Annotated in this window: 51 protein-coding genes and 3 pseudogenes; 36 read left to right on the top strand and 18 right to left on the bottom strand. The window is 58.4% G+C overall.

Features of this window, described 5'->3' with window-relative positions:
• Positions 1–99: 99 nt before the first annotated feature.
• On the bottom strand, positions 100–1,230 hold the full coding sequence (locus tag RFN28_RS24665) for a LysR substrate-binding domain-containing protein (RefSeq protein ID WP_320289786.1): 1,131 nt from the start codon (positions 1,228–1,230) through the stop codon (positions 100–102).
• Between RFN28_RS24665 and RFN28_RS24660 the strand changes: the two genes are divergently transcribed.
• From RFN28_RS24660 to RFN28_RS24640, 5 genes are all read left to right on the top strand, one after another.
• Positions 1,209–2,180: an ABC transporter substrate-binding protein gene (locus tag RFN28_RS24660; protein ID WP_320289785.1), complete on the top strand. Its 972-nt coding sequence runs from the start codon at positions 1,209–1,211 to the stop codon at positions 2,178–2,180. The genes RFN28_RS24665 and RFN28_RS24660 overlap by 22 nt on opposite strands.
• A gap of 100 nt (positions 2,181–2,280) precedes the next feature.
• Complete coding sequence (locus RFN28_RS24655; RefSeq protein WP_320289784.1) at positions 2,281–2,967, top strand: ABC transporter permease subunit; 687 nt, start codon at positions 2,281–2,283, stop codon at positions 2,965–2,967.
• A 26-nt stretch (positions 2,968–2,993) separates the two neighbouring features.
• Entirely contained in the window at positions 2,994–3,329 is a 336-nt protein-coding gene (locus tag RFN28_RS24650; protein WP_320289783.1) for an ABC transporter permease subunit, read from the top strand.
• Positions 3,326–4,417: an ATP-binding cassette domain-containing protein gene (locus RFN28_RS24645; RefSeq protein WP_320289782.1), complete on the top strand. Its 1,092-nt coding sequence runs from the start codon at positions 3,326–3,328 to the stop codon at positions 4,415–4,417. Before RFN28_RS24650 ends, RFN28_RS24645 begins: the two co-directional genes overlap by 4 nt.
• Positions 4,414–5,844 (top strand): aldehyde dehydrogenase family protein, encoded by a 1,431-nt coding sequence (locus RFN28_RS24640; RefSeq protein WP_320289781.1) that lies wholly within the window; start codon positions 4,414–4,416, stop codon positions 5,842–5,844. The genes RFN28_RS24645 and RFN28_RS24640 overlap by 4 nt, the downstream gene beginning before the upstream one ends.
• Before the next feature lie 24 nt (positions 5,845–5,868).
• On the opposite strand, the gene RFN28_RS24635 is transcribed toward RFN28_RS24640, so the two are convergent.
• From RFN28_RS24635 to RFN28_RS24610, 6 genes are all read right to left on the bottom strand, one after another.
• The gene (locus RFN28_RS24635) at positions 5,869–6,393 is read right to left on the bottom strand and encodes an NAD(P)H-dependent oxidoreductase (RefSeq protein WP_320289780.1); all 525 of its coding nucleotides are present in this window, start codon (positions 6,391–6,393) and stop codon (positions 5,869–5,871) included.
• Positions 6,394–6,554: 161 nt separating this feature from the next.
• Entirely contained in the window at positions 6,555–7,592 is a 1,038-nt protein-coding gene (locus RFN28_RS24630; protein ID WP_320289779.1) for a GlxA family transcriptional regulator, read from the bottom strand.
• A gap of 61 nt (positions 7,593–7,653) precedes the next feature.
• Complete coding sequence (locus RFN28_RS24625; protein ID WP_320289778.1) at positions 7,654–9,258, bottom strand: GMC family oxidoreductase; 1,605 nt, start codon at positions 9,256–9,258, stop codon at positions 7,654–7,656.
• Complete coding sequence (locus RFN28_RS24620; protein ID WP_320289777.1) at positions 9,258–10,259, bottom strand: flavin reductase; 1,002 nt, start codon at positions 10,257–10,259, stop codon at positions 9,258–9,260. The genes RFN28_RS24625 and RFN28_RS24620 overlap by 1 nt, the downstream gene beginning before the upstream one ends.
• 23 nt (positions 10,260–10,282) lie before the next feature.
• Entirely contained in the window at positions 10,283–11,644 is a 1,362-nt protein-coding gene (locus RFN28_RS24615) for an LLM class flavin-dependent oxidoreductase (RefSeq protein WP_320289776.1), read from the bottom strand.
• A gap of 395 nt (positions 11,645–12,039) precedes the next feature.
• Positions 12,040–13,269, bottom strand: coding sequence for an ATP-binding protein (locus tag RFN28_RS24610; RefSeq protein ID WP_320289775.1), 1,230 nt, complete (start codon positions 13,267–13,269; stop codon positions 12,040–12,042).
• A gap of 1,051 nt (positions 13,270–14,320) precedes the next feature.
• Between RFN28_RS24610 and RFN28_RS24605 the strand changes: the two genes are divergently transcribed.
• Positions 14,321–14,626 carry a hypothetical protein gene (locus RFN28_RS24605; protein ID WP_320223432.1) on the top strand — a complete coding sequence of 102 codons (306 nt, stop codon included), beginning with the start codon at positions 14,321–14,323 and terminating at the stop codon, positions 14,624–14,626.
• Positions 14,627–15,129: 503 nt separating this feature from the next.
• Here the strand turns inward: RFN28_RS24605 and RFN28_RS24600 are convergent.
• Complete coding sequence (locus RFN28_RS24600) at positions 15,130–16,581, bottom strand: CYTH and CHAD domain-containing protein (RefSeq protein WP_320223433.1); 1,452 nt, start codon at positions 16,579–16,581, stop codon at positions 15,130–15,132.
• Positions 16,582–17,036: 455 nt separating this feature from the next.
• Here RFN28_RS24600 and RFN28_RS24595 point away from each other — a divergent pair, with 455 nt between their 5' ends.
• Positions 17,037–18,185: a Fic family protein gene (locus tag RFN28_RS24595; RefSeq protein WP_320223434.1), complete on the top strand. Its 1,149-nt coding sequence runs from the start codon at positions 17,037–17,039 to the stop codon at positions 18,183–18,185.
• A 400-nt stretch (positions 18,186–18,585) separates the two neighbouring features.
• Here RFN28_RS24595 and RFN28_RS24590 read toward each other — a convergent pair whose 3' ends face one another.
• The 5 genes from RFN28_RS24590 to RFN28_RS24570 form a co-directional block, all read right to left on the bottom strand.
• Entirely contained in the window at positions 18,586–19,347 is a 762-nt protein-coding gene (locus tag RFN28_RS24590) for a hypothetical protein (RefSeq protein ID WP_320223435.1), read from the bottom strand.
• Entirely contained in the window at positions 19,344–19,889 is a 546-nt protein-coding gene (locus tag RFN28_RS24585) for a hypothetical protein (RefSeq protein ID WP_320223436.1), read from the bottom strand. Before RFN28_RS24585 ends, RFN28_RS24590 begins: the two co-directional genes overlap by 4 nt.
• Before the next feature lie 4 nt (positions 19,890–19,893).
• Complete coding sequence (locus RFN28_RS24580) at positions 19,894–20,190, bottom strand: DUF2278 family protein (RefSeq protein WP_320223437.1); 297 nt, start codon at positions 20,188–20,190, stop codon at positions 19,894–19,896.
• 43 nt (positions 20,191–20,233) lie between these two features.
• Complete coding sequence (locus RFN28_RS24575; RefSeq protein ID WP_320223438.1) at positions 20,234–20,488, bottom strand: hypothetical protein; 255 nt, start codon at positions 20,486–20,488, stop codon at positions 20,234–20,236.
• A gap of 123 nt (positions 20,489–20,611) precedes the next feature.
• Entirely contained in the window at positions 20,612–22,342 is a 1,731-nt protein-coding gene (locus RFN28_RS24570) for a phospholipase D-like domain-containing protein (RefSeq protein WP_320223439.1), read from the bottom strand.
• Positions 22,343–22,910: 568 nt separating this feature from the next.
• Here RFN28_RS24570 and RFN28_RS24565 point away from each other — a divergent pair.
• Together RFN28_RS24565 and RFN28_RS24560 are read left to right on the top strand one after the other, a co-directional pair.
• Positions 22,911–23,636, top strand: a complete 726-nt coding sequence (locus RFN28_RS24565; RefSeq protein WP_320223440.1) for a hypothetical protein — start codon at positions 22,911–22,913, stop codon at positions 23,634–23,636.
• A 215-nt stretch (positions 23,637–23,851) separates the two neighbouring features.
• A complete protein-coding gene (locus RFN28_RS24560; RefSeq protein ID WP_320223441.1) occupies positions 23,852–24,514 on the top strand; it encodes a hypothetical protein in 663 nt (220 codons plus the stop codon).
• A gap of 283 nt (positions 24,515–24,797) precedes the next feature.
• Here RFN28_RS24560 and RFN28_RS24555 read toward each other — a convergent pair whose 3' ends face one another.
• On the bottom strand, positions 24,798–25,310 hold the full coding sequence (locus RFN28_RS24555) for a Ros/MucR family transcriptional regulator (protein ID WP_320223442.1): 513 nt from the start codon (positions 25,308–25,310) through the stop codon (positions 24,798–24,800).
• Between the two features lie 185 nt (positions 25,311–25,495).
• On the opposite strand from RFN28_RS24555, the gene RFN28_RS24550 reads away from it, so the two are divergent.
• From RFN28_RS24550 to RFN28_RS24515, 8 genes are all read left to right on the top strand, one after another.
• Complete coding sequence (locus RFN28_RS24550; protein ID WP_320223443.1) at positions 25,496–25,771, top strand: hypothetical protein; 276 nt, start codon at positions 25,496–25,498, stop codon at positions 25,769–25,771.
• Complete coding sequence (hxsB, locus tag RFN28_RS24545) at positions 25,768–27,177, top strand: His-Xaa-Ser system radical SAM maturase HxsB (protein WP_320223444.1); 1,410 nt, start codon at positions 25,768–25,770, stop codon at positions 27,175–27,177. Before RFN28_RS24550 ends, hxsB begins: the two co-directional genes overlap by 4 nt.
• Entirely contained in the window at positions 27,174–28,283 is a 1,110-nt protein-coding gene (hxsC, locus tag RFN28_RS24540) for a His-Xaa-Ser system radical SAM maturase HxsC (RefSeq protein ID WP_320223445.1), read from the top strand. Before hxsB ends, hxsC begins: the two co-directional genes overlap by 4 nt.
• Positions 28,280–28,834 (top strand): His-Xaa-Ser repeat protein HxsA, encoded by a 555-nt coding sequence (gene hxsA / locus RFN28_RS24535; protein WP_320223446.1) that lies wholly within the window; start codon positions 28,280–28,282, stop codon positions 28,832–28,834. The genes hxsC and hxsA overlap by 4 nt, the downstream gene beginning before the upstream one ends.
• 713 nt (positions 28,835–29,547) lie before the next feature.
• Positions 29,548–31,107 (top strand): Wadjet anti-phage system protein JetA family protein, encoded by a 1,560-nt coding sequence (locus tag RFN28_RS24530; RefSeq protein ID WP_320223447.1) that lies wholly within the window; start codon positions 29,548–29,550, stop codon positions 31,105–31,107.
• Positions 31,097–31,747 (top strand): DUF4194 domain-containing protein, encoded by a 651-nt coding sequence (locus RFN28_RS24525; protein WP_320223448.1) that lies wholly within the window; start codon positions 31,097–31,099, stop codon positions 31,745–31,747. Before RFN28_RS24530 ends, RFN28_RS24525 begins: the two co-directional genes overlap by 11 nt.
• A complete protein-coding gene (locus RFN28_RS24520) occupies positions 31,744–35,178 on the top strand; it encodes an SbcC/MukB-like Walker B domain-containing protein (RefSeq protein WP_320223449.1) in 3,435 nt (1,144 codons plus the stop codon). The genes RFN28_RS24525 and RFN28_RS24520 overlap by 4 nt, the downstream gene beginning before the upstream one ends.
• A complete protein-coding gene (locus RFN28_RS24515) occupies positions 35,175–36,422 on the top strand; it encodes a Wadjet anti-phage system protein JetD domain-containing protein (protein WP_320223450.1) in 1,248 nt (415 codons plus the stop codon). The genes RFN28_RS24520 and RFN28_RS24515 overlap by 4 nt, the downstream gene beginning before the upstream one ends.
• A 123-nt stretch (positions 36,423–36,545) precedes the next feature.
• Here the strand turns inward: RFN28_RS24515 and RFN28_RS24510 are convergent, their stop codons facing one another.
• Positions 36,546–36,740 carry a hypothetical protein gene (locus tag RFN28_RS24510; protein WP_320223451.1) on the bottom strand — a complete coding sequence of 65 codons (195 nt, stop codon included), beginning with the start codon at positions 36,738–36,740 and terminating at the stop codon, positions 36,546–36,548.
• 34 nt (positions 36,741–36,774) lie between these two features.
• Here RFN28_RS24510 and RFN28_RS24505 point away from each other — a divergent pair, with 34 nt between their 5' ends.
• The gene (locus RFN28_RS24505; protein ID WP_320228523.1) at positions 36,775–37,107 is read left to right on the top strand and encodes a hypothetical protein; all 333 of its coding nucleotides are present in this window, start codon (positions 36,775–36,777) and stop codon (positions 37,105–37,107) included.
• On the opposite strand, the gene RFN28_RS24500 is transcribed toward RFN28_RS24505, so the two are convergent.
• The gene (locus RFN28_RS24500) at positions 37,102–37,365 is read right to left on the bottom strand and encodes a hypothetical protein (protein ID WP_320289774.1); all 264 of its coding nucleotides are present in this window, start codon (positions 37,363–37,365) and stop codon (positions 37,102–37,104) included. The two genes, RFN28_RS24505 and RFN28_RS24500, sit on opposite strands and share 6 nt — an antisense overlap.
• Before the next feature lie 350 nt (positions 37,366–37,715).
• Here RFN28_RS24500 and RFN28_RS24495 point away from each other — a divergent pair, with 350 nt between their 5' ends.
• From RFN28_RS24495 to RFN28_RS24475, 5 genes and pseudogenes are all read left to right on the top strand, one after another.
• Positions 37,716–37,973, top strand: a complete 258-nt coding sequence (locus tag RFN28_RS24495; protein ID WP_320223454.1) for a hypothetical protein — start codon at positions 37,716–37,718, stop codon at positions 37,971–37,973.
• 4 nt (positions 37,974–37,977) lie between these two features.
• Positions 37,978–38,664, top strand: coding sequence for a winged helix-turn-helix domain-containing protein (locus RFN28_RS24490; protein WP_320223455.1), 687 nt, complete (start codon positions 37,978–37,980; stop codon positions 38,662–38,664).
• Between the two features lie 29 nt (positions 38,665–38,693).
• Positions 38,694–40,139, top strand: coding sequence for a type II and III secretion system protein family protein (locus RFN28_RS24485; RefSeq protein WP_407046072.1), 1,446 nt, complete (start codon positions 38,694–38,696; stop codon positions 40,137–40,139).
• Between the two features lie 8 nt (positions 40,140–40,147).
• Entirely contained in the window at positions 40,148–40,726 is a 579-nt protein-coding gene (locus RFN28_RS24480) for a CpaD family pilus assembly lipoprotein (protein WP_320223456.1), read from the top strand.
• Between the two features lie 741 nt (positions 40,727–41,467).
• A pseudogene (locus RFN28_RS24475) lies at positions 41,468–42,422 on the top strand (IS481 family transposase).
• An 84-nt stretch (positions 42,423–42,506) separates the two neighbouring features.
• Here the strand turns inward: RFN28_RS24475 and RFN28_RS24470 are convergent.
• Together RFN28_RS24470 and RFN28_RS24465 are read right to left on the bottom strand one after the other, a co-directional pair.
• Complete coding sequence (locus RFN28_RS24470) at positions 42,507–44,420, bottom strand: HrpF/NolX family T3SS translocon protein (protein WP_320223457.1); 1,914 nt, start codon at positions 44,418–44,420, stop codon at positions 42,507–42,509.
• A gap of 251 nt (positions 44,421–44,671) precedes the next feature.
• Positions 44,672–45,376, bottom strand: coding sequence for a nodulation protein NolW (locus RFN28_RS24465; protein WP_320223458.1), 705 nt, complete (start codon positions 45,374–45,376; stop codon positions 44,672–44,674).
• A 131-nt stretch (positions 45,377–45,507) separates the two neighbouring features.
• Here RFN28_RS24465 and RFN28_RS24460 point away from each other — a divergent pair, with 131 nt between their 5' ends.
• The 13 genes and pseudogenes from RFN28_RS24460 to RFN28_RS24400 all read left to right on the top strand — a co-directional run.
• A complete protein-coding gene (locus RFN28_RS24460; protein ID WP_320261565.1) occupies positions 45,508–46,068 on the top strand; it encodes a nodulation protein NolB in 561 nt (186 codons plus the stop codon).
• A 9-nt stretch (positions 46,069–46,077) separates the two neighbouring features.
• On the top strand, positions 46,078–46,923 hold the full coding sequence (gene sctJ / locus RFN28_RS24455; RefSeq protein ID WP_320223459.1) for a type III secretion system inner membrane ring lipoprotein SctJ: 846 nt from the start codon (positions 46,078–46,080) through the stop codon (positions 46,921–46,923).
• Between the two features lie 24 nt (positions 46,924–46,947).
• Positions 46,948–47,568, top strand: coding sequence for a nodulation protein NolU (locus RFN28_RS24450; protein ID WP_320223460.1), 621 nt, complete (start codon positions 46,948–46,950; stop codon positions 47,566–47,568).
• Positions 47,565–48,185: a type III secretion system stator protein SctL gene (gene sctL, locus RFN28_RS24445; protein ID WP_320223461.1), complete on the top strand. Its 621-nt coding sequence runs from the start codon at positions 47,565–47,567 to the stop codon at positions 48,183–48,185. Before RFN28_RS24450 ends, sctL begins: the two co-directional genes overlap by 4 nt.
• Complete coding sequence (sctN, locus tag RFN28_RS24440; protein ID WP_320223462.1) at positions 48,182–49,540, top strand: type III secretion system ATPase SctN; 1,359 nt, start codon at positions 48,182–48,184, stop codon at positions 49,538–49,540. The genes sctL and sctN overlap by 4 nt, the downstream gene beginning before the upstream one ends.
• Positions 49,516–50,049 carry a hypothetical protein gene (locus RFN28_RS24435; protein ID WP_320216876.1) on the top strand — a complete coding sequence of 178 codons (534 nt, stop codon included), beginning with the start codon at positions 49,516–49,518 and terminating at the stop codon, positions 50,047–50,049. The genes sctN and RFN28_RS24435 overlap by 25 nt, the downstream gene beginning before the upstream one ends.
• Before the next feature lie 58 nt (positions 50,050–50,107).
• Positions 50,108–51,157, top strand: a complete 1,050-nt coding sequence (gene sctQ, locus RFN28_RS24430; RefSeq protein WP_320223463.1) for a type III secretion system cytoplasmic ring protein SctQ — start codon at positions 50,108–50,110, stop codon at positions 51,155–51,157.
• Positions 51,150–51,815 (top strand): type III secretion system export apparatus subunit SctR, encoded by a 666-nt coding sequence (sctR, locus tag RFN28_RS24425; RefSeq protein WP_320223464.1) that lies wholly within the window; start codon positions 51,150–51,152, stop codon positions 51,813–51,815. Before sctQ ends, sctR begins: the two co-directional genes overlap by 8 nt.
• A gap of 2 nt (positions 51,816–51,817) precedes the next feature.
• A complete protein-coding gene (locus RFN28_RS24420; protein ID WP_320216873.1) occupies positions 51,818–52,093 on the top strand; it encodes an EscS/YscS/HrcS family type III secretion system export apparatus protein in 276 nt (91 codons plus the stop codon).
• Positions 52,094–52,101: 8 nt separating this feature from the next.
• Complete coding sequence (gene sctT / locus RFN28_RS24415; protein WP_320223469.1) at positions 52,102–52,923, top strand: type III secretion system export apparatus subunit SctT; 822 nt, start codon at positions 52,102–52,104, stop codon at positions 52,921–52,923.
• Positions 52,920–53,954 carry an EscU/YscU/HrcU family type III secretion system export apparatus switch protein gene (locus RFN28_RS24410; RefSeq protein ID WP_320223465.1) on the top strand — a complete coding sequence of 345 codons (1,035 nt, stop codon included), beginning with the start codon at positions 52,920–52,922 and terminating at the stop codon, positions 53,952–53,954. Before sctT ends, RFN28_RS24410 begins: the two co-directional genes overlap by 4 nt.
• Before the next feature lie 330 nt (positions 53,955–54,284).
• Positions 54,285–54,623: pseudogene (locus tag RFN28_RS34920) on the top strand (hypothetical protein); the annotation flags it as partial.
• Positions 54,624–54,915: 292 nt separating this feature from the next.
• A pseudogene (locus RFN28_RS24400) lies at positions 54,916–57,509 on the top strand (hypothetical protein); the annotation flags it as partial.

Raw genomic sequence — 57,509 nt, 5'->3', positions numbered from 1 at the left:
AAAGCGCGACCTCTTAGGATACGGCCGCCCACATTGATTGTCGTTTATGGAACTGCCGATACAAATTTGAGCGATGCCGTCTCCGACGGGCCGTTACGCTCACTCCAATTCAATCGTCCCCTCAATGCCTGCCTTCTTCGCGGGGAAGGAACCTTTGATCCAATCCGCGAAGGCCTGGGCGGCAGCGGACGGGATTGATAGCCGGGGAAGTAGGAGGTGGAAAGCATGACGGACGACGGGCCTGGCGTTGACGGGTTGAATGAGCGTCCCGTTCGAGAGGAATCTCTGAACCAGCGGCGGGCCGATCAAGGCAAATCCCTGACCTTCGAGCGCGGCCTGAACCAGGTTCGTATAGGAATTCACGGTTATTCCGGCCTTCGCTCTTGCCAGATCAAGTCCGTGAACACGTAGCCAGGTCGACCATCTGGTATGTTCATCATATGGACCTTCCAGGTGAATGAGCGGATAGGTCAGAAGTTCGGACGGCTCGAGCATCGTGCCCGCGGGAAGAAATGTATTCGCGCAGGTAGGACTTATCTCTTGCCGAACCAGGAATGTCGTCTCGGCGTCATCAAACGGCGGGGAACCGTATCGGATCGCGAGGTCCATATTGTCCTCAAACTGCAAGTTGCTGTCGGAGACGATAAACCTCAGTTCGATGTCGGGGTGGATCGCCCTGAACTCGCCGAGTCTCGGCGATAGCCAATAGGTCATGAAGCCCGGTGTAGCGCCAACATTGACGACGTTAGTGTCGGAGCGCCGGCTGATTTCAAGCGTCGCGCGCAGCGCTCGTTCAAGCACCTCAGAGATGGCGCTGTGATACCTCTCTCCTGTCCTTGTCAACCGGACCGAGCGTTGCAGCCGTTCGAACAGCGGCACACCGAGAAATCGCTCCAGGGCATGAATCTGCTGGCTAACCGCGACACGCGAAACATTCAGTTCCGACGCCGCTTTGGTAAAGCTAAGCTGACGTCCAGCAGCCTCGAAGGTGATTAGAAGATTGGGCGGCGGCAGCTTGTAGCGAAGTTTTTGCATAAAGCCCAGCTTACCCATTGCGTAGGAATTAAGCAACTTGCCAACTGGCCGCTGGGCCGTAATCTGCCTCCTGCTTAATAAGCCAAAAAAGACCCGATCGCGCGCCGCAAGGACGCAGCAGCAATCAAGCTCGCCGCGATTGGCCAGGCATAACTTCGCCAAAGGGGAATGACATGAAATCTCTTCTTGCAGCAATCGGCATGATCGGCGCGAGCTTTTTGGCGGGCGCATCGCCCGCTAGCGCCGCGTGTGGCACGGTGACGATCACCGAAATGAACTGGGCTTCGGCCGCCGTGGTGACCGCCGTTTCGAGCTTCCTGATGGAGCAGGGCTACGGCTGCACGGTGAAGAAGGTGCCGACCTCGACGGTCCCGGCGCTCACTTCGCTTGCCGAAACGGGGCAGCCTGACATTCTGACGGAAGTCTGGCCCGGTGTCGCGGATATCTATTACAAGCTCGAGAAGGAGGGCAAGATCGTCAAGGTCGGCGATGTGCTCACCGACGGCGGCATCGACGCGTGGTGGATTCCCGACTATCTCGCGGCGGCCCATCCCGAATTGAAGACGCTTGACGGGATCCTGGCAAACCCGAAGCTTGTGGGCGGCCGGTTCAACAACTGCCCTGTCGGCACGGGCTGCCGCCATTCGAACGACAACCTGGTCAAAGCTTTCGAACTCGAAAAGCACGGAATCGAGATTTTCAATCACGGGTCTCTTGAGACGCTCGCGACATCCATCGCATCGGCCTATGCGGCGAAGGAGCCCTGGTTCGGCTATTACTGGGCTCCGACCAGTGTTCTCGGCAAGTACAAGATGGTCCAAGTCGACATGGGACCTGTCGATAAGGACAAAGCCAAATGCAACGCTACCGCCGATTGCGCGACTCCGGGCAAGACCGGGTGGCCCAAGGCCACGGTCATGACCACGATGTCGAAGGCTTTCCACGACAAGAACCCCGAACTGGTTGCTCTCATGAGCAAGGTAAGCTTCAACAACGACACGATGAACGAGCTTCTCGCCTGGCAGGAAGAGAATAAGGCCACCGCCGACGAAACCGCCGTGCACTTCCTGACAAAATACAAAGACGTTTGGCCGAATTGGCTGTCGGAAGACGCCAAAGCGAAGGTCACCGCCGTCGTGCAGTAACGTTCTGGGTCGCGGGCATATATGTCCGCGACCCATTGTCGTTCTTCGTTGGTTTTCGAGATGACTTCGCGCGTCAATAGACGCCAGATGGAAGGCACTCATGGCTTTTTACGACGGACTATTCAATCAGCTCGGACTTCGTGGGTGGTGCGACGCCTCGGATTCCGCAGGGCCGGTGAGCATTGCCGAACTGCTCAAGAAGAGCAAGGAAGCCAATGCGGGCGGGCACTCTGCGGCGAACGTCCCGTTCCCTTCGCTCGACGCGCTGCATGACGCCTGTCGCGCCGTGCCGCGCACCAGGGAGCTCACTACCGGCATCGAGAACAGCTTCCTCCACGTGCGGGTCGCGTTGAAGACGGTGCTCGATCCTATGACGCAACCGCTATCATGGCTCCTGGATTTCTCGCTCAAGGTCGTCGAAGTCGTTCCTTGGTGGGTGCTGGTGATCGGTCTCCTGTTGCTTGTATATTTCGCGTCAAGGTCATGGTCAATCCTTTCTCTGGTGGCTGCAACGCTGTTCCTTCTTGGTTTAACCGATCATCTCCATTATGCGCTCCAAACGATGGCGATCGTCTTTACATGCACGTTCATCTGTATCCTTGTTGGCATACCTATCGGCATCATGATGGCCAAGAGCAATCGACTTGAGAGCGTTAGCCTTCCGATCCTCGATATGCTTCAGACGCTTCCCTCGTTCGTTTACCTCATTCCACTGATCTTCCTCTTCTCGGTCACCGAGTCGAAGCTCTACGGAATCGCATCATCCTTTATGCCATCGTTCCGGTAATCCGGCTCACGAACCTCGGCATCCGTATGGTCGACGGTAACGTCGGCGAAGCCGCGGATGCCTTTGGCATGGACCGCTGGCAGAAGCTGGCGAAGGTGGAGATGCCGCTGGCGCTTCCGAGCATAATGGCGGGCGTCAATCAGACAATCATGATGGCGCTTTCGATGGTCGTGATCGCATCTCTGGTTTCGGCTCCGGGACTGGGCGTCCTCGTCCTGCGCGGCATCAACAACCTCGAACTCGGCGTCGGACTGGTTGCTGGCCTCGGCATCGTACTCTTGGCCATCAATTTCGACAGGGTGAGCAAGGCCTCGATGTCGCGCGTCAACAGTACACTCCAGCCGCGGGGAGAAGGCCGTTGACCGAACAGCCGAAGATTTCCATCCGGAACCTGTACAAGATATTCGGTCCCGATCCGCGCTCCATGATCGCGAAGGTGCACGGCGGGATGGACAAGACCGAGCTGCTTGGCAAGCACGGCCACGTCATCGGGCTTCAGGACATAAACGTCGACATACGCAGCGGCGACATCACCGTGATCATGGGCCTTTCCGGCTCGGGAAAGTCGACGTTGATCCGCCATCTGAACGGCCTCATCAAGCCTACCGCCGGCGAAATCCTCCTCGACGGCATCAATGTGGCCGGCCTCACCGGCGCCGCGCTTCGGGAACTGCGCCGGTTTCGGATGTCGATGGTGTTCCAGAGCTTCGCTCTGATGCCGCATATGCGCGTTCTGCAGAACGTCGAGATGGCGCAACGCGTCAGAGGCGACAGCGCAGCGGATGCCCATAGTAACGCGATCAAATGGCTGGAGCGGCTCGGTCTCAAGGGCTTTGAGAACCACTATCCGCACCAGCTCTCGGGCGGCATGCAGCAACGCGTGGGCATCGCGAGAGCGCTGGCGTCCAATTCCGATGTCATGCTCATGGACGAGGCGTTTTCGGCACTTGATCCGCTGATGCGGACCGACATGCAGAGCCTTCTGCTCGAACTTCAGGAGGAGTTGTCCAAGACCATCGTCTTCATCACCCACGACCTGGACGAAGCGCTCAGGATCGCAGATCACCTGGTAATCCTGAAAGACGGCGTGGTCGTCCAGCAAGGCGAGCCGCAGAGCATCATCCTCAATCCAGCCGACGCTTACATCGAGAAGTTCGTGAACGACATCAATCGCGCACGCGTGCTCCGTGCAGAGTCTGTCATGGTGCCGGGTGTCATTGTCGAGTCCGGCACGTCGGGGCAGGTCGATGTGGACGACAACCTTGAAACGGTGATGACGCGTTCGCAGGGCGATCTCAGGAAGACCTTCGTCGTCGTCAGGGACGGTGTTCCGGCTGGGTTGATAAAAATGCAGGACGTCTTCAAGGCACTGGTCCCGCGACATGCCGGCCCGCAGGCCCGCACTGGTGGCCCGGCCGCAGGGGCAATCAAAGAGGCACAGACATCTTGAAATACCTCGACCATTTCTACGTCGACGGCCGCTTCGTCCCGGCGAGAGACAGGCGGCAGAGGGTCGTCATCAACCCGGCGACGGAAGAACCGGCCGGAAGCATTGCGATGGGCACCGCGGAGGACGTCAACGCGGCGGTCGTGGCTGCCCGGAAGGCCTTCAGCACCTATGGTCGCTCGTCGCGCGAGGAACGCCTGGAGATGCTTCGGCGCGTGCTTGCGCTGTTCGATGAGCGTGCCGAGGAGTTTGCGCAACTGACGACACTCGAGATGGGCGCGCCGATCACATTCGCGCGGCAGGCCCAGATCGCCGGGTCGAGGGCGCACATCGCCGACACCATTCGCATTCTCGAACATTTCGAATTCGAGCGGCTGGCCGGCCGGACGCTGTTGGCGTTTGAACCGGTCGGCGTCTGCGCCCTCATCACGCCATGGAACTTTCCGGTGCTCCAGATCGTCACGAAAGTCATGCCTGCGCTGGCGACCGGGTGCACGATCGTGCTGAAGCCGAGCGAATACGCGCCGATCAGCCCTATGCTGTTCGCCGAAGTGCTCCACGATGCCGGCGTGCCGCCCGGCGTCTTCAATCTGATCAACGGAGACGGTCCCACGGTCGGCGAAGCGATGTCGAGCCATCCGGATGTCGACATGGTGTCATTCACGGGGTCCACCCGTGCGGGCGTTCAAGTCGCAAAGAACGCCGCCGATACCGTCAAGCGCATCCATCAGGAACTCGGCGGAAACTCCGCCAACATTCTGATGCCGGACGTCGATCTGGAGCCGGCCGTAACGAAGGGGGTCCTTGGCGCCTACCGCAATGCGGGCCAATCCTGCACCGCGCCGACGCGCATGCTCGTCCCTCGGCAACTCCACGAGAAGGCAATCGGGATGGCGAAACGGGCGGCCGAATCCGTCATCATCGGCGACGTGAACGATGAGGCCACGACGCTCGGGCCCGTGATGAACGAGCGGCAGTTCGAGCGCGTCAATTCACTGATCGAATCCGCAGTCCGGGAAGGTGCAACCCTCGTCACCGGCGGGTCCGGCCGACCGTCGTCGCTGAACCGAGGATATTTCGTGAGGCCGACGGTGTTCGGCCATGTGACGAAGGAGATGACCGTGGCTCGAGAGGAGATGTTCGGCCCGGTCGTCAGCCTCATCCCCTATGACAGCGTGGATGAGGCGATCGAGATCACCAACGACACTCCCTATGGCCTCGCCGCTTATCTGCAGTCGAAGGATCTCGGCGCGGCCAAACGCGTCGCCTCGATGCTTCGCGCCGGACAGGTGATGATCAACCATCCGGCCTGGGATGCGTCGGCGCCGTTCGGAGGCTTCAAGCAGTCGGGCAACGGCCGCGAATGCGGGGAATTCGGTTTCGAGGCATTCCTCGAGGTCAAGGCGATCGGCGGACTCCATGAAGGTTGAGCCAAGCCGCACTCGCATTCCAACTCAGCGCACCGCGGCGACAAGCGTTCCCACGGCCGCCTCGATCCGCTGACGCAGTCCTTCAGTCGGTTCGTTCTCCGGCCCGAAATCGTGATCCAGGGCATAAACGGACCCGGCCACCACGTTCGCCCGAAAGAAGGCAAACAGCGGTCGAAACTGGTGGTCGATCATCAATTCGTGGCTCGGCGCCTTGGCGGTCGCGGCAACGAGGACCGGGCGCCCGCGAAGCGCGTTCATGTCCAGCACATCGAACAGATGCTTGAGCAGCCCTGTGTAGGATGCCTTGTACACGGGTGAGCCGACCACGAGCGCATCACATGTTTCGATAGCCTTCCAAATTTCTTCGATTTCGCGCGGCGCCTGTTTCCTGCCGAAGGTGGCGCCAAGCGAAGGTCCAGCGTCCACCAGATCGAAGACCCGGGAGTCCCAATTCAGCTCTCTGGCGGCCGCGTCGACAATCGTCTCCACCATGCTGCGGGTCTTCGAAGGACGGCTGAAATTGCCGCTGATGCCGACTATGGTTGCCATGGAGCCAGCCTCCTCTTCTGCTGTGTGTCGAGTGCGTTACAGGCCGGTTGCGGTTGACGGCGCGATCGACGTCAACCGAGCAGACAACGACCATCGCGGATCTATTGCCGCCACATAGGTCGGTGCGCTCCGCGGCAATGAAGCAGCCGACATGTGATCAGTCATACCATCCGTCCCAAAGATGTGCGCGATCCAGCCCGTCCGAGAGAAGGAACGTAGGCACTTCGTGGACGCTGCGTCCGCATCCGCTGTGGGGAGACGCCGTGGAATGCTTTGTAGCACTTGGCGAAATGGGACCCCGAGACAAAGCCACATGCTACGGCCACGTCGATGATGGCCATGCTTGACTGCAGGAGCATCAGCCGTGCTCGATCCAGCCGAAGCTCTAGAAAGTAGCGGGAGGGAGATGTCGCGAGCTCTCTGGCGAAAAGACGCTCCATCTGCCTGCGGGAAAGCTTGATGTGCCTCGCCACCGCCGCGATATCCGTCTGATCCGCGATACTGTCTTCCATGAACTGAACGGCCGACAGCACAAGCGGGTTAACGCTGCCCAATGTTCTCAACGGACTGGGCTGCCGTTCAAACGGCTCCCTTATGCGGTCGACAATTGCCTGTTCGCATATCGCCAACGCCACCCGTCGGCCGCAGTCCTTTTCAATAAAGCGGAGCATCATATCGAAGGAGGCCGTCCCGCCAACGCAGGTATGGATGTTGTCGTCGCTTTCCATGAGGCCACTGCCGACAATGACAGACGGAAACGTCTCTCTGAAGGCTGGAAGGTTCTCCCAGTGGATGGTGCAACGCCTCCCAGCCAACATTCCAGCATTCGCGAGGATGTGGGCACCTGTACAGATTGCCGCCACGGGGATGCCGAAATTCCGGCTTTGGCGCAGCCACCCCGCGACAGATTTGTCCACCGCATGCTCGACGTGCCAGCCCGTGCAGACCACGATCATATTCGACCGCTCCGCTGGGGTGCTCGAACGCTCTGCAGCAACGGAGCGATCAGGTGAAACCGACAATCCGCAGCTGGATCGCACGGGGTTACCGTCCACGGTGACGATCCGCCATCGATAGACTTCTTCCCCCATGACCGCATTCGCCAAACGCAACGCTTCGATCGCGGACGCAAACGCAAGCATGGTGAATTCGGGCACGATGTAGAAAACGAAGGTCTTTGACACGGGCTCTTTGGTCATTTGTCAGATCACTCGAAACTGGAGCGGCGGTCATGCTTCCGTGCCCCAATCACCTGTCAAATCATGCCGTCGCGTAAGCGGCTTGTCTCTGAAGGATCAGATCGGCGCCTTTCTCTCCGATCGCCATGCTGATGGCATTGAGATTGCAGCTCGGTATCTGCGGGATGATGGAGGAATCGACGACGCGCAAACCTTCCACGCCGATGACCTTGAGATCCGGTGTGACGACGGCCATGGGGTCGATGCCCATCTTGCAGGTGCCGCACGGATGATAGCTACCGCTCGCGTTCTCGCGCATATAGGCGATCCACTCATCATCCGTTTGCACATCCTTGCCAGGCTTGAACTCGCCGGTGACGTATGGTGCGAACGCTCTCGAGTTCAGCGCGGCGCGGGCTATCCTGCCGCCAGCCATCAACGTCTCGATGTCGTAGCGGTCGCTCAAAAGGTTCAGCTGAATCTTGGGCTGTTCGTATGGGTCGGCCGATCGCAATTCGAGATAGCCCCGGCTTCGCGAATTGTTGACGTTGGGCTGGAGATTGATCGCGGCCTCCTTCTGCATCTCAATGCCATCATGGGTGTAGTTCGCCGAAAAGGCCCCGAAATGGTACTGGATGTCGGGATATTCGAGTTCTGGCCTGGTCCTGATGAGACCTACGCCCGTGTAGGTGTAGGTGGCGTAACCTGAGCGGTCGAGGAGGAACTGAGCGCCGTATTTCAGTTTTCCAAGGAGATTGAACTCCTGGTTCGCGGTCTTGACGTTGACGTAGGCCTTCACTTGCGTGCTGGCGTGTTCCTGGAGGTTCCGGCCCACGCCGGGGCTGTCGTGCAGCACGTCGATGCCGTGCTCCCGAAGCTGCTCCTGCGGACCGATGCCGGAGAGCATCAGGAGTTTGGGCGAATTGACTGCGCTCGCTGACAGGAGGACCTCGCCGACGCACTGCTCAATCCGCGTCTTGCCACCTGCATCGAACTCGACGCCCGCCGCGCGGCGTCCGTCGAATACGACCCTGCGCACCACCGCGCCTGTTACGATCCTGAGGTTAGGCCGCCTCTTGATCGAGTCAAGGTAACCTCTGGCCGCGCTGAAACGAGTCCCCATGTGCTGCGTGACATGGATGATGGCCGCGCCGTCAGTGGGTTCGGCGTTGTAGGCGGGATTGTGCGGATAGCCGAGTTCCTTCATGGCTTCGACGAAGACGTAGGCAAGCCTGGGAGGCTTGCGGACAGCGCTGATGACGACCGGGCCGTCCTTACCGTAGATATCGGTCACGCCGTCCCGGTTGCCCTCGACCTTCCTGAAGTAGGGCAGGATTTCGTCATAGGACCAGCCCCGGTTCCCCAGTTGCGCCCAATGGTCGTAGTCGCCTCGGTTACCGCGGACATAGAACATGGCGTTGATCGAACTGGAGCCCCCGAGTCCCTTGCCACGGGGCATCATGTCCCGGCGGTTGTTCCGGGTCGGATCCGGCTCGGTCATGAACTTCCAGTTGGTGCGCTCGTCGGCCATCGCCTTGAACGCCAACGCGGGCATGATGATGTTCAACCTCTTATCGCTGCCGCCGGCCTCCAGCAACAGCACTTTCGTAGCTGGGTCCACGCTCAGCCTGTTGGCCAGCACGCAGCCTGCCGATCCGGCCCCTATCACAATGTAGTCCCAGTCCATCATTTCGCCGGTCTGTTCTGGGCAATCAGCTTCGAGAGAGTTCGCAGCGTAGCGCGAAGATCCGCCTCCGGTATGCCCTCAAGCTGATCTTTCTGGAAATCCTGCCAACGCGTCCGGATCGCCTCGCGCCGGTGCCGCCCGGCTTCGGTGAGAATCAACTGGCCACCCGCCGAACTGACGAGCATCCCACGCTCGACGAGCGTGGCCAAGGCATCTTCCGTGTCCCGTTGCCCGAGATAAGTCGCCCGCGCCACCTGGTCCGTCTTCAGGCCCGGCATATCGTACACGCAGGCAATCACCCGGGCCACAGAGATATCGAGACCCTCGGCATGGCGGTGCTCGTCGAAAATGGCCGAAAGGAGATGGTGCGCTTCGAATATCTGAGGAATGATCGTTCCCTCGGTGGAAGTCTCGGGCGTCAAGCCGCCGACCTCAGGCGATGGCGAAACCTCCGGGTGAGAGTAGGCGACGCTGTACTGGCCCTGGGCAAAAAGCAGCGGCTCCCCCTCGAAGCGACTGGCGCGGCGCACAAGACCGATCAGGATCGTATGATCGCCGCCTTCGACCTGCGAGTAGGTTTCGCACTCAAAGTGTGCCAGACAACCGTGAAGCAAGGGGGAGCCGAACTCGCCAGTCGACCATGAGGCATCCGCAAACTTGTCCTCGACCTTGCTCGAGAAATGTCTTGAGACATTCATCTGTGTCGAGGCAAGTATGTTTATGGCAAAGCGCTTGCCGTTCGTGAACAGCGGATAGCTGCGTGAGGCGCGGCTGATGGACCAAAGCACCAGCGGCGGATCGAGCGACACGGAAGCGAAGGAGTTGACCGTGACGGCGGCCCGCTGATCCTCTATCTCCGTGGTGATGATCGCAATGCCCGTCCCGTAAAGGCCAAGGCATCTGCGAAAGAGACGGCTATCGTTCACTGGATCGCCCGCCTCGATCGGCTGGCGTGCAGTGTCCTCAGCAAAGAGCGTGTCTCGACCGGCGTTCGTTTGCATATCCGATACTCGTTCGATCAAACTTAACTGGCGAGACGCCTGTCGGAGGAAGCCGTGGCCGCGTAGCGGCTGGCGGGAACCGGAAGGCCGAGATTCTCGCGAAGGGTTCGCCCTTCATACTCATCGCGGAAACGGCCGCGTTTGCGCAGTTCGGGCAGAACCAGTTCGACAAAGTCGTTGATGCCGTGTGGGAGAAGGCTCGGCGTTATGTTGAAGCCATCGGCGGCACCCTGTTCGAACCAGGACTCCATCTCATCGACGACGTCGGCCGCGGTTCCGACGATGGTCTTGTGCTCCTGGGCCATGCCGATCTTCTTGTAGAGCTGGCGTATTGTCAGGCCCTGCTTCTGGGCGAGGTCGTAGTACATCTCAGCGCTGCTCTTGAGACCGACCTTGTCAAGGTCCGGCTTTGGCACCGGGCCATCCAGCGGCAGATGCGAGAGATCGCCGAACGAGCGGTAGAGCATCGAAAGGCCAACGATCGGATCGATGAGCGCCTCGAGCTGTTCGTATTTCTCATGTGCTTCCTCGCGGGTGCGGCCGACGATGGGTGTAAGGCCGAGCATCATGAGGAGATCGCTCCTCTTGCGGCCGAAGTGTTCCAACCGGTCCTTGACAGAAGAATAGTAGTCCTGGGCGGACTTGAGATCGTTCTTGGCCATGAAGACCATGTCGCAATACTCGGCCGCGATCTGCTGACCAGGCTCCGATACGCCAGCCTGGACCAGGATCGGCCGACCTTGCGGCGAGCGTCGGACGCTCAACGGTCCGCGCACGGAGAAATGCTTGCCCACGTGATCGAGGACATGCATCTTCTTTTCGTCGTAGAAGACCCCGGATTCCTTGTCGAGAAGAAACGCGTCCTCGTCCCAGCTGTCCCAGAGACCGGTCACCACCTCGACGAACTCGTGCGCTCGCTCGTAGCGAGTGTCGTAATCGAGTTGCTTGCTCATCGAGAAGTTCCAAGCCTCCTGATCTGACCAGGAGGTCACCACATTCCAAGCGGCGCGGCCACCGCTGATCTGGTCGAGCGAGCCGTATTTGCGCGCAATATGATAGGGCTCGTTGTAGGTTGTCGACGCCGTAGCCACCAAGCCGATGTTGCGGGTGAGAGGGCCCAAGGCTGAAAGGAGCGTCAACGGCTCCAGTTCCACGTTGTGGCGCGATCTGCACATCGATCCCTTGGGCTTGTCGTCCAACCGGACCCCTATACCATCCGCCAGGAACAGCATGTCGAACTTGGCGCGTTCGGCTGTCTGCGCCACTTCCAGAAACGATTGGAAGAGAGAGGCGCCATCAGCCGGTACATCCGGATGCCGCCATGAGCCGACATGGTATCCCATGTACCGCATGGAGAGCCCCAGCTTCATCTGCTTCTTGCTCATTAAGGAAACCCTCCGTTGCCGTGCGCGGCGGCGATCTAACGACCGCCGACCGCTGGGGACATGCTCTTGTTGAGGGCAACGTCCGACTTCGGCCGGACATTGTAAACGCCGAAAAAACTGCCGTTGTTGTTAAGCGGAGCTTACGCCTGGCATGGGCAGAAGTTCTAGAAATATGAGGAAAATCCTACAGCCAGATTTCTCGACCATTGCACTAAGTCAAGGCGGCGCCGGAACAAGAGGTCGCGCCGCTTTCGACGCCAATCCAGCCAGCCTGAAATGTCGCTTTTCGGCATACCACAGCGCAAAGCCGACAGACCGCTTGTGGCCCCAAAGACGACATGGCCGATTTGCGCCGCACGTCGGACATCTGGACCGGACAGCCGAAAAGCGAGGCGCTAGATGGAAAAAGACTTCTGACGCTTGACGTAGAACCGCTCAAAAACATCCGGCCGAAGTACACCGTCTTCCAGGCTCTTCATGATGATGAATGGCTGCATAGCTGGTTCCGCAAAATGATATTGAAACGTTCGGCGAGCCCCGGTCTTTCTTAGCACACTGCCACGTTCCGGATTGGTCATTTGGTTAAGGTGAAACGAGAAAGCCGAAACTTCATATGGCTCTCCCATGATTTCGCTCAGCGGTCCCTCGACAGCTGCGGCGGTAAATTGGCCAAGATCGTTGTTTTCAGTGAGCGCGCATGCTGCCAGCACCTGAGCGAATATGTTGCCCTTTCGGTAAATCTTCTCCGTAGCTCGGGTGTAGGATTCCGCAATGGTGTAATCCACGTCAGCGATGCAATCGATAAGCGACGACAGAACCAGGGCTTCGTCAATTTGCAACTTCTCGACTTCTACCGCGCGCAACGCGGAATACTTGCCTAGCGAATGCGCATAAAACGGAAGCCCCGCTGAGAAATACGCGACACGCCAAAGGGCGTCGTCGGTAATCTTCATTCTAAGGTGGCGAACTCGCGTGGAAATGACATCCTTAATTTCGTCGCTTGTCATCCTGTCCATCGGAATTTGAACCAGGTTCCGATGAATGGACCCGTGATCCCTCACCAGCTGAAGGATATTGTCAGCCACCCCAACGAGGATGAGAGTCGGATTATTTGGAGCGCGAGCAAGTGCCTTGATGAGGTCCGTCATAAGGACGCGGCAAGTCTCATCGCTAATACGGTCGTATTCATCAATGATGATAATCGGTGCCTCATTCTGCCCGAACTTCGACAGTTCCAAAAACACGTGATCTGGTTCGATTGGCCCGGGATAATAGTTGTCCAGTGTGGCGTTATCTGCAGGCCATCTGATGCGCCTAAACACCTTGCGCCAGATGCTATCGAAACTATCCAGACTATCCGCGTCAACAGCGATGTCGCGCACCATGCGGGTCGCTGAGTTTAGATCTTTGTAGAAGATGTTTGCCAGCGAGGTCTTACCTACGCCACGCTCGCCGAAGATGATGGCGTGGCGGGCTTTCTCAATGGCTATGTCCTGAAGACGCTGAATGATTGCCTTTCGGCCAGCGAATTCGGCTACTTCGTTAATCGGCGGCCCGGGAGTAAACGTCTCCAGAACCTCGATCCGCAATGCTTTCCAGTCAACCTCACGTCCAACCGCGCGCATCTTTTGCTCCTGCTGCGCGCAGCGGTGTACACGATTCTCAATAAAAGGCCAACTTACTCAATAGGCGCGCATCGGTAGCGCATCGCTGGGTCCGTTCTTCAAACAGTGAGTCACGGGATTGGTGAATTGCCTTTGTCTCATCTGCCTGAACTGTCAGACAGTTCAAAAATAACGCCGCTTTGTGCGCTCGGTATAAAGAGGTTTCCGGCCGCGTGGCGGGGCAGGCCGGGGGGAGGGGTCGGGCTGGCAATGACGAGCGGCAAAACGGAGGTCGAGTGACAGGCATGGCTGACGATCCGGCTCCCAAACCGACGAAGCGGGATCTTATCGCGGCAGTCGCATATGTGCCCATGCATTGGGGATGGCCTGAGGAATAAGTGCGTGGGCGCCTTGAGGCGATCGTGCCAGATCGCCTGTTGTCCATGGGATCAATATGGGCGCACCGGGGGCAATTGAGCCATAGGTTTGGCTGCGGGAACAACATCGAGATGCTGGTTGACACCAGGAATTGCCTCGCGCACGGGCTATGCAGTGCCAGGGCGGACCCGCGTAGCCGCGCCGAGCCACATGTGGTTTGCCGAACGGCGGCCGGCAAGCAAGCGATCAAAATGTCTGAGTTCGAGAGCGTGGCTCACGCGCTTCACCTAGCGCTGACGCGCTTCACCTAGCAAGGAATGACGTGCGCGACACTTCCCCTATTTGAGGCGCTGGTGGGAAATATTTGAGGCGCTGGTGGGAAAACTGGTGGGAAAGGATGTGCCGGAGAAGTAAGAGCCGCAGAAATCTGGGCTTTTTAGGGGTTGACTGGCGGAGAGAGCGTCTTTCGATTTGGCGCCTATAGCATTGAAAACATTGAGCTTTTCGCGCCGCATGTTACACAGTTTGTTACACAGCTACCTGGCCCGCCAGGCGAGCCAGACGATCGTCGCCGGAAGCCGACGGCTACGCGCCAACAATCCTTATTTAGGCAAATTCCTACTCCGTCCTCCCGCTTACCAGGGAACCGGACAACTAAGGCTGCCGTTCTCCTGCGCCGATCAGGAGTGCTGCAATGTTCAACCCTTGGGTGGATCTGTGCCTTACGATGATGGAGGCGCAACAAGTCATCTGGCTCCGGGGTCTGCGGATCGCGCAAGGCGGCAAGACAGCGGAACGCGAGTCCCTGCTGATGGTCAGTGAAAAAATCGAGGCAGCTGGCCGCGCCGGAACGATGCTCACCATGGGAACATCCGCCCCGACAAGCTCGATCAATTTTACGGCGGGAAAATCAGGGCGAACAGAAAGCGTCTCTCACGGTGAAGCAGCGTCCCCACTAGGGGCGTTCTATTTTTTAATCGCAATGAGTATCGCCTCATAAACGCTGCCAACCTCTTCGTCGATTTGCGTACTGGATATCTTGAGAGACTTTGCGTCAGCAAATAGCTGCTGCGTTAGCTCGGCGACCGACAAAATGTCCGAACCCCTGGCCGTAGGAATGTTGTTCGCCAACCATTTCCGAAGGAAATCGGCGCCGCGTTTGCTCATTCAAGTCAAGCTGGCTGTTGCCATTAGGTTCCTTCCTCCCGGAAGTCGTGCAAAGATGCATGTCGTAGGTCGTTCTCACCGCGCAGTCGGGGCCGATCAAGCCCGGTTATATCCACTGCATCGCGGTCTAGAGAGGGTTCTGCTCCTGGTCCAAAGACCTCCCAGCCCGGCCAACCACGCCTTCGGTCGAACTCGTCCCGGCGCCTGTTACGCAGTTTGTCACAGCTATGTGACGAGTCGCGATCAAAGTCGCTGCTTCAGAGTTCGGCAGCTAATCCCTCCTAGCTGACGAAGACCGGCCGCTTGGAGACAGCCTCGTCGCTCCTTCTGCATGCCTCAGCGCCAGAAGCGTCTTGTGTTGACCAAGGCGTCGTGTGCCTCCGCGGCGTCCTTGAGAAGCTTGGACTTGTCCTCGGCGCTATAGAGGTCCTTTGCACTAGCAACGTCCGAAAGCCACAGCGCTGCCAGCATATCAGGGGCGGTGGCGAGATCGTTGAGACTGCCGAGCTGGTCCTGCAGGTCTTCCATCGCCTCTATGAACCGTCGATGGCGTTTGGCTTCCGCCTTGCTCTTGTAGAGCGGCTCGAAGAACTCAGCCGCATAGCGTAGCTTCTTTGCGGCGATGCGCAATTTATGGCGGGTCTCGTCATCGGCATCGATGAGATTGTTGCCGCCCTTCACCACCTTTTTCCAAAATTTATCAAATACACCGGAGGCGAAATCCCTTGCCGACTGCTCGTGCAGCGTGTCGCTCGATTGGTCGGTCCGCCAGTCCCTGATGGAGATCCACTCGGTGGCATCGATCATCAAGGAGCGGGCGCGCACCGAGGAAAGCGATGTTTCGACTGCCGCATAGGCATCGTCGCGCGCATTGTGAAGACGGCTTGAAAGAGCCTCGCTCGAAGCACGGTCGATCATCACGTCGATATTGCGAGCATCGCCAAATTCCGAGGCGAGCCATTTCAATTCTTCCCGCAGGTGGTCAAAACGGCTGTCATGGAACAGCGACTTGCAGATCGAGCAAAGCGAGCGCAGCCGGCGCAGCGACACGCGAGCCTGATGCAGGGCCTCGGCATCGCGGGACCAGCCCAGCACCGTTTCATTGAGACGAAACTGTTTGAGACAGGCCGCCGCGATGTGCGCGAAAGCCGTTGCCGCGCTCATCTCGGACGTGAGCGGGGTCGAAGCCGCTTTCACAGCGCCGGGAGCTGTGCCCAGCAGATGATAGCCCCGTTCAGCTTTGCTCAGCACTCCGACATGTGTCGGTGTGATGAGGTCGACTTTCCTGGCGAGCGCGAACAGCGCTTTCGGCGAGCCCGCCTTCTTTTCGAACTCGATCTCGCAGAGTGGCGCCTCGCGATCGGCTGCAACGACCTTGCCAAGATCCAACGCAACTTCGATCGTGGCGTCCTGATCCGACACATTCCAACGATGCCGTTTGACATGGACCTCGAACAACGCGGCGAGCTTTGGGCCAGCATCTGCGAGCAGATCTCGGATCTGCGGATCATCAAGTATCGGTGTGTCGCCGGCGACCGGCCGTTCCCACTCCTCGCGTGTGAACGATCCGGCTGCGACACCATCACCGGCTTTGACGGTTTGTATGCGTTCATTTCCCGATTGCCGGATGCGAAGCGACAGGCCGCGCTTGGACAGATCCCATCCGGGAGTGTCGAAATAGATGGATGTCTGCTGAAGAATGATGGGCGGGGATCCGAACGGATTCTTCTTCAGGAGCGACCGCGCACCCGATTGCAAAAGCTCGAGCTTCAGTTCCGTTTCCTGCATGATGCTCTCGGCGTCGCTCACGGCAATCGAGGCGACCCACCCCATCGTGCGTCATAAGACTGTCACAAACAACCGCCCGCCTCGACCACTGTGGCCAGACCTCAAGCGGACAGACGACAAGGAGCGAGCCGGAACCGGGCGCGGACGGGCGTCAGGATTTCTAGAGCCGAAAAGTCTCCAGTTGCGCGAAGCTCCAGACAACATTTCGAAGGCGGCTCCAATGACAATTTGGCGGCTTTGGAGCCTCCGCTTTCACGTCCTGCTCTCGTTAGACGTTAATATGGAAATTGGCAGCCGCGGTATCATCCCCACGCGATAACAAGGTCACGCAACCAGCCTCACATTGTTGGCGGGCATTAGTAAGTGGAAATTTTGCAGCTCATATTAACGGTTGACGTTGGCAAGATGCATATTATGCTCCTTGTTAACGTTTATCATTAATAAGGAGCGCCGGGATGGCTGCGGAGGGAAGAAGCGGACGGTATGTGAGACAGCCCCCAGGCTACCGAGCTTTCATACCTTCTCCGTTGCCGCCCAATCCCCAACTCACCATCGACGCCGAGCTTCAGAATCTCCTCTCCAGGGCCGATCGAGCTTTGGGCCGACTGGACGGCTCCATACAAACGCTTCCGAACCCTGATCTGTTCGTGATGATGTACGTCAGAAAGGAGGCGGTCCTATCCAGTCAGATAGAAGGCACCCAAGCTTCTATCAATGATCTCCTGAAGGCCGAAGCCGACATTTATGACCAACAGATGCCAAAGGATGTTGACGAAGTAGTCAACTACCTTTCCGCGATGAACCATGGCATTGCTCGCCTTGACGAACTGCCTTTGTCGGTTCGCTTGATTAAGGAAATCCACGAGAAGCTCTTGCATGGGGTCCGCGGTCACAAGCTCCAACCAGGGGAGCTTCGGCAAAGCCAGAACTGGATCGGACCCGGCGGAAGCAATTTGAATTCTGCTAGTTTCATTCCGCCGCCCCATGAGGTTGCTGCTGAGGCGTTAAGCGACCTCGAGAAATTCCTTCACGCTGAAGATCACATTCCGCCGCTCATCAAAATCGGTTTAAGCCACGCCCAATTTGAAACGATACATCCATTTCTCGACGGGAATGGAAGGGTCGGCCGATTGCTCATAGCGTTTTTCCTTTTCGAACGACGGCTATTGATGCGGCCGGTCCTCTACCTTTCCCACTACTTCAAGCAGAATCGGCAGGAGTATTATGATCGCCTCCAAAAGACGCGCGTTGAAGGAGATTGGGAGGGGTGGATAAAATTCTTTCTGAAAGGTGTGGGGGACGTCGCAGAACAGGCTACGGAAACGGCCCGCGAAATAGTAAGCCTCCGAGAGGGCCATAGGTCAATAATATCTGATCAATTCGGAAATTCTGCTGGCAAAGCGAACAAGGTCTTGGAGCACTTATACCGTCGCCCGACTGTTAGCATAAATAACGTTCGCGACGTGCTCGGAATCAGTTTTCCAAATGCAAGCGCTTTAATTGACAAATTTGTTGAGGCCGGCATGCTAGTGGAGATCACTGGGCAGGCCCGTAACAGGCGCTACTTCTATGCGCCGTACATCAACCTTTTTTCCAACCTTTAGGTTAATGGTCAGCCTCCAGTTGACCCGATGAAATTCGCACGCTTCGCTACGCGCATCTCGTTAGGGCGCAGCAACGGGAAATTCGGTTTTCGTACATTTGCTCAATTCCGTCTTTGCTGGTGGGCACAGCCAAACCGTCACATTCGGCGTGAAATGACGGAGCGCATTCGTCATCTCCTGGACATTCTGCTCGCAACTTCCCTCAGCGCAGTCCTGTAGAATGAGCCCAGGAATGCGTGTCGCAGTTCCTTGCGTAAACTGCCGGAACTCACCCGACTGCTTAAGAGCACGTTCCAGTGCATGCTCCCACAGGTAGACCGGTTCGATTGCGATCAGGTTTCTGTCGCTGAGGCAGTCTATGGGCTCTCCTCCCAGGCTCAAACCTTTCGCCATGCCGGCATCAGTACATATCCCTTCTGGCCACTCTAGTGTCGTCGACCCCGCCTATCTCCATCGGAGAGGTGTCGCCAGCAGTGTACGCTATCGTTGCGATCTTGGCTCCGTACTTGTCTGAGTAATTCAGCATGCAAGTATTTGGCTCTTTCGTGGCGCCGTAACCGTCATCCTTCGACCCCATATCCCGCAGCGCCACGTTTACAAACGAAGGCTTCTTCGGATCGACCTCAATGTCGTCCAGAACCTTCTTCTGAGTCTGGATGTCTATGAAATAGAAATGTCCGGTAATTGTCTTGGAATTGCTGTCCATCTGGGAGCACATAAACTCAGGTCGCACGGTGGCGACGGATGCTCCTTCGTTCACAAGAACGGAACGCAGAAACGGCACATGAACGAAGATCTCGTCGCCTTGGCGCGATGCCGACGTGTCGTCAGCCCCCACGTTGATCAAATCCTGTCGCAAAAATTGCATGGTTACGCTGGCTGTATCCAGCCTAAGTATCTGCAAAACATTGGTTTCAGCGGCCAGTATGAAAGCCGCGATTGCCGTGAAGGCTGCAGCTGGGAAACTGATCCAGTCTTTCAAAAACGCGGCGACCTTTAGAAGTCGATCCCGGCGTATTTCTCCGGCCGTCTTCTCGCCGATGTCGGATCTGCAGACAGGACAAACCACGGCAAGCTGGGGAATTGTGCTGCCGCACTTGGGACAGCTTTTCGTGCCTGCGGAATCTGGCTCCGCCGGCTTTGGGTGAGCTTCCTTCGTCATGGATGATCTCCCGGAAGAAGAAACTCTTGGGCCGCTTCAAAGGACCACTTCTGGCTCTCGTCCGACAGACTGAGCAACCATATGCTGGAGTAGTCTTCGTCATCCCAGCCATCCGGTGTGATTTGAGCGTACCCGACGATCGAGCGCGCTAGGGCAGGTATCGATTCGTGCTGCCAGCAGACAAGAACGGGGGCAGACTGCTTGATGATATCCTCAGCTGCCTCGCTCTCCTGCCCCTTTGAGTTGCGTGTATCCGGCTCGATTAACAGGCGTTGCGCAAGCGGCGTGACCGTCTGAAGCGGCCGCCGGCTTCGACTGCCTGTCCCATCCTTTTTGATAACGCCAGAGGCCACGATCGCCTTCGGAACCCGTAGTGATGCCGGCGGAGAAAAGAACAGGCTGGCCAGCGCGCCGGCACGTTGCCAGCCACGAACCGTCAGCGACTTGTCATCCTCCTGGCCGAATTCGTCGACGCCGAGTGCCGGGTTGCCAGGAAGGGGCTTTTCCGCATGCCGGATGATCATGATCAGTTTGTCAACCATGCTTCTACCCCACAGGTTTGCGTTCCGGAGTCGGATTTCCGAGCAGGTCGGTCGGCACCAATTGATGTTCAAAGGCGGCGAAGTAGGCAGCCCACCGGTCGTCCGAACTTGCGAAAAAGACAGCGCCATCTTGCCAGATGTCATTGGTCGTTGTGGTCGTCCCTTCGCGGTAGGCGAACTGCTTTCCCGTCGATCCCTGGTTCATATTGGTGTCGTGGATGCCGGCGCCCTCTGAGTAGAACCGCCCGAACACATAGACATCCCACGCAGCTTGACCTGCTTGCTGCAAGAGGCGGCTCACGATGCTACCGGCTCGGGATGCAGGCTCCCGTCCATCGGATCGCTCAGGCGCCACGGCCGGTTTCCGCCAGAACGTCGGACCGCGTGAAGTCCAGCGCCGGAAGCGCGTTCTTGTCGATTAAATCACACCGGCCCGCTTGCGTCGCCTGGAGCGCCTGGACTATCGCAACGTCCCACGCCGCCCCGGCAACATCCAGGGGCACATGCAAATGATACTGAGTTTCGTGACCGAGGGGCTTTGCCTTGAGAACCGGCGCGCCGTTGATTTTTGCTTTCACGAAACCGTAGCTGAGGGACATGGGACGGATGCTCTTTCTTTTGAATGCGGCGCCAAGGTGGCCTCACTTCGGGCTACTAGGCCGCTAGGGGGCCATTTGCAGGCTGCAGGTCGCCTTCAGGCGAAATGGTGCCAAGGGCTCAAGCTAGGTTGGGGGAGCCCCAAACCAGAAGTCGAGTTCCCGGATGCGCCGCTGGTCGTACGGTCCTGCCGGTGACTTGATTTGCCAGTCGCCGTTATCGGCAAGGCCAGTCCATTTCGGCTTGCCGTTCTGCTGCTGTACAGACTGCCGCCAACGGTATTGGGCGTAGATCTCCATGATCTTGCCGGCATACTGACTTGCCAAGGCGCTGTTACCCGTGACGATCACCATGTTTTCGTCGTTCACGCCGCTTGCCTTTGGCCCAAGGTTGTGGGAGCCGGTAATCACGACCGAGTTGTCGCCGTAGGGATCGATCACGATCACCTTACTGTGCACCATGGCATGGGCTGTCGGGAGCTTCAGGGTCTCTTTCGCCCAGTAGGCAAAGCGACCGGGTATCTCGGCGGGCAGCACTACATCGGAATTTGCATCGATCCGCTCGCCGCGATTGAACAGCACGACGGGGTTCTTGGCTGTGCCCGGATTCTGATTAAGCACTCCCTGAATGTAGAGGTCCGGTTTGAACGACGGGCTCGAAGGAGAGGCAAGCTCAATGATGTCGTTGAGGAGGGTGCCTCTCGGGCCAGGGTTGAACATCGCAAAAAGGATACCTTGCCGGGCTGACTTGATCAGCTCTCCGCCCTGTTCAAGATCGGATCCGTCGTGCATTGGTGTGAACCAGACGGTGGCTCCCTTCGACTTCGGCGTTGTTCGCGGCTTTGAATTGCTCTCGTAGAGCGAAGTGGGCGACTCATCGCCATCTCCGGCGACTACTTTCCATTGGTCGAAATAGAATTGGGCGACCGCTGGATTTTCGATCAGCAGGGCATTGTTTGCCTGCGTGCAAAGGCCGGTCATGGTCCAGTTCGTGCTGCCGGTCCACACTGACTGAGGCGTCTTGTCGGCATCGCAGATGACCAGGAACTTATTGTGCGCGAGCGCACGGGGAGCGCTCATGCGGTTTCTGACGTCGCAACCCGACAGAGCCGATCGCGCCGCTTCGTTTTCATCCTCGCCTTTTTTCTTCACGCTTCCGTTGCCGAGCACGATGTGGGCCCGCTTTTTGAGGTCCTGAAGGAGGGGGATGAGCTCCGGGTCGTCAAGTTCGAAGAGGGCGGCGTAGACGTGCGCTTTGCCTGCTTTGGCGGACTGAAGCAGCGATACAAGCTTGTCGCGGATCGGCCCGGCCAGGAAGCGGCGAATCTGGTCGTGGGGATCCGCAATTGCCTTCTTTAGCTTCGTCGTCGGTGCTTGCTCAGGCAAGGCCCGGGCGAGCCATTGGCTGGCAACGATGCCGCGGTTGAAGAAGCAGCTTGCGCGCCCGTCGGTTTCGGCGCCGATCTCTGCATTCTCGCTCCAGGCGGAAACAAATTCCTTGGATTCCTGTAACTTGTCAGCCTGTCTGATCATTGCTGACACACGATAGCCAACGACGTCGCCTGGGTTCACAGCAAAATCGGCCCAAAGATACTTCTGAATTGGCCACTCCGTTGTGGGTTTGCGCGTTCCTTCGGGAACCTCAGGTCCTCCGGCAAATCCGACCCAGCTTGCTACGATTTCCTCAACGAAACCGTCGGAGTCAGCGGGCGCTATCGTGTTTGGACTATGAGCGCTTCCAGGCGCACGTTTGATTTTCCGGCGCAGCGCAAAGCCTCTGCACTGATCGATGAACGGGCTGCGCCACGCCAACAGCGCGCTGTCGACACCAGGATGAACGATCAGCTCTATGCTCATTGCCCCTCTCCCCGCTGATGATTTTGCCTGGCAAACATTCACGACATTATGACTACGCAGCAAACTGTTTGGTCGGCGGTAATTTTCAAGTCGGCTAACTATAATTGCGCATGCTTATTGGGAAACCAAGCCGTCCGCCTGACTTCAGCAAGTGCTCCCTCTAAATAAAGCATTATGCTACACAACTCTATTCGAGCGAGGTGCAATCGAAGCAGCTCTTGCTACGTTCGTACCAAAGCGATGGAACCGTATTATTGAGCTTACATTGAGTCAATGTACATAATAACTATTCGATTGCATTCAACTTATAATCGCTGGACAAACTGCTCAGTTGGGTGAGCCGAACAGTAAAGGAATGATGAGCCGGCTCAATGCCGACAGATGTCATCTTGCTCGGGACTTTGGGTTCGGGGTAGACGTTGTCGGGACGAATTCAGCCGATCCACGCGAGCTCGGAGCAACCGAGAGGCAGCAAAGAGCGATGGTCTCGCCACCAACCAGCTAGATAAGGGTTGTCACCTCAAGCAATCCGCCGATCGGAGCTCGAACGCAGGCAGCGCATTTCGATGTGATCTTTGTGCACGTTGAAGGTGAGCCCAACCCGCGCGACGATCGCGACCCCGTGGCGCTGTTCGGCCGCGGTCTTCAGCTTCTCGGCCGCAGATGCGCATTCCTATGGGAACCAGCGACGTGCGGCGCGGATGATTGGCCTGACTGCCAAACCGGCGCGCAAGCTTTGCTCGTGCGCCGCTCGGCTGTGGAGCGAAAGGACACGCAAAGTACGTATAGAAAAAGCGGTGCGTTGAGCTCAAAACCTGCAAGCCCAACGATATTTCTGAACCAGAGCCTAAGGTCGGTTCTGTTGTGCACGTCAGCGAAGCTGCTGTGCATCGAAGACCGGATCTTTGATCTTACGGGCGGAGCAGAGCTCGCACGCTGGGCAGCCAACGCTGCAAGTCGAGCAGGGCGCAAAGTAGCTTTGCTTTGCCATGACACACAATCAGTATACCGCAACCAACAGCGAATTATTGGAGAAATCGGCCTGAGGATTGGCATTTTGATCGGGGAGCCCCGATCCATCCTTCCCATCTATGATTTCCATCGCATTGACTCGCTTGTTCCGCGCTTGGCTCGTGAAGAGATCGCTTTGATCATGAACCGGATGACATACCCTCCTTTGGTTCTCGGCCCCGACGGCGAACTTGTCCTCGGGGACGCATGTGTGTCTGAAGAAGATTTTTGGTCGGTATTCGCCCCGGCCGAGCTTAACAGGTGGCTCGCACCAAATAACTGAGATTCCGGCCGCCGCTCAGGGCAATCCTGATGCTAGCCGACACTCTTGCCTGTAAGCCTTCCACGGCTGGGTTCTGGGGTTTCAAACGCGCAGAAGGCATCGAAGCTGCCGTGGGGACTATTTGCATCGAAAGCGCGGCTGCGGTTCATAGCTTGAAGTGTCATGATACAGTAATAGGCATTCGGGATATTCAACTCCGGTGAAGGGGTTGGGCGATGAACCGGCTAACGGTATTGGCTACATTTATAGCGATCACTTGTCCTTGTTTGGCCGAAGCACAATGCCTTGCGGAGGCGGGTGATTTTGCAGAGCGCATTTGCGGTGAAGTCAAGCAAACGGGAAAGTCCACCCTGATCACGGGCAAAGGCGATTTGACAGCTGCCGCCAAGGGACTGATCGCAAAGGCACTTGGGCAACTCGGCGGGGATGTGGGAGTCGATATTCAAACGAACGACTTCGAAAACGTCCTTCAGGAACAGTTGGCTGGCGAGCTCATCAACGTACGTCAATGCGGGACGCAGATGGCAACACTCGCCATCAATCAAGTCTGCACCAAGGCGCCGCACTGGAAGGTATGTTCGAATCAGGCTTTTGGGCTTGATCACTGGGAAGATGAAGCAAAACTGACTGGGGCCACCGGCTGGCGCGGAGGCGGTTATAATCCCGAGGCGTATTGCACCGATTTTATCAACGCTGTTCTCAACAGTCGCAGCCTGGGCGACAAACCACATGACGTCACCGATATTAAGTCGTCAGAGGAAAGGAGACGAACCGGCTTGTTAAGGGACCATGCTGAATATAACTACCATTGCACTATCAATTTGCACTGGAATCCCGTCTACAAGCAGAAATCGGATCCAATCTGCGGACAAGAATAGCCGCGGCTGGGCGCTGTTCATCCATGGAAAAGCGAACTGCGCAGCGCTCAGGGTCGTCTGGGCGCGCGCCAGCCGGGCGGCGATGAGTTTACAGCGTCGCCACGGGCGAGAACGCCCGGCTGCATCCACGGCTACTCCAGGCGTCGCCATTTGTGCGCTGCCCGTTATATTAGATACAGCCAGATAGCTGGCCACAAAAACGAGGCAAGCGCACCCTGCAGCCGGGTGCTCGGCGACGCGGCCGCAGAGAAGCTCGACATTAGTCTCGATCAGAGGGCAACCGCTACGTTCGCGATTTTTTTGCTCGCGACTTTGCTACCGCTGACTTGGTTGTCGCGGCGGCGGTACGAGTTGCCCGCTTCTGCTTGGGCTCTGCGATCGGCTCTGACGGCTTTCGGCCAAGACCGGCTGCTTTCGCCAGTGCAGAGCGGGCGGCAGCGTAGTTGGGTGCCACCATTGGATAATCGGCAGGTAATTTCCATTTCTGCCTATAGTCATCCGGCGTGAAATTGTAGTGGACATTCAGATGGCGCCGCAGCGACTTGAATTTCTTTCCGTCCTCAAGGCAGACGATATAATCCGGTGTCACCGATCTCTTTATCGAAATCGCCGGCTCCTGCTTAGTGGCGGTCTCCGTCTCAGACGTACCAACCCACTGTAAGGCAGCGTAAATATCCCCGATCAGCTTCGGGAGTTCCGGCACCGGTACCGGATTGTTAGACACGTATGCGGAAACTATGTCGGCGGCGAGTGCTATCAGATCGCTGTTGTCTTGCTGCTCAGCGGATTCGGTCATGGTGCTTCCCTTTGAGGTCCATCAGTTACAGCACACCCCCATTTGTGCAGTTTGTGCAGGTACATTGTCGAGATCGCTTTCTCAATGACGAAATCCTCTGAACGTCGTGGATTCCGTTAATGCCAAGCCAAATATCTCATTGATTGTTCGGACCTCACCGCGCATTATCGCGCTGGGGGTGGGCTATGACAAAATTACCGAACGCTGCTCAATTCGAAGTCGTGGTGCAGGTTCCACGACAGTTCGACAAATACGTCGATTCGGCGATGCTTCGGCTCCAATCTCTCTATCCTACCTGCCGTCTCGCAACGATTGACGGTGCGATATCCATAGGTTCGTCGGGCAGTCTTGCCGAGGATCAGCTTCGCAGGGCTGTTCTCCATACCCTCTACCGCGAGAAAATCTATGCGGAAACTCTGTCGATGCGTCAGGCGCTGTTCAGGGCGGTAACTGGCCGATGAACTTCTGGCCGCTGAAGTTTCGCGAGACGTCGGACGGTTCGATGCTCTTTTGCGACGACGCTGGCGGTTTCTTCAAAGCCGATCACGGCTTTCTGGACCGGTATGCCGCCGACGAGCTGTCTGCCGCCGATCTGGCGTTCCTCAAAGAAGGAGGTCATGGCTTCGACCGAGAGCTGGATGTTCACTGGACATCGTTCGCCTACAGGTGGGCGCGGCGGCAGTCCAAACCGCAAGAAATGAACTACGTCATTCTGGTTCCGACGCTCAGGTGCAATCTCACCTGCGGCTACTGCCAAGTCTCGCGCGCGCCTGAGAATGCCCGTGGCTTCGACTGGTCACACGAAACCCTCGAAGGCGTCCTTTCCTTCGTCGACGGCTTGCAAGGCCCGGACATCAAGATCGAATTTCAGGGTGGCGAGCCCTTGCTGCGGATCGACCTGCTTGAAGCTGTTCGGAACTTTTGCCGGGAAAAATTTGCGCGACCGCAGTTCATCGTCTGCACGAACCTGCAAACGTTGGACGCACGCGCATGGGCTTTCCTGGACGCCGAAGACACCCTCATCAGCACCTCGCTGGATGGAGATCGGATGACACATGAGCGTCAGCGCACCCACGACAACAAGGTTACTGACACTTTTTTCCGAAACCTCGAGACAGCTGTTTCTCGCTATCCCGAGGGGAAGATTTCGACGCTGCCGACGGTCGACATTGCCAACCCGCCCGACCTTGAAGGACTTCTCGACAACTATGAGCGATACGGAATTCGATCCGTCTACCTGCGCCCGATAAACCACCAGGGATTTGCCCGGAAGCTCGATCAGGGCAACAACGTGCTGACGCGCTGGAATCGTCTCCATTCCGAATTCATCGACCTGTTGATCGCTCGCAATCACCGGACCGGCCGCTTCATGGAGGAGCACTATTTCAGCCAGTGCCTGAAGCGTGTGCTCCGCTTGGATGCCGACAATCACGTGGACATACGCAACCCCAACTTCTTCGCCTCCGACTATATAGTCATAGATCATGACGGCCGCTTCTATCCGACAGACGAAGCCCGGATGCTGTCCAGGATCGGCCGCATAGATCTAAGCATTGGCGACGTCAGGACGGGGATCGACCGGGCAACGGTCAACCTTCTCGATTCCGGAGCATTCAATCACTTCGATCCGGATTGCATCCATTGCGCCTATCAGCCGTTCTGCGGCACCGACGTCATCGATGACATTTCCCGCTACGGCCGGATCGACCTTCCCAGGCCCGACACGTGGTTCTGCGGCCGGCATTTGTCACTCTTCGACAAAGTGTTCGAGGTGCTCTACCGCAAGGACGCGCCGGCCCGTGCCTCGGTAGCCGCGTGGCTCGGCGTGAATACGTGGGACGACAGCATGGCCCCGGTGCATTCATGATTCCACTGCGCATCAAGGTCGAGGCAAACGCTGATCGGCCCTTTGTCGTGCGTATGCGCTCGTTTGAAGCGGGGGCCTGGCAGCAAAGGGCTGAGCAATTGAACCCCTTCGACGTGACCTTGGAGCGCGTCAGCTCGGAAGGAGCTGACTACGTAGGCGAGGGCGGCTCGATCCGAGTCCTGGGGATTGATCCTTCCAAGATAGACGGGGACGTGTTGTTGGTTAATCCCAGGCGCGGAACCGCGGATCGCCTCATCCGCAGCTCCTCGCAGCACAACACCTTTCTGGTGACCGAGCGATGTGACCAGGTTTGCCTGATGTGCTCGCAGCCCCCTAAGCAGCACCATGTGGACCTGTTCCCATATTTCGAGGCTGCGGCGTTGCTTGCTCCGGAAGGCGCAACGATCGGCATTTCCGGCGGGGAGCCAACGCTTTTCAAGGCCCAACTCTTCGGGTTTCTGGAGAAGGTGCTTGAGGCACGCCCGGATCTTTCTTTCCATGTGCTGACGAACGGCCAGCATTTCGATCAGGATGATTGGGGGCCGATGAACCGTATCGATCAGGGTAGGGTGCTTTGGGGGATTCCCCTGTATTCGAGCGACCCGGCCGTACACGACGAGATCGTTGGCAAGACAGGCGCGCACACGCAGCTCATGGAGAACCTCGCTCTCCTATGCCGCCTCGGTGCGTCGATCGAACTTCGCACCGTTTTGATGCGCCCGAATGCTTATGGGCTGCCTCAGCTGGCAAGATTTATTGCGACTGCTCTTCCGTTCATTCGGATATGGGCACTCATGCAGATGGAGAACATCGGCTTTGGCCGCATGAATTGGAAAATCCTGTTCTACGACAGTTCAGAGGGCTTCGACGTAGTCGGACAATCCATCGATTTCGTCAGAACCCGCGGCATCAACGCCCGGCTTTATAATTTCCCGCTTTGCACCGTACCGGAACCATACCACCATCTGGCACCCGCCACGATCTCCGACTGGAAACGTGCGTATCGGGAAGAATGCTACGGATGCGCTTTGAAGCCGCAGTGCGGCGGATTTTTCGAGTGGCATCCGCGCAATCACGGATACAGCAAGTTCGGAGCTCTCCAATGAAGAAGCGGCTTTTCGCGATTCCATCTCTGCTCGCGGCGGGGTTCCTGCCGGTCAATGCACAGGCTTATCTAATCAAGCCAACATTGGATGGCGACCTCGGCAAGAGAAGATCGCTGTTCGATATCTTCAAGCTTGACCACATATACACCTTGGCCGGACATAGCAGCCACAGCTCGCACAGCAGTCACGTCTCGCATTCGAGCCATCGGTCGTCGACGGGCGGTTACACCTACATCCCGCCGGCACCCAGCGATCCCGCCCCGCTCTACAGTGCGCCAGCGGCGCCGGCACCGACCTACCAGGCGCCCGCTGTCGCGCCTGCGCCCACACCGCTTAAGACGCTTCCAGGCAACGCTTACCGATTCAAGGAAATTGTGCAACAAGTCGAGTTCGCTTTGCTCGCGTTCGGCTACTACAGTGGGGAGATAGACGGCGAGATGAATCCCGAACTGAGGGCAGGGCTTCAGCGTATGCAGACAGACTACGGGCTAAAGGTAACCGGCACCATTACCCCCGAAACGCTGACCGCACTGAGGATCGAGGCGCGTTGAGCGCTCAGCCGGCCAAGGAAATTGCCGACAACTTGAATAACCCGGGCATTTGCCCTCACGGTCGTGGCAGGAGTAGAAGCTCTCCCGGGGGAACGAACGACCGCATTCGGGATCGGCCACGCAGACAGCAAACGACCATAGTCAGGCGCAAAGCGGCCGTCGCAACTGAGCTATTTTTGAATTTCGTTTAGTAGGAGGGCGGCCGAAGCAGCGATCGCCGCTAATTGTTGCGTCATTTCGGGCAATCTGTTAGCTTGTATGGATGTATGAATTATCATTAGAACTGATGGCTCTGCTAGCGGGGACGTTCTCTCTGATATCGAACGTGAATCCAAACAGTCGATCTTTTTAAAAATACCTGAAATTTTGGATATGATTTCTTAGACGCGAGCGAATAAACCCTCGCCAGATCAAGAAATCTTGAAGGAGGTTTGGCGCAAAGAGCTGTTAAGGTCGTTGCGAGACTTCTGGCGCAAACCAAACGAGCGGCTGGCAGTCAAATCTCTCTGAGAAGTTTATCCCGGCAGTGACGTTAGGGGCAACCAAAGCTCCCCATAAAAAGCCTTGGGTGGGCGCTCACGTAAAGGAGCCGCTTAGAAATATGTTGTCCGAAGCCGGTTGAGCTATCTTTCGGTGCCTAACAGGGCAGGCGTCGTCCTTAATCGCTTGACCTTCAGACCAGCTCCCGCCAATTTCCTCATTGGGGGGGAATCTTGGCAAGTTCCGTAGTATCTTCAGTGTCGGATGCTTCGCGTCCGCAAATTTTCGGTCAACTCGGCCCGGACATCTTTACGGTGTTCTCTGGCGGCAACCGGCTGCTCTATGAGCGTGCGATCCTCGCCGTCTACGACGACCTTTACCGGTCCGACCTTCTATTCCCGACGGAGGCGGAGGTAGTCGGCGTGATTTACAACTGCATTACGCGGGAGCCCGGCCTTTGGGCCGAGGACGAAGCCGCCGTCGATCTCGACCGCCTCGTCACGCGGACCGGCCGACGAGTCAGGCGTCGACGCGTCGCAGGTGTAGACGATCAGGCCACCGGGACCGCGATCAGCCGGTCCCGGCACATCTACAACCGGATGCTGCAGGCGGGCTGGCTGGACGAGGCGAGCTATGGCCTCAAGACAACCGTGGAGATGCCGTCCGGCGCGATGCGTCTCGCCGAATTCCTGTGCTCCCTGAAGGATGGCGGGGCCGAGCAACTCGGCGGCCTGGTGGTGGAGGTGAGGAACGCGATCCGTGCGGTGCGCGAGAAGCCGGCCGAGAACGCTCTCGGCCTCAACAAGGCCGCCCAAGACTCGGCGCGTTTCGGACGGTACCTAAGAAGCGTGCTCGCGGCCCTGCGGGAAGTTGATCGGCAAGTGCTTTCCTCGGAGACGCTTGCCGAGCGGCTGCGGCACTATTTCGAGGACTTCGTCGAGCGGGTGCTCCTGCGCGACTACACGTCCATCTCGACCACGGCGCATCCATATCGACATCGGCGAACTATTCTCACCTCCCTCGACGAGTTGGAAGATTCCGAGATTGACTTGGCAGCGGTTGCCGACGCGTATCTTGAAGCCCGGCTCGTTCCCGATGGGCAAGCGGCGCGCGACCTCGTACAAGAGGACCTGTTCCGAATCCGCCGCGTGTTCGAGCGGATCGAGGAATCCTTCGAGGCGATCCAGCAGCATCGGTCCAGGCTCGAAACGCGACTGCGCAACGTGGTCCGATATGCGGGGCGCCGGACCAATTTCCTTCAGCGCAGCGAGCACGTGATCCAGAGTCTCGACGACGCTCTTTCGCGGGGCGTTGACGATCTTACGGTGCGAGGATTGATTGAGCCTCGCATGACCGTTGTCGCGCCCGAGCTTCTCGCGAAGCCGCGCGGTGCCCGGCCGGAAATCGCCGACGCCGACCTGGCCCTTCCGCCGCCCGATCCGATACGCGAGTTTAGGCGTCATCTTGAGCGGGAGTACTTGGATCGCCTGACTGTCTCGCCGGCAAAGGTCAGCCGTTTCCTCGAACGACGGGTACCGCCCTTTGGCGAGACCACAGCGGCCTCCATGAGGATCGAAACCGTCGATGATTTCCTGGCTTTCGAAGCCATCCGATTGATGGTCGCCGGCGGCCTCGGTGCCGACGCGGACTCGCGGCTCGCGAAGGCGCTCGAAGGCCGATTCGAACTCGTAGCCTGCGGTGAGACAGTGTCGAACGAGTGGCTGGATTGCGGCGGCTTTCACGTGAAGCGCCTCGACGACAGCATCACCCTCGAGGTCGGGTATGCTGCTTGAGTTCAACGCCCTCGAAAGCTCGAACCCCCGCGGTTTCCTGCGGGTCACGCAGCTCATCGCACATCTGATGCGGAACCAGTTCGCCCACGTGGAGGACCGTGGGGCCGCGACGCTGCTCGAAACGCTGCACCGTCCGGAACTCGCGAAACTCGTCTCGGCTTACTTTGACGTCGCCGGCTACCGTCTCGTCCATCGGGAGACCGAAGGCTGGGCTGGGATCCTGCCCGATCCGGAGCGCACGTCGCTGCCGCGGATGCGCATCGATGAGACGATCGCCCTACTCGTCATGCGACGGCTATGGGAAGAGGCGCTCCAACTCGGCGAAATCTACACCAACGGAACTGTCCGCACGACCCTCAACGAGGCGTATGCGGCCTATCAGGGCATAGTCGCCGGCACCCGGCGTGCGGCGCTTGCGCCGAACGAGTTCCGCGACGTGCTCCGGATGCTCGAACGCAAGGCGATCGTTCGCCTCGATGAGTTCGACGTAGACGCGCAGGATATGGATCTCGACATTCGCGCGCTCGTCACGAGCGTCGCCGGCGACGACTTCGTTGCGTCGCTCGAGCAGATCCTGTCGCGTCCGGTCGCCTCGAGGCCCGATGCGGACGATGAGGCCACGGCGGGAGGCCAGGCATGATGGAACTGCGGCGTATCGTCCTCGTGAACTGGCACATGATGGTGCAGGCCGACCTCGATCTTGCCGGCGATGCGGCCATCCTCGGACAGAACCGATCCGGCAAGTCCACGATCATCGATCTGATACAGGCGATCATGGCGGGCGGTTCGTCCCGTCTATACCGGTTCAACCGTTCGGCGGGCGAGAGCGGCGGCCGCTCGGACCGCACGCTAGGAGGGTACTGCCTCGGCCAGCTCAACGAAGATACGTTCCTCAGACCCCAGGCGAGGAGCCACATCGCGCTTGTCTTCGAGGATCCGGAGAGGCGACGGAAGCCGGTGAGTATCGGGCTGTCCATCGAGGCCGCACGCGGCCAGCAGACGGAGGTTGCGGGGCGCTTTGTCGCCGAGGGTATTGGCGTCGATAGCTCGATGCTGCTGGATACCAGCGAAGATGCGTCCCGGCCGACCGCGTGGCCCGTCGTCCGCCGGCGGCTCGACCAGGCCTGCGGCGAAGCGGGTGGTCAGCTCCTCACGCTGGACGACGCTAAGACGTTCATCCGCGAATACATGCGTGCGCTGTTCACAGGTCGTCGCACGTCGGATCCCGAGCGGTTCGTCCGCACTTTCGTGGCCGCGCTCTCCTTCACGGACATCTCGTCTGTCGAGCAGTTCGTGCATCGCTACCTACTCGAACCCAAGCCGATCGACATTGCCGAGCTGCGCGACTCCATCCGCCGCTACCGCGAGATCCAGAAGACGATCGCCGATCTCAACAGAAGGCTGGAGGCGCTTCGCGCGATTCGCGCTCAAGTGGAGGAGTTCGACCGGCTTCTCGCCGAGGAGCTCACCTGCCGCGCGATCGAGAAGACCGCCATGCTGGTCGAAGGATTCTCCCGGCTGTTGGCGAATATCAGTGAACAAAGGTCGAAGTCGCACGAACTTCATGCAGTCATGGAGGAGTTCGCGCGGGTGGAGGAGGAGATAGAGCACGAAAACGAGGCGCTCGCATCCGTCCGGCGACAGCTTGCCGCGACCGGCGCGCAGGGGCAGCGCGCCATCGTCGAGCAGGAGATCAAGGGGCTGGAGCGGGACCATGCCGGCATCATGGAACGTCTGCTGGCTCGACACCTCAGCGCGGCGCGCGCGATCCAACTCCTGGAGTTGCGCGACAAGCTGAGCGTCATAAACCCGGGCGAATTGTTCCGCGCGCTCGAGCGCGTCGAGGAGGCCAGCCGCGGGCTCGCGCCGCCCGATTGGCCACGCGATCCGGCGAAGATGGACGATCTGCTGGAAGCGGTCTCCGAAGCGGCGATCGCCCGGATGGAAAAGGCGACCGATCAGCGAGATGAGGCCATCGTCTGGGTCAAGCAGCTTGAGGCCGAGGCAGCCGAGGATAGCAAACAACTTGCTAGTGCCAGGCAGGGACAGATCACCCTTAGCGCAGCGACCTCCAAACTTATGGAGGCCCTGCGCCGCGAGGGCATGACGCCGCGCACACTGTGTGAGGTCGCCGACGTCGTAGACGAACGGTGGCGCAATGCGCTTGAGGCGCTGCTAACCCGCGACCGCGAAGCCATTATTGTCGATCCGGAACATGCCTACCTTGCCACCGAGATCCTGCGGCATGGACGCGACGCCTATCCGGGATGCCGCGTAGCCAACACCCGCAAGCTCCAGTCAAGGACCACCGTTCCTGAAGGCGGCACGTTGGCCTCGATGATCCACAGTGACGACAGGCTGGCCATGGCGTTCGTTGTCTTCAGGATAGGCAATGTCCGGCTTGCGCAGAGCCAGGACGAACTTCTGTCCGGTGGTCGCGCCATCATGGCTGACGGAGCTTATTACGACGGCCTAATCACCGAGATGCGCCGGCCGGACGGCCTCAAGATTGGCCGGGCTGCGGCGCCGCTGATGGAGGCCACGCTGCGAGAGCGGATCGAACAGCGCTCGCAGCTTCTGAGGATTCATCTCGAGAAGAAGCGCTTCTTCGAGGATGCGATCCGGCGGCTCGAGGATTGCAGCAGGCTGGTCGCCGAAAAGGACAGGTTGGAGGCGCTTGCATTCGCGCTGGGGGATCTTGCCGACAGGCGCATCGACGCGCGGCACAGGCTGGATCGGATATCGGCCCACGTCGATCCCGAACTACTCGACGCCGAAACGCGGTCGCAGGCCTTATTGAAGAGCCTCAACTTAAATCGCGATGAACTGATCGGTAGCCGCGAGACGCTCAAAACGCAGATCGAGCAGGTCAAGGCGAGGCTAGGCGCCGGCGACCAAAGCGTCGGTTCTTATCTATGTCTTGCCCTTCGCCGCCGGCAGTTCCGCAGTGTCGTGACCTCCACAGCACAAATACAATCGCTCCGCGAGCGATATAGAGCGCATCCGGCTAAAAATCCGGCCAGGATTGCTTCTGACATGCAGAAGGCTGCGGACGAAGCGAAGCAGGGGTATCGGGAACTCGGTCACGAGATCAGGACATCTCTTGGGAGGTATGCGATCGACTTCCCCGACGCGCTCGAGGGCTATGCGGACGTACCGATCATCGGCACTGTGAAGCCATGGGTGTCGGACGGCATTGCGATGCTGGAAGATAACGAGCTCATCCGGTACCGCGAGCAAGCGGACGAGGCGGCGGATCGGGTTTCACGTCTTTTCAAAACAACCTTCATTCATGAGCTGAACAGCCGCTTCGGGCAACTTCATTCGGAGATGGAGAAGGTGTCGGCAGCGCTCCGTACACGCCCCCTTCACGGCGAGATCTATCGCCTGGCGGAGCTCGTTAAACCGGAGTTCGACGACCTTTATCATCTCGCTAAGGACAGCGAGGCCGACGAGCGCGTGCTGGATGCTCTGTTCGGCCGGGCCGAGCCTCGCGACGAGCGGCACGCGCGGGCGCTCAGGCAGATAGAACAGCTCCTCGCTGACGAGTCCTTCGACTTTACGGTCTTTCAGGACTACCGCAGCTATTTCACCTATGACCTCAGGATGCGGGACGTCACCACCGGACGGACGACGAGTTTCGATCGCCGACGCGGCGTGGCCAGCGGTGCGGAACGCCAGGTGCCGTTCTACGTCGTGATCGGAGCAGCCCTCGCCAGCGCTTACCACGGCGTCCGCCAGGCGACCGCGCCGAGCGATCTCGGGATAGGACTTGCCGTGTTCGACGAGGCCTTTAGCAAGATGGATGGCCCCAACCAGCGGACGCTGCTCGACTTCTACCGCGCGATCGGCCTTCAGGTCGTCATTGCCGCGCCGACCGAGAAACGCGCGGTCGTCTACGAGAACCTCGACTATATAATAGACGTATTCCGCAGCGGCGACGTTTCCCTCGCCGAATCCATCCGAATCAAGGATCGCGCCCGCGAAGAGATGCGCGCTGCCAATCCGCAGCACGCGACGGACGACGAACTCGCGGAACGCCTCGGTCTAAAGGCAAGTGCTGCCGAATGAGCCGGCGTGGGTTTTCGACTATCATTTCACTTATCGACAATCTGCTCGCGCGACATGAACGCAATCCCGCCGCGCGAAACCTGATCGCCGCGATCGACAATGACGGCTTCGCCAACATGGACTTGCGAGACACCTTCGATGAGGAACTCGCAGTGCTGGAACGAGCGGGCGGAATCGAGCTGATCCAAACCGGCCCCAGGACGGAGCGTCGGGTAACCGGTGTAAGGCTAAGGGATGCTAGGGTGCTCTACCGAAAGGTCGAACGGCGACCGGCTGGCGAACTAGCGTACCAAGCTGTTTCAGAACTGCGGTCGCAGCCGGGGCTGCCCGCCGGCGCCACCAGCTTGATCGACGACGTCGTCGCAGCTTGGTCGCGGGGCGTGTCCCACATCGGAATCCGGAAGGGGGAAGGGCGAACGCTTGCAGACGTGATAGGCCTCGCCATCGCAGTACGCGATCGCATGTCGGGCGATCCGCAGGAGGATCAGGACTTCCGGACGTTCTCGCGGCTCACGGTCGGCAACAGTAAGGTGCTAGAGAAGAATGTCCGGCAGGTCGCAGCAGCGATGACGAAGATCTTCGCGGGCATGGACGAGCAGACTCGCCTCAATCCGGAGGAGCTGCTTGCTAGCGCCGGTCTCAGACGCCTGCCGCAACCAATCCTGCTGCACGGTGACGTATCGCTGGACGGACGGTCTTTTCCGGCGATGCCCTATGTCGGAATACCCACTGACTGCGCCGGCGGGATAGGTCTTCTGACGAAGCCCGACTACGTCCTGACGATCGAGAACTTCACTTCATTCGTTCGGCACGTCCGGGAGGTCGCACGGTCCGAACAGGCCCTCGTCATCTATTCGGGTGGCTTCCCTTCACGACCGGCGCTCGCGACGATCACAAGGCTGGCAGCCCAAGCGCAAGTGCCGACATTTCACTGGGGAGACATGGACGCCGGAGGTGTCCGCATATTCCAGCACCTCGAAAGACATCTTGCCGGCTTCGACATTCCGCTGCGTCCCCATATGATGGACACTGAACTGCTCCGGCGCTTCGGGAAACCCGCACCGGGCGTGGCCGGTCCTGTCGCTGACAGGCACGCGAGCGCGGTCGCCGCCTTGGCGGATTTCCTCACCGCGAGTGGTCTTGTGCACGAGCAGGAGGAGTTCGATCCCAGAAGCCCGATCACGGAGACTCTTGCTCCGAAGGAGCAGAAGGCGCCCATGCTCCGCCCGGATCCCTTGCAGTGAACGGGGATCATGCATGGTTTATGCCGTCGTAGGCGGCAGTCGGCTGACTACCGCAGTCGTCGATAACAGCGAATTTAGACGTCAAGTTGCCAAGCAGCGTAAGCCCTGAGCGTGACTAACCAGCTACGCGACAATTATGCGATCCATGAAGTAGATGTAGCCTGCGTCGCGCTCAATCCCGCAAGCCCGGCTTGACTCGTATTTGACCTTCTCGAAGTGCACCTGACGACCGCCGACCTCAATTCGAACGAAGTGGTCGTGATGAGGAACCTTTCCCGCCGGAACCATCCTCGACACGACGCTGCCCTTGTGGCGCATGAGCGAGGTCTTCTTGCATGCGAAGAGTCTTGGGTTGCTGCTGCGCAAGGATCCGGATGATTCCGTGGTGGTCCATTTCCGCGCCATGTTTGCGGGGCTTGCCGGCCGCGTCCTGCGCTCATGGGCAAACCCGCTGAATGACCTCCTTGTCCAGGGCCGCTCCGCGCGAAGCGATGAAGCGGTCCTGGAGACAAGACTCCCCGTAGATGCCATCGAGGAGCGGCTGGCCGAATTCCTGACGCCATTGCTCGCATCCCTTTATGACAGGTTCGGCGTGGCCGGCCTCTCGCTCAACCGCGTCGAAGCCGAGGTGCAGCGCCTGCTCAACAGCGCTGTCGGCAAAGAACGCGCGCCAGCTCCTTCATAATGAGGACGATCCAAGGGCGAAGCTCCGCAGTGACCGGTCACCATCGAACAGGGCTTCACGATAACGCCCAACGAATTCCTGGAAGGCATCATTGCCCGCTTGGGAGTTGGTCGCGGAATCGACCTCGACGATGGTGGGTTCACCGTCACCGGAATCGACGCCCATCAGGCCCTCAGCCGCGGTGCGGCCGGCCTTCATGTGGCGTTGGAGACGAAAAGGCAGCTTGGAGACCGCAGAAGGACTTGTCGGTTCCGACAACACAGCGTTCTTAGCGGGCTCCAGGGAAATTGCGACTAAACCTGCTGAGTCACATCCGGCTCGACGAATACCTGGCGCAAATTGGACTGCGCTCAGTCACGAAGAACTACGGCAGCTAACTGGCGTAGCAGCGGTAAGTGAGGCGCGAGACAGCCTAGGGGTAGGGAGGCCATACCGGAGGACTGTCAGGCGGGCCGCACTTGGCGCCCCCCGTCGGCGAGGTCTCAAAGTAGACGGGCGAAATGTGATCCATCCGCCACGTGGATGAACAATATCCAAGCAATCGATTTTCAAGAACCCAAAGTAAAGTGTTAAGGGAGCGATGGGGACCATTATCAGGAGTATGTCCGATGGCAAACGCTCTTCGCGGCATGACCGGACCCGATACCTTCTTCAGCAGTGAGAGCGACGATCTGATCGAGCAGCCTCAGGGCGTTGACTGGATCGACGGTCGCGGCGGCCACGAGTCCATCCCGTCCGGTGAGGTCATTTACGGCGCAAGGAGAGACCAGATCTTCGGACAAGAGGGCGTTGACTACCCTCTACCCGACGGCCACGACAAACCGCGCACTATTCGGGACCCATGTTTTGACGTGCTTGATTGGTGATGAAATGCGAACGCTGCTCATTGACCATCATGCCCACCTTACACGCACGATACAGGGGGCGCTCGAGGATTGCGGTTTCGCCGTTGACGTGGCTCGTTCCCTGGACGAGGCATCCACTGCATTTTGTTGCGCGAGCTATCACATTCTCCTGTTGGAGTTGGTCATGCCGGACGGTGATAGCTTGCCCTGGCTGGCACAGTTAAGGAGCAACGGGCATTCGGTTCCTGCCCTCATCATGAGCAGTGTCGACGATCTCGAAAAACGTATCGCGATTTTCAACGGTGGTGCGGATGATTTCCTGCGTAAGCCCTTCTGCACCGAAGAGCTCATCGCCAGAATGCGAGCCATTCTGCGGCGTTCAACACAAATTACCGACCCCACCGTTGCATTTGGCAACCTGCAATTCGATCCGATCGGCCGACAAGTTTTCGTTGAGGGCCAGCCAATAAAGATAGCACGCCGCGAACTGTGTATTCTCGAGCATCTACTCAACCGCGCAGGTCGCACTGTTCCACGCGCGCAGCTAGAAGATAGCCTCTATGCGTTCGACGATGAAGTTTCGGCCAACGCACTCGAAGTCGGCATCTATCGTTTGCGCAAAAATCTGAGTCAGTCAGGGGCTACGCTGCGAATCAACACAGCGCGTGGCATTGGCTACATCCTTGAATTGACTGACGCGCCATCTGCCTAAGCTGGTCGCATTTGAAAGCGAAGGTTGCCTTGAAAGTCGTTCCTAATGACCATCCTGCCACCAATCGTCGGTCGACCGTCGTTGGCGGTTTGAGAAGTATGGTTTCTCCTTGCTCGGCCTATCTTTTTTGCGCGCTCATTCTGTTCTTCCCATTTTCTGCTACGGCCCAAAACAAGCGGTACGAAGGCGAACCGCGTGCCGCTGCCAATAGCATCAACGGCACGCTGAAGCTTTCCTCTTCGCTTGGCAAGACAATTCATTTGTCCGCGCCAGCCGCCAGCATCTTTATTGCCGATCCGACGATCGCAGATTTTCAGGCACCCTCGAATAAGACTGTCTTCGTTTTTGGCAAGAAATCCGGGCGGACCAGCCTATTCGCTTTGGACGCCAACGGGGAGGCTCTCGCGCAATTGCATATTGTTGTCACTGAACCGATCGAGGATCTGCGCGCCATGTTGAGGACTCGGGTCGGCGACTATCCAATCCACGTCAGCTATACGCCGCGCGGCGCGATCCTTAGCGGGACAGCGCCCAATGCCCAAGTCGTCGACACCGCAACGAAAGTCACTGAGCAATTTCTCGGTGACGGTGCGCAGGTCGTCAATGAGATTCAAGTCGCTGGGTCGTTGCAGGTCAATCTGAGTGTGCGCGTAGCTGAGGTCTCCCGTAGCGCCATGAAGGAACTCGGTATCAACCTGTCCGCTTTCGGCAAGATCGGCAATCTGACAGTGGGTTTGGCCAGCGGCAAAGGTGCCGGTTCTGGTGCGGCGAGCGGCGGCGGTACGGCCGGCGTCGCGTACAATGATGGCAATGTCAGCCTTGGCGCGGTTCTCGACGCGCTTGCAAAGGAGCATGTCGCTTCTGTCTTAGCTGAGCCGAATCTCACCGCGATGTCCGGTGAATCCGCCAACTTCCTGGCGGGCGGTGAATTTCCCATTCCGGTCGTGCAGGGGAGTGGGCAAGTCTCGGTTGAATTCCGTCACTTCGGCGTCGGCCTGGAGTTCGTGCCAACCGTTCTCAATAACGAGCAGATCAATATTCGCGTGAAGTCGGAAGCCAGTGAACTGTCGACGCAAGGTGCCGTCCAAATCAACGGTATTTCCGTGCCTGCCATCTCCACGCGGCGTGCCGAGACCGCTGTTGAGCTCGGCAGCGGTCAAAGTTTTGCAATCGGTGGGCTGATCAGGCGTAGCGTCAATACTGATATTCGCGCCTTCCCTTGGCTGGGCGACTTGCCGATCCTCGGCGCGCTGTTCCGTTCGTCATCATTTCAAAAGGAGGAGACGGAACTGGTTATCATAGTCACACCTTACATCGTGAGGCCTGGATCAAATCCCAAGCAGATGAGCGCACCCACCGATCGCCTCGGCTCAGCTTCCGACGTGGAGGCCACTCCGATGAATTCATCGGAAAATCCGCCGCAAGACCACGCTACCGGCGGCTCAGGCGCCTTGGACGGCTTCATCATCGAATAGTAACGCCCATGATGATGCGGATCACAAGCCTCCTGGTCGCTCTGAGCGCAAGCGTGAGTGGCTGCACAAGCTCCTCGCCGGTTGAGTCATCGACCGAAATCATTGTCCGGCAGGAGAACAAGGTCTTGTTCTTGCAGAGCCTTCGCGCTGTCGAACGGCAGCGTTTGCGTAATTTCATTGCGAGTGCCAGCCGTGGCCGGAGCGATGCCGTCCATCTTTTTATCAGCGGCCCGCCCTGGCTCGGCGCACAGATCGCCAGTCAGGTGATGGAGATGGGAGTTGACGGCTACAACATCCGCCTCTTTGAACAGCACCACCGTTCTGCAGCGCGAATAGAGGCGATTGTCTACGACAGCCTCCCTCCTGACTGTCCGCCATTTTCCGGCCCTTTAGCCAATGACAGTTCCTTCGACCGGACGCTTGGCTGTTCGACTCGCCGCAATTTGGCGGTCATGGTCAACGATCCGCGCGACTTGATCGACAACAACGCTGTCAGGCCAAGTCTCGGTGATCGCGCGGCTATCCCGGTTGCCAAATACAGGACCTTCGAGACGGGCAAGACCAGCAGCGCAGAACAGGGAAAGTAGCAGCAATTGGGGCCATGGCACATACGCCGCCAGGCAACGCATGACGGCGGTTGCGCAAGGGCAGGAATGGTCGCTGGGTGCCGCGGGTATCGATGGAGGCATTACGCAACGGGCTATGCCGGGCGGCGATTAAATTTAGGCGATCGGACTTGAGGAACCTCTCCCCAAAAGCCCTTCAGAGCGTTGTCAGAATGTTGCCTGGGTTGCCCTGGGATGAAGCATTCGTTGGAATTACTGATCGACTTCTCACGCCGCCGCCGTGAAATACCTCCTGTCCTGTTTCACATTTTCGATCCGCCTGTACCACGTGCAGAAGGTGATCGGGATAACTATGGTGCTCCGGCTCTGACGCTCGAGGAGTTCGCGCGTTGTTCGACAACTCCTCCTCGTCACCCACGCCTGCAAATGGCAATGGTCGTGGGAAGATCAGTCTAAAGACAGCCGCGCATTCATTGGGGGGCGCTATCGCAGTCGGACAGACTTCGCCTTCCTGCCAGGCTACTCTCAGGCACCGGATCGAGTAGAGCTACGCTCTGCGTCGGCGATCGACCCGCGGAACTGTTGTCCGAAGGATTCACGAAAATCGTTTTTGGATGGCGCGCCGACGATGCAATGCACGATCTGTCACGTCCAAGGGTTCACCCTGTCGCCACCTAGCTGTGAGCTTTCAGGAGGTTGTCCATTCGGACCGGACCGAGGAGACTGGAGTTACCAGGCTTCAGAACTCACCGGAGGGTCCGAATGAACATTCACAAGAATGCCCGTCTCACGCCGCTGCGTCGAGAGGAGATGGCGCTGTCGGTGATAGAGGGCGGTTTTTCCAAAGCCCATGCGGCGCGCATCTATGGCGTGTCAGCCAAGATCGTGGCGCGCTGGGTCGGGCGCTACAAGGCCGAAGGACGGGCCGGCATGATCGACCGTTCTTCGCGGCCCGCCCATATGCCACAGGCCACCACTGCGTCGATCGCCGAGCGCATCATGGCGCTGCGGCGGCAACGTTGGACCGGCAAGCACATCGCCCATGAGGTCGGCGTCTCGCCCGCTACCGTCAGCCGGGTTCTCAAGCGTGCCGGACTGTCGCGGTTGAGGGATATCGAACCGGCCGAACCGGTGCGCCGCTACGAGCGCGAGAAGCCCGGCGAGATGATCCACATCGACATCAAGAAACTCGGGCGCTTCGAGCGCGTCGGCCACCGCATCACCGGCGATCGCGTCGGCCAGTCCAACAGCCGCGGCGTCGGCTGGGAGTTCGTCCATGTCTGCATCGACGACGCCTCGCGCGTCGCCTTCTCGCAGGTCTTGCCGTACCAGAGGAAGGAGAGCGCTATCGCCTTCCTGAAGGCGGCGGTCGCCTACTACGCCAGCTTGGGCATCGTGGTCGAGCGCGTCATGATCGACAACGGGTCCTGCTACAGGTCGAAAGCCTTCGCCAAGGCTGCCGCAAGCTTGGCCTCAAGCACATTCGCACCAAACCCTACACGCCCAAGACCAACGGCAAGGCCGAGCGCTTCATCCAGACCGCGCTGCGCGAAAGGGCCTATGCCATCGCCTATCCGACTTCAGATCACCGTTCCGCCGAGCTGCCTGTCTGGCTGCACAGATACAATTGGCATCGCCCACATGGCAGCCTAAAGTCCAAAACACCTATCAGTCGCCTCGCTCTAACCAGGACAACCTGTTGAGGCTCCACACCTAGCCCACCAATCAAGCGACAAAGTTTGTACAGCCGCTGATTGGCAGGATAGGCCAATCCGCGCCGAAGGAGACGCGGATTGCTTTGTCAGGCCACGCGTTGAGCCAGCGTCGCCATACCTACAAAGTCGGGAACGCCTGCCGCTTGCATGGGGCCAGCCTCAAGGCTTGCCTTCAGATCGGCTAGATAATTCTCCGCGTAGGATTTGGCGGCTTCGACCGGTAGGTTGACGCCGGCCGTAAAGGCCTCTTCCAGCGCCGCCTTCGCGAGCCCGTTGCGAATCGCGAGTTTGACCTCGGGGCCAGCGACAAGGCCTACAGCCTGAGCAGCGAGATCCAGCCCTGCCTCGGCCAATGCCTTCTTAATGTTGCCTCCACTAATAGCGGTATGAATGAGTTTCCCTGCTTGCGACGCCCCCTCGAGCGCCATTGAAACGGCATCGGCGATTTGGCCCAGGCCCGGAACGAAGCTGAGGAGGCCTACAGCCGTCGCGGCCCAATCAAAAACTTTGGAACCCACCTTGAGCACGCCGTCGATGGTGTGCATAAAAGCCCCGCCATTCTTCTTGGCAGACTTGGTGTCGGGCTGGTCCGCCACACCCATCTTCATATCCGCGACCGCGTCCTGATCTGCCGCGGTCTTGGGAACATGGGCCTTCGCCTGCTGAACCGTGCGGTTCGCAACGGTCATATCGTTATAAAATTTGGCGAAGTCCCGGTTGCTGATGTTGCCAGAATCGACAGTATGTCCGCCGCCAAAATCGAAGAACCGATGATGGGTCTTATAGCCCGTAATTGAATTGTTCAGCAAACCGAACAATAAGGGATCTGACAGTAGCTGCGACGCCGCTTGTCGTACCTTTGGACTGAGACTCTTGTCGTCCGCCATCTTCGCCAGTTTGTCCCGGGTCAGGACACCGCTACCAAAAAAGGCTTGCTGATTGCGGTTAATCATATCGAGCGTGTTCAGCTCGGGTTGCGTGAGGCTCATCGACGATGAAGCGACTTGCAGGAAGTCGTATTTGTGGACCTTATCGATCGAGCCACCGTATAACTGCTTCCAGGAATCCGGGTGGGTGAGGAAGTATTGGGCGGCCGCAGTGACTTGGGGCGGGCATTTGCCGGTTTTTGCTGTGCCGTCAACGATCTGCCGGAAATCAGCCAAGCTCAGGTTCTCGGGTAGGTTGTCGGAGTACCGGTAAAGCTCGCGCACTGCATCGTTCAAGGTCATGACCGTCGGCTGACCATTTCCAGATCCGTCGGATGGGATGTAGTTCTGCTCGTAGCTTCGTGCCTGCTGGTCCTGGAAGGCGGCGACTTGTGGGTGAAGGTCTGAGAACCCGGACAAATCCTTTGCCTTGATCTTGCCGCCGCAGCGGCCATCACCCTGCGAGCCGATGGCATAAAAGAGCTCCGGGTCCTGCTGCAAGCTTTCGATTGCAGCCTTAAGATCCGGCGGCGTGGACGGATCATTGGCTAGCTCGCTCAGCGAATCCCAACTGAGCGGGCATTTGTCCTTATGGCGGTTCAGCACCGCTACAATCTGCAGCTCTGGCTCAGTCAGCTTGCCGCCACACCACGTGATCCGCGTGCCCGCTATCGGCGCCGGCGCGATGGGAGGTGGCGCGATGGGAGGCGAAGCGACTGCAGGGAGGGCTTGATCCATTGATTTCAATGCCTCCCTCAGAGCGGGTGGCATGAGCTCGAGCGGGTGCTGTCGCAAGGCTTGCAGCGATGACTTCACATCTGGCGACAGTTCGTCAAGCGGGTGCTGCTGGAGTTCGTCCATGGCCGACTTCAAATTCGCTGACGGCAGGCCCAGTTGCGCGAAGGAATCGGGAGCGTTTTCCTGCGGCGAGCAACTGGACAGCATCGCCTGGAAGGGCAGAAACGCGCCTTGCCCGGTCTGGGCGACAATTTGTGGAGAAGGTTCCGGGCCCGACCAGGCCTGGGGGGAGGGGGCGGGGGTGGAGCTATTTGCTGTCAAAAGGTTAAGCGACATCGTGCATCCTCACAGTTGAGATTAAAAGCCGCCACAATTGCGTCACCTGGTGCCACTGTCGTTCCCGACGAACGACGGCCGCATGACTAACGCGCGGCTATCAATGCTGCCGATTCTTAGTTCCTCGTCAGCGACAACACCGGTTACAAGGTTCAGCTGTCGAACAGCTGACGAGTGCGGAAGGAAGCGCGATTGCTAGGGTATGGCGGCCGTGTTGCTTCGTGCGGGAAGCTGCGGTGTATCCTCAATTGTCATCTCTGGCTCTGTGCAGGCTCACGGACGACGCTGTCCTGATGCGGCACTTCGGAAGAGAACGGGCCTTCCGGTCGCCCATCGCGAACGACCACGGTCGAGGAGCCACGAAACAACATCAGTTCCGTCTCCTTTGGAGGCGTCCCGCTGTCGTGAGGTCGCGCCTGTGCCTCGGCTACGAGACCGTTGTATGTCTGCTCCACAAGCACAATGAAGCGGGGTGGGCCGGAAACCATGACCAGGCCCTTTCCCGGTGCCGGTCTCACAACGTAGCGCTCGTCGGAAATTCCAAGCTCATCAAGGGCCGCCTTGAACACCTCGAAGCGGACCGAAGTCAAAACCAGCATACGAGTCTGCGCTTCTTTCGCAGCAGTTACGTGGAGCACAAGCCCATCATAATACCATTGGAGATCGTAGAGATCGGTCAAGCGGTCCAGAAACGCGCGCGGCGACATACTCGGCATACGCCCGCGGATGCGCCCCTTTACCTCGGAGCTGACGTCGACGTCGACATTGAGGTTGTTGCCGAATTCTCGCAAAGCGGCAGACAGGTCCTGATCCAGAACTGTATACCTATAAGGCGTTGACGGCAGCGACAGCGGGGCCGCCAGCGTCGCATGAATGCCGGTAGAGAGAAGAACACCGAGAAAGAGAACTCTCATCCCAATGTGGAGAATGGTAGACTGGATCAACTTTCCCGGCATCTTGTCCCCAATCGAAGGCTGAAATTCGTGCTGACCTGGACGCCGAACGTGGCCTTTAAATGACGCTTCGTGGCCAGTTCGTCAGCTTGTCGTCAGTTCGCCTCCCTAGGAGAGAAGCTCGATAGCGGGTGATGAGCGATCAACTCATCACACTTCAAACAGAACAACTGAGTCTTTGCATGACAATTGGTGTTACGTCCATCTCTGCCAATTTTGCGGACAACCTGTCTAGGGTAGGGCCAACGTCAGCATGCGGCGAGCAGGCCCAGTTTGAGTGCGCACTTGTAGAGGCGGTCGCCTCGATTAAAAACGATGGCCCGTCGGCGACGGCGGGGGCGGGGCCTGTTGCTCCAGTCCTGGAGGTTCCGCGCGCGACAAGCGAGACGAGCCCATTGGGCGACCGCGTGCTCCAGACCCTTTCATCGCTGTATAGGGACAACGCCGTGGCACCTGCCACGCCCGACCAAGAGGTACCCCTTGTGAAGGACGTCCTACTCGGGCCGGTGGAGCAGTCTCCTTCCCAAGCAGGGTCGGGAATGCGCATGTCAGGCGCTCCGCCAGGAAGGGAGAATTTCGAAGCGATGATTGCCGGTCTGCGGGAAGTATACAGCGCCGTCACTGAGGTTTCCCTTGTCACCAAGAGTATCAGCGGCGCTACGTCATCCGTGAATACGCTAATAAAACAAGGATGAACGAGGCGCATGATCGCGTCACCGCACGGCGAAGGCATTGATCGCCGCCCGGCTGGTCGGCGATCGTGTCATTATGTTTTGCCGCTGCTCTTGGTTCTGAGCGGTTGCAAGGACGATCTCTACACAAAATTGCAGGAACGCGATGCCAATGAGATGCTCGCGCTTTTGCTTGACAACGGCGTGGATGCGGTCCGCGTCGCCGCCAAGGATGGGACCAGCACGATCCAGGTCGAAAATGAGCAGGTTGCCTTCTCAATCAACCTGTTGAATGCGAAGGGGCTGCCGCGTCAGGTTTTCAAGAATCTCGGCGAAATATTCCAAGGATCGGGCCTGATTGCCTCGCCGACCGAGGAGCGCGCCCGTTACGTCTATGCGTTAAACGAAGAATTGTCGCATACCATTAGCGAAATCGATGGCGTTTTCTCAGCACGTGTCCATGTTGTTTTGCCTGACAACGACCTGTTGCGGGAGCGCGCCACACCATCCTCGGCCTCGGTATTCGTCCGCCACGATGCCAACATAAATGTCTCGGCTCTGCTGCCGCAGATAAAGATGCTCGTTGCAAACAGCATCCAAGGCTTATCCTACGACAAGGTAGAGGTCGTGTTCGTGCCGGCGGAACGGCCGGCAGTTGAGCAACGGCCTGCCTTGACCCAGGCAGCTAAATCAATTCCGGTGCCACTTCTGGCGGTCATTGTGGGTCTCGCCGTGGCAGTATTCGCGGTGCTGTCCTACTTGGCCAGTTCTCTTGTCTATGGGCGGAGGCAGCCATCGCAACGAGCCAGGATCGAGGGGCGCTCGGGTGTTTCAGCAATCGGGGCCGCTCGTAAAAACACCATCGGCGATGCCACATAGGAGGTATTCCCAGTGCAAATACGGATGCAAACCTTCAAACACGATGACTCCTTCAAATTGCCTTTTACGGTCCTGGGCGAGCTTGCCGCTTCAACTCATCCGACCCGCCTTGCTGCACGCCTTGACCCGGCTTTGTCGGCTGCGACGTTGGTGCGGTTGCAGAACAACCAAAGACTGCAGCCAAGACTGGCAAAATTACTCCTCGACGATGGAATGGACCTGAATGGAAGCGGCTGGGGGCCGGACCTTCTGCATGGGCATGATCCGCGCCAAGCTGCTGTGTTTGCCGGTAGTATCTGGCATGCCCGTTCGCTGCTGAAGCTGGTTTCCAAGTCTGAACTTGCCGTTCTGATCGAACGTATCGGCGCTGAAGCGCATACGTTTGGCATCCGACACCAGGCGCAGGCGATCTCAACCAGCTTGATCGCGGATCCGGAAAAACTCGCCCAACGGATTGAACACGATGGATTAGCCTGTCTTGGGGTTTGGCTCGATGAGCATTCTTTGCTCGACCGCCACCGGGTGTTCCTACGCTTGCCTGTCGGGACCGCGGCCGAGAATCCTGCGACCGAACACCGCGATGCCGCAGACCAATTGTTTTCGCTTGTGCTGTCGTATCTGAGGACGGAGGTCCCGGCGATATGACGCTCGACGATATCGTAGCGCCGGTCGCTCCGCGGATGCGCCCCGTCGGGCCGCTGGTCCCGGCCAGTGAGCTCGAAATCTGGCACAATGCCTTTGAGGCGCGCGCGGCGGCGGAACGGTATCTGCTGCGGGTTCGCCGCTGGGCCCGCATAGCTTATCAGCGGGAACGGGAGCGCGGACGTAGTGAGGGGATGAATCGTGGCGCTGAGGAAATGGCACGGCTAATTGCGCAGTCCGTCTCTGAAGCGGCACGCCAAAGGGCAGCCCTGGAGCAGCAATTGCCACAACTCGTCATGCAGATCGTAAGCGACCTGCTGGGCGCTTTTGACCCCGGTGAGCTGTTGGTGAGCGCCGTTCGCCACGCGATCGAACGGAAAGGCGGCGCGGAAGTCCGCCTTAAGGTGTGTCCCACGCAAGCCGATGCCGTCGCAGGCGAGTTCGCTGCGTACGATGGACGGGAAGGCCGGCCGAAAGTTCGAGTTGATCCGGATCCGGCGCTGTCGCCGCAGCAATGCGTGCTGTGGAGCGACTATGGCAATGTCGATCTTGGACTTGATGCGCAATTGCGGGCGCTGCGCCTCGGCTTTGGATTGCATGCTGAACAAGGCGAGCTATGACCGAACTGCTACCACAACGCGGCAGTCCGGCTGTAGACAGGACAATGGATGCGGCGCTCTCGTCTCTGAGATCGACCGCAAAGCATATCGACACGCGTGTCGTGCGCGGACGCCTAACTAGGGCCGTCGGTACGGTCCTCCATGCCGTGTTGCCGGATGCTCGAATTGGGGAACTTTGTCTGTTGCAGGATCCGCGCACCGGACGCTCTCTCGAAGCCGAGGTGATCGGTTTCCTTCAAAATGGCGTGCTGCTCACCCCGATCGGTGACATGGTGGGCCTGTCCAGTCGCGCAGAAGTGGTTGCTAGCGGTCGAATGCATGAAGTGCCAGTCGGCCCCGATTTGCTTGGCCGCGTGATCGACAGCTTTGGCCGTCCCCTCGACGGCAAAGGCGCTCTCAAAGCCGGCCAAACGCGCCCGCTTCGGGGCAAGGCGCCCAACCCCATGACAAGGCGCATGATCGAGCGACCATTCCCACTTGGCATCCGCGCCTTGGATGGTCTCCTGACATGCGGCGAAGGCCAGCGGATCGGGATCTATGGAGAGCCTGGTTGCGGCAAGTCAACGTTACTATCGCAGATCATAAAGGGCGCGGCCGCCGACGTTAACATAGTTGCCCTCATTGGCGAGCGCGGGCGGGAAGTGCGCGAATTCGTTGAGCGACACCTTGGGGAAGCGGCTCTTCGTCGTACGATCGTTGTGGTCGAAACATCCGACCGCTCGGCAATGGAGCGGGCGCAATGTGCTCACATGGCAAGCGCACTTGCCGAACATTTTCGCGAACAAGGACAACGCGTCGTTCTGATGATGGATTCCTTGACGCGCTTTTGCCGGGCCATGCGCGAAATCGGACTTGCTGCGGGCGAGCCGCCGACCCGGCGAGGCTTTCCGCCTTCCGTGTTTGCCATGCTGCCAGGCCTGCTGGAGCGCGCGGGCATGGGCGAGCGTGGCTCAATTACGGCCTTCTATACAGTGCTTGTCGAAGGTGACGGCGTGGGGGATCCCATCGCAGAAGAATCGCGCGGCATTCTCGATGGCCATGTCGTCCTCTCACGCACGATCGCTGCGCGATCCCATTTCCCCGCGATCGATGTGCTGCAAAGTCGCAGCCGCGTAATGGATGCGGTCGTGTCTATGGCACATCGCAAGGCGGCATCGACGTTCCGTGATCTCCTCTCGCGCTATGCCGAGTCCGAGTTTTTGGTCAAGGTCGGCGAATACAAGCAAGGCAACGATCCGCTTACTGACAGGGCTATCGACTCGATCGGCGACCTGCAGGAATTTTTGCGTCAGGGAGAAGACGAGGCGAGCGACTTTGAGGAAACCTTCGCATGGATGTTGCAGCTGACCGCATGAATTGTCTCCACGCTACGAGCTTGCGGCTTTTGAAGGATATGCGAGAGCGTAGCGCCCTTCGTGAGCTGTCCAAAAAGGAAGCTAAGGCCCACCTAGCGGCCGAGGCCGCACAGCATGCTTCCCGCGAGCTTGCAATCGCACAACAACACTGCGCAAGGGCGGAAATGGAGCTTTACCAACGGTTTGCATCGCTTGATGCCTTGTCCATCCAGACGCTCGACCAAGGCCATCTCCACATAGAGCGCCTTGAGGCTGAGGTCGCCTCGAGGCGCAAGACGCTTGATAACGCCTGCATCGCTCAGGAACAGACCGAGACAGCGGCGTCTGAGGCAAGGTCGCACTGGATCAGCTGTTCGGCGGCAAGGCACAAGTGGCAACAAATTGAGGACGACGTCCGGCGCGGCGTCGATATCCACTCTCAGACCGCAGCCGAGACGGAGGCCGAGGATGAGATCCTGCTTCGGTACGCGAGTGTCTCGCTCACCGATGTGGCGGGCAAGTCAATCTGATGACCGCTAGCATTCTTGTCGTGTCGCAATGGTGCCGTCTTGTAGAGCCGAAAACACTTTGAGCACACACGATTCACTGAAGCCAAAGCTAAGTCTGTCCCACGACGTCGTCTCGTGGCTCAACGAGTGCGCACACCCCCGCACGCCTTTTCAGTGCCGACTTGGCGACGAGCCGCTATCGGTGCGAATAGGACGGCTTGTCTGGCAGCCGGAATCGCTTCCCATTCCGATGCTCGAGTGCATTTGGCGGCTCGGAGATGAGACGATCGTCTTGTCGATCTCCCGTGCACTGATAGAGAGGCTCATCTCGACCGTGCAGGGCGGCATTGGCTTGCCTTCCGAGCCAACCGGTTCAATGGTTCTCGAACTCGCACTTGAGCCGCTTCTCGCTCGACTCGAGGCTCAGACACGGCAGGACGTGCAACTGGCTCAGCTGCGCGAAACCACCATGCCACCTCCCTATCTCGAATATGACGTCGCCTGCGGCCCGATCAACGGCAAAGCTCGTCTGTGCCTATTCTCGCCTCTAGATGGCCCGGTGCCGTTCGCGTTCCACGCCCTGGGAGATCTGCTTCGACAGTTGCCGCGACAACCGTGCGAATTACCCGCAGAGCTCCCGGTCCTGGTTGCAGGAAAGATCGGCTCGCTTTGCGTTCCGGCGGCGCTTATTCGCAAAACATCTGCCGGTGATGCTTTGATACCAGACGTATTACCGTTCCACCGCGATCAGATCATCCTCTCTGCGGGCCGGCTCTGGGCCGTGGCAGATGTTGCGGACGACCGCCTGATCCAGCGGGGGCCTTTCCGCCCGCAACCATGCCCCTTGGAGAGTGCGCACATCATGACAGAACCGGAATTGCAGCAAGGGCCATCGGATGCCGAGCTCGACGATATCGAAATCACTCTGGTTTTTGAATGCGGCCGCTGGCTGATGCCGCTAGGGGAACTGAGGAGTGCCGGCGAAGGGCATATCTTCGAACTTGGTCGGCCGGTCGACGGTCCGATCGATATAGTTGCCAACGGCCGGCGTATCGGCCGTGGCGACATCGTGCGCATCGGCGACGAGCTTGGCATCAGGCTACGTGGCGGGTTGGCATGCAATGAGTGAGATCCAACCCGGGATTCTGGCGCTTCTTGCGGTTACGGCTGGGCTGGGTCTGCTGCTGCTCACAGTCGTCACAACCACGGCCTTTATAAAGATATCTGTGGTTCTCTTCCTCGTCCGCAACGCGCTCGGGACGCAGACGATACCCCCCAATATAGTTCTTTACGCGACGGCATTAATTCTCACCGTTTTCGTTAGCGCGCCTGTTATCGAGCAGACCTATGCGCGCGTCACGGACCCGAAACTCCACTATCAGACCTTCGACGACTGGGTTACCGCTGCTGAAGAGGGACGAGAGCCTTTGCGTGGCTATCTCAAGAAGTTCACAAGCGAAGAGCAGCGTCGATTTTTCCTATCGTCGACCAAACAAGTCTGGCCAGAGGAAATGCGCGCCAGGACGACACCTGATGATTTCGCCATTCTCGTACCATCCTTTCTAATTTCAGAACTCAAGCGTGCCTTCGAAATTGGCTTTCTTCTTTATCTTCCGTTTATCTGCATCGATCTCATCGTAACCACGATTTTGATGGCGATGGGCATGTCAATGGTATCACCCACAATGATAGCTGTCCCTTTCAAACTATTTCTATTTGTTACTATTGATGGCTGGTCCCGACTAATGCACGGGCTTGTGTTGAGTTATACAACACCGGGAGGTTGAGCATGGATGAGGCCAGCATTGTAGCCCAAATGAGCCAAACCTTAATCGTTTTCATGATTTGGGTTCTGCCGCCACTCATTGCCGCTGTGGTTGTCGGCCTGGGCATCGGCATTATCCAGGCGGCAACACAGATTCAGGACGAAACCTTGCACCTGACAGTGAAACTATTGGTCGTTGTTGCGATCATTGTTCTGTTTGCTCCTGTGCTAAGCGCTCCGCTCATCGAGCAAGCCGATTACGTGTTCTCCCAGTTTCCCGCGATTATACCGAGTTACTAGCCTTCATGATGTCTGGTTGGTCACCCACCGACGCCCAAATGCTCATCCATGCGGCCATCGAACTCATCATCGCCGCCGGTCTTGCTGCGGCTCGCGCTGTCGGCATTATGCTGGTCCTGCCAGTATTTACGCGGTCTCAAATTGGCGGGCTGATCAGAACATGCCTTGCTGTCGCGTTCGGGCTACCGTGCTTGGCACCCATCAGAGACGGGTTACAGCTGCTCGATACTGATACCCGTTTCATCCAAGTGACACTGCTCGGTTTGAAGGAGATTTTTGTCGGGCTGCTACTTGGGATTCCGCTCGGAATCCCGATATGGAGCCTCCAGGCGGCCGGTGAGCTTGTCGACACCCAGCGCGGCATCACCAGCCAAGTCGGTCCGGTAGACCCCGCGACGAACACTCAGGCATCCGCGATGGGACTTTTTCTCGGAATCACAGCGATCACGATCTTCGTCGCATCGGAAGGTCTGGAGATCATGATCGGCGGCCTTTATGGCAGCTACTCAATCTGGCCCGTATATCAATTTTACCCCACGCTGACCTCACAAGGGGCAATGGAATTAATCGCCCTCCTCGACCGGATTATGGTGACGAGTTTACTAGTCTCCGGGCCTGTCGTGGCCTTTCTGTTGCTAGTTGACATTTCGATAATGATCCTTACCCGCTTTGCCCCGCAACTCAAGTCGAACCGTCTTTCCCCGACAATCAAAAATATCGGCTTTCCGATCATTATGGTCACCTACACTGCGTATCTCATCGACGCCATGGCGTCAGATATCGCACAGGCCAAAGGCGGGCTCGAGGCGTTCGAAAAGATGCTGAAATGAGCACGAGCGAAGAGAAGAAACACCCGGGCACTCACAAGAAGCTAAGCGATGCACGCAAGAAGGGGCAGATTGCGCGCAACACCGATTTCGTCCGCGCCGTCGGCACCTGCGCCGGTCTCGGCTATCTGTGGTTAAGAGCTAGCGCGATCGAAGACAAATGCATCGAAGCGGTATTATTGACCGACAAGCTGCAGGATCTGCCTTTCAATATCGCTGTCGGGCAAGCGCTAATTCTCTTGACCGAACTCACCGTGACGACAGTCGGCCCGCTGCTTGGAACTGTAGCCGCCGCGGCGGTCTCGGCCGCGTTCATCTCTAACGGTGGACTACTCTTCTCGTTCGAGCCGATGGCGCCCAAGTTTGAAAAAATCAATCCTTTTCAGGGACTGAAGCGCATCGTGACGGTGCGCTCCTTAACCGACCTTGGCAAGGCGCTGGTGAAGCTATTAGTCCTCGGCGCTATCTTTCTTTTTTCTATTCTGGGCATGTGGAAAACGATGGTCTATCTGCCGGTCTGCGGCATTTCGTGCCTCGGCTTCGTCTTTACGGAGGTGAAACTGCTGGTCGGGATTGGTGCCGGTGCACTTCTGGTCGGCGGCTTGATCGATCTCCTGCTCCAACGCTGGTTGTTTTTGCGCGACATGCGCATGACTGAGACCGAGGTCAAGCGCGAAAGGAAGGAACAAGAAGGTACGCCAGAGTTGAAGCATGAACAACGTCGCCTACGTCAAGAGATGGCTAGCGAACCTCCGCTTGGCGTGCATCACGCCACATTGATCTTGAGAGGGCGGGCGATATTGGTCGGTCTGCGTTACGTGAGGGGCGAGACTGGGGTGCCGGTCTTGGTTTGCCGCGGCGAGGGCGAGGCCGTTTCACCTATCTTCGGAGCGGCGCAGGCGCTACGTCTAAGTATTGTCGACGATGATGGCCTGGCGCGTCAGCTCATCCAAACAACCAAGTTAGGAAAACCTGTTCCTATGCAGTATTTCGAGCCAGTTGCGAGAGCACTCCATGCCGCTGGGTTAGTCTAGACAAGTATACAAATCGGTTCTCTGTGATTGCGCAGGCTACTGTGCCGCTATGGACCATGGGCAAGCCAGAATCGTCTATGTGGCCGGCCAACTCACATGTTTTGGAGAATTATCGCAATGTTCGCTACCATCGCGACGCCCGCTACTACTCAGCGCGCTTGGTCCGCCGTCACAAGTCATGTGCCACTTGCCTTGCGTGTGTGTTGATAGGCGCCATTCGCTCCTTTCTGATCACCTGTCTACCTGCGGAAAAATCGATCCGGCCAAACAGTGTAACCGGATCGAGCGCATGCTCGGTCACCTCAAGATCCACCGCGCCACCGCCGCTCGCTGCTCGTAGCAGCGATGGACGCCTCAAACTACACTGTCTTCCGAAGCGTTGCCCGAGCGAGAGCCTGCCTGGCCGGATCGGCGTGCACACGAACCTCTTCCGGGTGGCGTGCCGAAGTTCCTGGTCCCTGGTTATATTATGACTCTCAGGGCACATAACCGTTCGGGACACGAAAGTGCGACAATCTCAAGGCCGCCGTAACCAACCCCGATCGCTGCGACCCCGGTCTCAACAGAACCTATGCGGAGATGGCGAGCCATTACGGAACGCGGTACTCTGCGGCAGAGGCCGAGACAGTTGCGGTACAAATTGCACAGCGCTGGTTCCTGGCGTGGCTGCCGTCGGCAGATCGCCATGATCGACCTCCGTGGACCAGCGACAGCCGGCGCATCTTGCAATTGTCTCAAAAGCAACATGCGCAAATGTCTCCGATCGAACCGGAGGTGTCGGGCGAAATGAGAAATTGACTCCTCTCGTTTCATGAAGAATCCCACCACGGTCCATCTCAAAAACTCGTGCGCCCGAATGACGATGGCTTCCACTGCATTGCTGCCTCCGTCAGATTGCCGAAAGCCAAGCACCGTAGAGATAGAACCGCTTAAAGTGCTCGGAACTTGCAAAGGAAGTAGGATGGATCTCTTCGACAATATCGGTGCGTCCCCCGCCTCAGATCCCGCCCGAAGAGATGAAGCAGGGTTGCAACAGCACCAGGTCGAGCAGAGGAGTTTTGAGCAGCGACTGAACGAGCTACAAGGAAGCGTGCCTCGGCCGGTCAATCCAACCCCGGGTCCACCGCCCCACTCGCCTGCGCCAAGTGTCTACCACGACGAGATTCTTGCAGCCGCCGATCGCGGTGCCCGCTTACCGGCTGAAAGTTTCGCTTCGGCGAAGTTTTGGCAGGGAATTGATGGCGTGACCAACTCGCCTGCCCCAAACGTCGATCAGGAGGAGCTTCCGCAGTCCGGCGGCCATGCTGTGTCGGTGTCTGCAGGCGACCCAGCGATTGGAGGCGCTTGCCTGCAAGATTTGGCTTCCCTGCCACCGCCGGTCAACCTCCCAGGCGTCCCTTTGAGAAGCGCTCCCCACAGCCCCCTACCTCGCGCTCCCCGGGCAGGTTTAGGGCAGCCTCCGGCCAATCAACCGGGCGGTCCAATCAGCGAACCTCCCACAGAGCCGACCGAGGCGCGCTACCAAGCTGTCCTCCTGCAGCGAACTGCGCTGCTGCGTAAGCGAGAACGCCGCCACCCAGACGAGCTGCTTTTTAACACCTACCGCAGGCTGGCTACGGCCAAGGGAAATCAAATCAGCCAGAACAGGATTTCGAAAGACATAGCGGCGTTGCGGAAGTTCAGTGTGCGCCTTGCCAAGGACCACCAGAGCCAAATCGCCGGCCGGATTCACGATCGGCAACTGGACAGCCTAGTGAAGCTCTGCGCGGCCGGCGATACCAAATTACTTGGTCAAATCAACTCAGCATTGGGCAGGCTCCGACAGGCCCAGGCCGAAGGGCAGGTGATAGTTGGCCGGAATCGACCTAGCACGGAGGATGACGAGGTCTTCGCTGACTACCACACAAAAGCCACAACCGACAAAGTGAGCGAAACCACGGTGAAGACCGACTTGGCGACGCTGCGTAAGTTCAGCGCATGGCTTGCAAAGAACCACCAGAGCCAAATCCGCGGCAGGATTCAGGATCAGCAATTGGACAGCCTGGCTAGGGACTACGCGGGCAACGATCCCCTACTACTGCGTCAAATCAACTTTGCGTTGACCAGACTCCGGCAAGCATCTGCCGGAAAGCGGGTGACCGTTGCTCGGGGCGCTCGACCGGTCACGCAGGATGACGAGGTCTTCGCCGACTACCACACAAAGGCCACAGCCGGCAACGTAACCGCGGTGAAGACCGACTTAGCGGCGCTGCGTAAGTTCAGCGCATGGCTTGCAAAGAACCACCAGAGCCAAATCAGTGGCAGGATTCAGGATCGGCAATTGGACAGCCTGGCTAGGGACTTCGCGGGCAGCGATCCCATACTACTCCGTCACATCAACCTTGCGTTGATTAGAATCCGGCAAGCATCTGCCGGAGAGCGGATGACCGTCGCTCGGAAACCTAGTAGCAGGGACGATGAGGAACTCTTTGCCACCTACGAGGCAAAAGCTACCGCCGACAAAATAAACTCACACACGGTGAAGACCGACATCGTGGCGCTGCGTAAGTTCAGCAAATGGCTTGCGCAGAACCACCGGACGCAAATCGCCGACCGGCTTGAAAGTCCGGAGTTGGACGCGCTGGCGAAAGCCTATGCGGGCCGCGAGGCCTGGCGTATAACACCAGCGTTGAGAAGGCTCCGGCAGACCAAGGCCGAACAGCGGGTGACAGTTAAAGACCATCGTCCTGTCACCAAAGACCATCGTCCTGTCACCGAAGACACCAGAGTGATTGAGGCTGCCTGTAACGAAGCCGCCAGTAAAGGATATTACGGGAGAACGATTAGGAATTATCGACCTGTTTTGCTGCGTTTCAATGATTGGCTCACTGAGAACTTTGGTAAGGGTGTTGCCCGGATTGAACCTGCGGTGCTGAACCGTGCGGTTGAAGAGTACAAGAAGAACGAATCACGTGGGTTCCGCAGCGCGTGGAGCTTCTTTCAGAGATTTCGACAGATGTCCGCAGCAAACGAGGTCCTGCACTTGGCCGCCAACGGGCAGGCGGGTTGGCGCCAGGATGAAAGCCGCGCACACAAAGCGGCGGCGCAAACCGCTTCCTTGTCGCCTTTCCCCCTGCCTCCAGCCGACCCGTCTTGGAACCAGCTGCGAGACCTCATTCAAAAAGACCTTGCGCAGCCTAGCTCGTCCTCGGCCTTCGCAGGGGCCCAGCAGGCCAGCTCGTTTCAAGAGTTTTCCTCAGCTCCGCATACTCCGTTCGAGGGGGCTTGGGATTGGCTCACCACGCAGATGCAGTCCTCCACGCCCTCGTCTGCGAGGTCTCCGTCCTCAGACATCTACCGCGGTCTTGACCCTCTGGTTGATTTGCCCTCCACGCCCTCGTCTGCGAGGTCTCCGTCGTCAGACATCTACCGCGGTCTTAACCCTCTGGTTGATTTGCCCTCCCTCCCCTCGTCTGCGAGGTCTCCGTCATCAGACATCTACCGCGGTCTTGACCCTCTGGTTGATTTGCCCTCCACCCCGCACGAGTTGCGTGACGATGCTCACTATGCACCGGC

The sequence above is a fragment of the Mesorhizobium album genome (assembly GCF_033977205.1).
Taxonomy (GTDB): domain Bacteria; phylum Pseudomonadota; class Alphaproteobacteria; order Rhizobiales; family Rhizobiaceae; genus Mesorhizobium; species Mesorhizobium album.
This window is presented reverse-complemented; position numbering and strand designations above follow the sequence as displayed.

Excerpts from the sequence above, each read along its gene's own strand:
- RFN28_RS24585 (WP_320223436.1), bottom strand. The coding sequence starts at position 19,889 with ATGGTTGACAAACTGATCATGATCATCCGGCATGCGGAAAAGCCCCTT.
- RFN28_RS24495 (WP_320223454.1), top strand. The coding sequence starts at position 37,716 with ATGGCAAACGCTCTTCGCGGCATGACCGGACCCGATACCTTCTTCAGC.
- RFN28_RS24515 (WP_320223450.1), top strand. The coding sequence starts at position 35,175 with ATGAGCCGGCGTGGGTTTTCGACTATCATTTCACTTATCGACAATCTG.
- RFN28_RS24450 (WP_320223460.1), top strand. The coding sequence starts at position 46,948 with ATGCAAACCTTCAAACACGATGACTCCTTCAAATTGCCTTTTACGGTC.
- RFN28_RS24555 (WP_320223442.1), bottom strand. The coding sequence starts at position 25,310 with ATGACCGAATCCGCTGAGCAGCAAGACAACAGCGATCTGATAGCACTC.
- RFN28_RS24575 (WP_320223438.1), bottom strand. The coding sequence starts at position 20,488 with ATGTCCCTCAGCTACGGTTTCGTGAAAGCAAAAATCAACGGCGCGCCG.
- RFN28_RS24550 (WP_320223443.1), top strand. The coding sequence starts at position 25,496 with ATGACAAAATTACCGAACGCTGCTCAATTCGAAGTCGTGGTGCAGGTT.
- hxsC (WP_320223445.1), top strand. The coding sequence starts at position 27,174 with ATGATTCCACTGCGCATCAAGGTCGAGGCAAACGCTGATCGGCCCTTT.
- RFN28_RS24560 (WP_320223441.1), top strand. The coding sequence starts at position 23,852 with ATGAACCGGCTAACGGTATTGGCTACATTTATAGCGATCACTTGTCCT.
- RFN28_RS24420 (WP_320216873.1), top strand. The coding sequence starts at position 51,818 with ATGGATGAGGCCAGCATTGTAGCCCAAATGAGCCAAACCTTAATCGTT.
- RFN28_RS24595 (WP_320223434.1), top strand. The coding sequence starts at position 17,037 with ATGGCTGCGGAGGGAAGAAGCGGACGGTATGTGAGACAGCCCCCAGGC.
- hxsB (WP_320223444.1), top strand. The coding sequence starts at position 25,768 with ATGAACTTCTGGCCGCTGAAGTTTCGCGAGACGTCGGACGGTTCGATG.
- RFN28_RS24605 (WP_320223432.1), top strand. The coding sequence starts at position 14,321 with ATGTTCAACCCTTGGGTGGATCTGTGCCTTACGATGATGGAGGCGCAA.
- RFN28_RS24590 (WP_320223435.1), bottom strand. The coding sequence starts at position 19,347 with ATGACGAAGGAAGCTCACCCAAAGCCGGCGGAGCCAGATTCCGCAGGC.
- RFN28_RS24635 (WP_320289780.1), bottom strand. The coding sequence starts at position 6,393 with ATGGCAACCATAGTCGGCATCAGCGGCAATTTCAGCCGTCCTTCGAAG.
- sctT (WP_320223469.1), top strand. The coding sequence starts at position 52,102 with ATGTCTGGTTGGTCACCCACCGACGCCCAAATGCTCATCCATGCGGCC.
- RFN28_RS24460 (WP_320261565.1), top strand. The coding sequence starts at position 45,508 with ATGAGCGATCAACTCATCACACTTCAAACAGAACAACTGAGTCTTTGC.
- RFN28_RS24650 (WP_320289783.1), top strand. The coding sequence starts at position 2,994 with ATGGTCGACGGTAACGTCGGCGAAGCCGCGGATGCCTTTGGCATGGAC.
- RFN28_RS24410 (WP_320223465.1), top strand. The coding sequence starts at position 52,920 with ATGAGCACGAGCGAAGAGAAGAAACACCCGGGCACTCACAAGAAGCTA.
- RFN28_RS24610 (WP_320289775.1), bottom strand. The coding sequence starts at position 13,269 with ATGCGCGCGGTTGGACGTGAGGTTGACTGGAAAGCATTGCGGATCGAG.
- RFN28_RS24630 (WP_320289779.1), bottom strand. The coding sequence starts at position 7,592 with ATGACCAAAGAGCCCGTGTCAAAGACCTTCGTTTTCTACATCGTGCCC.
- sctN (WP_320223462.1), top strand. The coding sequence starts at position 48,182 with ATGACCGAACTGCTACCACAACGCGGCAGTCCGGCTGTAGACAGGACA.
- sctJ (WP_320223459.1), top strand. The coding sequence starts at position 46,078 with ATGATCGCGTCACCGCACGGCGAAGGCATTGATCGCCGCCCGGCTGGT.
- RFN28_RS24510 (WP_320223451.1), bottom strand. The coding sequence starts at position 36,740 with ATGCGCCACAAGGGCAGCGTCGTGTCGAGGATGGTTCCGGCGGGAAAG.
- hxsA (WP_320223446.1), top strand. The coding sequence starts at position 28,280 with ATGAAGAAGCGGCTTTTCGCGATTCCATCTCTGCTCGCGGCGGGGTTC.
- RFN28_RS24520 (WP_320223449.1), top strand. The coding sequence starts at position 31,744 with ATGATGGAACTGCGGCGTATCGTCCTCGTGAACTGGCACATGATGGTG.
- sctR (WP_320223464.1), top strand. The coding sequence starts at position 51,150 with ATGAGTGAGATCCAACCCGGGATTCTGGCGCTTCTTGCGGTTACGGCT.
- RFN28_RS24490 (WP_320223455.1), top strand. The coding sequence starts at position 37,978 with ATGCGAACGCTGCTCATTGACCATCATGCCCACCTTACACGCACGATA.
- RFN28_RS24435 (WP_320216876.1), top strand. The coding sequence starts at position 49,516 with ATGGATGTTGCAGCTGACCGCATGAATTGTCTCCACGCTACGAGCTTG.
- RFN28_RS24615 (WP_320289776.1), bottom strand. The coding sequence starts at position 11,644 with ATGAGCAAGAAGCAGATGAAGCTGGGGCTCTCCATGCGGTACATGGGA.
- RFN28_RS24465 (WP_320223458.1), bottom strand. The coding sequence starts at position 45,376 with ATGCCGGGAAAGTTGATCCAGTCTACCATTCTCCACATTGGGATGAGA.
- RFN28_RS24655 (WP_320289784.1), top strand. The coding sequence starts at position 2,281 with ATGGCTTTTTACGACGGACTATTCAATCAGCTCGGACTTCGTGGGTGG.
- sctL (WP_320223461.1), top strand. The coding sequence starts at position 47,565 with ATGACGCTCGACGATATCGTAGCGCCGGTCGCTCCGCGGATGCGCCCC.
- RFN28_RS24620 (WP_320289777.1), bottom strand. The coding sequence starts at position 10,259 with ATGCAAACGAACGCCGGTCGAGACACGCTCTTTGCTGAGGACACTGCA.
- RFN28_RS24470 (WP_320223457.1), bottom strand. The coding sequence starts at position 44,420 with ATGTCGCTTAACCTTTTGACAGCAAATAGCTCCACCCCCGCCCCCTCC.
- RFN28_RS24660 (WP_320289785.1), top strand. The coding sequence starts at position 1,209 with ATGAAATCTCTTCTTGCAGCAATCGGCATGATCGGCGCGAGCTTTTTG.
- RFN28_RS24600 (WP_320223433.1), bottom strand. The coding sequence starts at position 16,581 with ATGCAGGAAACGGAACTGAAGCTCGAGCTTTTGCAATCGGGTGCGCGG.
- RFN28_RS24480 (WP_320223456.1), top strand. The coding sequence starts at position 40,148 with ATGATGATGCGGATCACAAGCCTCCTGGTCGCTCTGAGCGCAAGCGTG.
- RFN28_RS24570 (WP_320223439.1), bottom strand. The coding sequence starts at position 22,342 with ATGAGCATAGAGCTGATCGTTCATCCTGGTGTCGACAGCGCGCTGTTG.
- RFN28_RS24525 (WP_320223448.1), top strand. The coding sequence starts at position 31,097 with ATGCTGCTTGAGTTCAACGCCCTCGAAAGCTCGAACCCCCGCGGTTTC.
- RFN28_RS24625 (WP_320289778.1), bottom strand. The coding sequence starts at position 9,258 with ATGGACTGGGACTACATTGTGATAGGGGCCGGATCGGCAGGCTGCGTG.